Source organism: Flavobacterium sp. ACN2 (assembly GCF_002303885.1).
Taxonomy (GTDB): domain Bacteria; phylum Bacteroidota; class Bacteroidia; order Flavobacteriales; family Flavobacteriaceae; genus Flavobacterium.
Genome location: NZ_MRCM01000007.1, coordinates 173,015 through 230,685 on the forward strand (window position 1 = coordinate 173,015; position 57,671 = coordinate 230,685).

Sequence of the window (57,671 nt, forward strand, 5' to 3'; positions counted from 1 at the left end):
ATTCGCTAAATATTGTAAATGTTTGTGATGTTTGTATTTTTGATTTTGTAAAAAATCATCTAATAACTCTTCTCCAGAATCGTAGAGGTTTATGTTGCTTTTATTTTGTAATTGGTTTATATCTAATAAAGATTCTTCGGTAGAATTTGACTTACTAAGGAAAGTTTGTGAAATAAATTTGAATTTTACACTTTCAATCAAATCTTTATTTATTTTTTTTAAATCATTGGAAAATGCTAATTGCGAAATTAGTTTACCATTTTCGAATTCTGCTTGAATTGTAGCCGTGATATTTTTAATTTTAAGTACTTTATAAAAGTAAGATTTCAAAACTTCAAATTCTGGTCTCATTTCCAGATTTTCAATATCAAATTCAAGCTCTGTTTTCATCTCAGGAACATCATATTTAAAACTAATACTTCCATATTGGAATTCAAGATTTTCAAACCCAACTTTTATTTTTCTATCAATAGTAAAATTATCTTTTGAAAGATTTTCTTCTTCGGTTTCATCAAATAAGGTTGCTTGCTTATCAATTTTCCTATAATAAGTATTTCTTTTTAAAAACATTTTATTTAGATAATTAATCTTGATGTCGCGATAATCATAAATAGTTGGAGTAATTTCAGAACGTTGTACTCTGCCAATATATTGAATCAGCTTTCCTTCGAAAGAAAATGGATAAACTAAAAAGAGACAATTGGCATTTTGTAAATCAGTTCCTTCCCCAAAGAATTGTCCGGTAGTAATTAAAACTTGATAATTTTCTTCTTTCAGTAGTCTCCATTTTGAATTTCTATTGCTTTCAGAATCTTCTCCACTTAATGTAATTACTTCATAAGATTGTTTTAAATATTGGTAAAGAGAGTCAATATGTTCTTTGCGTTCTGTAATAATAACAATTTTCTTGTCTGATTTTACTTCATTAGTAATATCATAAAAAATGGCTTTGTTTCGAGCAGAATCATGAATTAAAATTTTTGATAATGTTTCAAATTTGTCTGTTTTTGAATTAAAGGGGACTTCAAGTTCTGTATTTCTAATAATAATTTTTGGCTTTTTAGCATTACTTATTTCATTGTGTTTTATCTCGGCAATTATTTCCCCCAAATAAATAGAAAGCAATTTACTGTCGTTGTACTTTCTGAAAGGAGTTGCTGTTAATCCATAAAGATAAAAGGTGTGAAATTTTGAAACGGTATTTCTAAAAGTTTCTGCAGGAATGTGATGACACTCATCTATTATAATAGTTCCAAAAGAATGTAGCAGTTTTTCGCTCTCAGGTTTTTCTAATTCTTTTGATAAACTTTGAATCATGGCAACTGTTATTTGTTTTCCAATTTTGGTTTTGCCTTGTCCAATTTTTCCAATTTCATTTTTTGGAATTTCTAAAAAAGTTTGGATTCTTTCTATCCATTGATCAGCAATTTGTTTGCGATGTGTAATGATTAAAGTGGATTGTTTTCTGTCTGTAATAATTTTTAGTCCCAGAATTGTTTTTCCCGAACCTGGGGGAGCCACAATAATGCCAAGATCTTTCTTGGATATAGTATCAATTATTATTTGTTGATGTTCTAGGAGTTGTGCATTAAATAAAAAAGAAATCTCATTAAGCTTTTTTCTTTCATCTTTAAAATCGAATTCGATTTTATTATTCCTGCAAAATCGAATTATTTTCCCAATAAAACCTCTCGGAATTATTACTTCGTTTTCAGTTTCTTCAATCAGTTTGAAATATCGCTCTTTTCCGAAAGTATTTTTACCCATCTTCTTTTTTGTCAAGAATTCGGAATTCAAAAAGTTCAATTCTTCTTTAAGAAAATTAATAAGTAAAAGTGGAATAGCGTTACGATTAATTCTGACAACGTTGTCCCATCTTATTGTTAACCCTTTCTCATATAGTATTTTCACAGTTGAATCTGGAATATTTTGAGAAATGTTTTGACTTTGGTATAATTCATTAAGTTGTATTGTTGAAATTTTTCGAATGTTCCTTAAAAAATCCCATTGATCCAGAATTGGCTCTAAATTTTCAATATCTAAAAAACAATTATTTCCTTGCTCAAATGTTTTCTTATAAAGAGGAAGTGCTATCAAATTTCCGAAACCTTTACCAGACAAGTAATCTTGATTCGGAAACATTCTATCAAAGCTAGAGCTTTTATCAAATAAAGAAAAAACACCGGTTTGTAATAAAATAGAAATAAATATTTGCCTGCTTTTTATGGCAGGATAAGGTTCTTCGAAAAATATCCAAACATGTCCACCTTTTCCTGATCGAGAACGTTCTAAATAGGCAGGAATCCCTTTTTCATTACAGCCATTTATAAATTTTTCACAATCATTGATCCATTCGACTTTATCAAAATCAGCAACAATAAACCAGGATGTATTGTTTTTAAGCAAAGGATAAACTCCAATATGTTGTTCTCCGTTTAAATGTTTTTCAATTTCTCTTTCCGTCAGAGGCAAATATTCTTTATCTGTGTAGGTTTGGAAAGTGCCGCCTTTCATTTTATGATTTCTGTACTGATATGGATCATAAAAATATGCGGGTATGTATCCACTTTTATTACCTTTTTCCCATCGAATAGCAAATAGATCATCTCTTCCCATAAAAAGAGATTTGAAAAGTTGAATATTATGTAATGAAACTGAAGACATAATTTTATTACCAGTTAAACTATTTAAGTCAATTACAAATATATTAAAGGAGAAGTAGATTTTTAATTTCGTAATTTAAAATTATCTTATAGTTTAATTTATGAATATAGATATTTTTAAATAATTCAATATTTAAAATTTATAACTAAAAGTGTGATACCTTTTGAAAACAAGATAGGATTATTGTGCTGAAATATTTTTTCGCTTTGAAAAGTAATGATATTTAACCTGAGGTCTGGTTTTTTATTGTCCACATTATCAGGGTAATAGTTTTTTATTTTGTTTGATTCCTCCTTGAATTCCTCATTCAGTGAGGAATTGTTTTTAAATAAAAAACCCTTAAACATTTGATGTTTAAGGGTTTATAAGTAGCGAGGACGGGAGTTGAACCCGTGACCTCAGGGTTATGAATCCTGCGCTCTAACCAACTGAGCTACCTCGCCTGGACTGCTATCATGAATTCCTGATTGCGGGTGCAAAGATATAAATATTATTAAAGCATACAAGCATAAAATGAAGAAAAAAAAATATTTTTAAAAATGCATTGTTTTTGGACATATATTCTTATATTTCGAAAAAAATTAAAGTAGCACATGGATTCAAAAATACGTTACGAAATAGAGTTTCCGATCAATTCTTCGCCACAATTATTGTATCAATATATATCAACTCCGTCAGGTTTACAAGAATGGTTTGCTGACAATGTTAATTCAAGAGGTGAATTTTTTACCTTTATGTGGAATGATTCACAGGAAAAAGCGCGTCTGGCTTCAAAAAAATCTGGAGAAAAAGTAAAATTCAAATGGGTTGATGATAGCAGTAAAGATACTGAGTACTTTTTTGAACTTCATATTTTAGTCGATGAATTGACTAAAGATGTATCGCTTATGGTAGTCGATTTTGCCGATAAAGATGAATTAGGCGAAGCTAAACAATTGTGGGAGAATCAGATCTCAGATCTAAAACATCTTATAGGATCTGTTTAGTAAAAGTCTATTTTATACCTTATATTTGCCCTGAACAAAATTCAGGGTTTTTTTATGATTAATTTTAACGAAAATATAGCGCAGGAAGACAATATGTTAACTCTAAACCGCGCTTTTTTATATGGTGACGGAATATTCGAAACAGTAAAAATTGTCAATGGGAAAATCTTGTTCCTTGAAGATCATTATTTTAGATTAATGGCTTCAATGCGTGTGGTTAGAATGATGATTCCGATGGATTTTACAATGGAGTATTTTGAAGAGCAGATTCTTAGTTTGGTAAAAGAACAAGGAATTGAGGCTTCAGCACGAGCAAGAATTACCGTTTTTAGAAATGATGGCGGTTTATATCTTCCAAAAAGCAATGATATTTCATTCTTAATCAACGCCATTTCTCTTGGAAATAAAGCTTACAGTATAAATGCAAACGAATACGAAGTAGATTTGTATAAAGACTTCTACGTGACAAAACAATTATTATCTTCTCTTAAAACGACAAATAAGATGATTAATATTACGGGAAGTATTTATGCGAGTGAAAATGACTTGGCCAATTGTATCTTACTGAATGATAGTAAAAATGTTGTAGAAGCCCTTCAGGGAAATATTTTTATGGTAATGGGTAACAAGCTTATTACGCCTCCGATTTCAGAAGGTGCTTTAAACGGAATTATGCGTAAGCAGATTTTAGCTCTAGCTAAAAAAATAGAAGGTATAGAAGTATCAGAAGAAATAATTTCGCCGTTTGATCTTCAAAAAGCAGACGAATTATTTCTAACTAATGTAATCATGGGAATACAGCCAATAACTAAATATCGAAAAAAGGAGTTTACAGCAAATCTGGCTCATTTATTAGTGCAGCGACTAAATGAATCCATCTCTGAAAATTAATTCAGATATGGATTTTCAGGTGCGTTAGACCAAATAAGATAATCGCCGCCAAGCTCAATAATCTGCTCTTTCCAAAAATGGGTAGTAGATTTTCCGATAATTTTATTTTTGTAATTATTATCAGCAATAATCCAAGAGTTTCCCTGCATTTCATTCTCCAGCTGATTTTCTTCCCAACCAGTGTAGCCTAAGAAAAAACGAATATTATTTTTACTAATAGATCCGTTGTTTATTAAGTCTTTGGTTGACTCAAAATCGCCACCCCAATAAATCCCGTTTGAAATCTCAACACTATTTGGGATTAATTCAGGGATATTGTGAATAAAATAAAGGTTGTCTTGTTCTACAGGGCCGCCGTTATATATCTTAAAGTTAGCATCAATCTCGGGTATTAAGTCATTAATAGTATATTTTAATGGCTTATTAATTATAAAACCTATTGATCCTTCCTTGTTATGGTCTGCTAATAAAATTACCGATCTGTTAAAAGATAAATCTCCAATTATTGAAGGCTCGGCAATAAGCAGGTGTCCTTTTTTTAATTTTTCTGAAATCATACGGTTACAATTTTTATTAAATTTAATCATAAAAAAATTAAAATCACAAAAAAAATCGTTAAACCGCATAAAAAAACCTTCCAGAAGGAAGGTTTTAATTATATTATAAGTTTAGAGAACTTTCTTACTTAGTTCACTGCACCTTCTAATTCAGCACCAGCTTTAAATTTTACAACGTTTTTAGCTGCGATTTTGATAGTTTTTCCTGTTTGAGGGTTTCTACCGTCTCTAGCAGCTCTTGAAGATACTGACCATGATCCGAAACCTACTAATGAAACTCTTCCACCTTTTTTCAAAGTAGTTCCTACATTACCTAAAAAAGACTCTAAAGCTAATTTCGCCGCAGCTTTTGTAATTCCTGCATCAGCAGCGATAGCATCGATTAATTCTGATTTGTTCATAATAATTAGTTATTAATTGTTGGTTAAAAAAAATTGTTAATACACAAATTTAGTAGGAAATCCGTTGCGTGCAAGTGTTTTCTTTATTTTTAGCAAAAATTGTTAATAACTTGCTTTTTTTGTTCATAAAGAGTGTTATTCATCGATGAAAAACAGGTACAAACCCCTGTTTTACTGACCTTAATACACTTTTGCAACATCTGAAAAGCTTACTCCATTTAATAATTCTGAGGCAAGCATTCTCTTTTTTCCTGGAAATTGTAGACTTAATAACTGAATAAAGCCCTCTTTTATTGCAATCTTGATTTCTTTTTTAGTGCTAATTAGCTTTCCGATCTCATAAGAATGTGATTCTGAGACTAGTTTGGCTTCGTAAATTTTGATATTTAATTCTTCATTTTGATCTTTTAAAAAACACCAAGAGGCAGGATACGGACTTAATCCTCGAATTAAGTTATTAATTTCTTCACCAGATTTTGTCCAGTCGATCTTGCAGTTTTCTTTGTTTAATTTATAAGCAGTTTTAATATCGTGGTTGTCTTCTTGGATTGTTGTGGTAACATTTCCGTTTTCAATAACTTTTAAAGTATCAATTACAGTTGTGCTTCCTAGGTCCATTAAACGATCATGAAGTTGTCCTGCCGTTTCTTCTGGCTCAATATTGATTTCAGAATTTAAAATCATGGCACCGGTATCAATTTTATCATCAATAAAGAAAGTCGTAACTCCAGTTTTAGTTTCGCCATTAATAATAGCCCAGTTAATAGGAGCGGCCCCACGGTAATTTGGCAATAAAGAAGCATGAAGATTAAAAGTTCCTAAACTTGGCATTTCCCAAACTACTTTTGGCAGCATTCTAAAAGCAACTACAATTTGTAAATTGGCATTTAAAGCTTTTAATTCGGCTAAGAAACTTTCGTCTTTTAAATTGGTTGGCTGTAATAAAGTAAGATTGTTGGCAAGTGCATATTCTTTTACAGCCGAATATTTAATTTTTTGTCCGCGTCCTGCTGGTTTATCTGCAGCAGTAATTACGCCAACAACATCATAGTTATTTTTAATAATGGTGTCCAAAATGCCAACGGCAAATTCTGGTGTTCCCATAAATATAATTTTCAATTTCTCCATTATGATTTTAAAGTGTATTTATTATTCGCTTGTATAATGATATGATTGTTTTCGAGCAATTCTTGAAGAACCGTTAAAATGTCTTTTGTATCCATTTTTATCTGATTTTCTATTTCTCTCGAAGTCAGAGAAGCGGTTCTGAGTAAAGATAAAATCTTATCTGCAATGGAATCGGCTTCGGTAATTTTTCCTTTTAGTGTAATGCAGTACGAACAGATGCCACAGTTTTCTTTTGTTTCTTCTCCAAAATAATCCAAAACCAATCTGTTTTTGCAGGTTTTATTGTCTTTTATATAATGAAGAACCGATAAAAGCTGTTCTTTTTTAACTTCATTCTGTTTTTCTAAATATTTCGAAACTCTATTTATAGTATGGTCATCTTCACGGACTTCATTAAACAAAATTGTAGCATCGTTATTTTTAGATTTATATTCAATAATTTCTTTTTCTTTTAATTTCTCTAAAACAGCAAGAACCTGTTCTTCAGAACGATTCGATTTTTTAGCAATCAATCCCAAGTTTAAATTAGATTTTACCTCGTAAACTCCTGGGTAAGTTCTTAGAATGGCCAAAATGATTTCTTCGTCATTTGGATTTAGGCTCATGTATCGAATCACTTCTTTAGATTCGATCAAAAACTGAATATTGATTTTTTCTGAAAACTCTTGAGACATCGTAATAATTCCCTGCTGATTCAGAAACTGTAAAGCATTATAAGTTTTAAGAGTGGGGAAGTCATATTTGTTGCAAAAATGATTCAGTTTGAAAGAAAAAGTTTCGTCTAAACCTTCTCCGTAAGCAATCTGAAAGTAGTTGCACAGTTTGTTGTACATCGTTTTCAGAAACTTTTTGTCTGGCAAAATGTTTAAAAATTGCTGCTCCGTCTGAATAGAATCTGAATTATTATACAAAAGAACCGAAAAGGCTTTTGCTCCATTTCGTCCTGCGCGTCCAGATTCCTGGTAATAATTTTCTAAGTTTTCTGGAAGTTGAGTATGAATAACGGTTTTTACATTGTCTTTGTCAATTCCCATCCCGAAGGCATTCGTGGCAACAATAACTTGCGCCTGCTCAGATATCCACAACTGCATATTTTTGTCTTTTTCTTTTGATGAAAGTCCGCCGTGATAGTAAGTTGATGTAAAGCCTAACGATTGCAATTGCGAAGACATGTTTAAACACCCTTTGCGATTTCGCACATATATAATAGAAGGCTGCGGATTTTTTTTAAGAATCTGTTCGGTGCGGTATAATTTATCTTCCACTTCAAAAACCATGTAAGCGATATTTTTTCGCTCAAACGACTGCTGAAAATGTCTTGGATTTTTTAATTCTAACTGCGTTCTAATATCTTCAATAACTCTCGGAGTTGCTGTAGCGGTCAAAGCTAAAAACGGAATTTTCGGAAAGAACTTTTTCAATTCCGAAATTTTAAGATACGCAGGCCTAAAATCATGACCCCATTGCGAAACGCAATGCGCTTCGTCAATAGCAATTAAATTGATAGGCAGGTTTTTAATACGTTCCAGAATCCAATCCGATTGCAAACGCTCTGGCGATAAGTAGAGGAATTTGTAATTTCCGTACTGGCAATTATCCAAAAGATCAATCAGTTCTTCGGTATGAATTCCGCCCGTAAGCGCAATCGCTTTGATGTCTCTTTTCTGCAGATTCATCACCTGGTCTTTCATTAAGGCAATCAAAGGTGAAATAACGAGACAGATTCCTTCTTGCATCATGGCCGGAACCTGAAAACAAATTGATTTTCCGCCGCCCGTAGGAAGTACGGCAAAAGTATCCTGTCCTTCAAGAACCGAATCGATAATTTCTTTTTGCAACGGTCTAAAACTGTCGTGTTTCCAGTATTTTAGAAGAATATCCTGTGCTCCGAGCATTGCTTTGGTTTTAAAGTTAAAAATTTAGAAAACAGTTTCTAGTTTTGCAACTTTAAACCATACCGCTAAATTTTGTCTAAGATATAAAGAATTCTGTTTTCAACTGTATCTTTAGGAACTTCAATCAGTTCGTAACCATATTTTTTGTAAGTTTCAACAAGGTGCTCTTGGATTTTTACTGCCTGATCAAAATTTTCATAACGTTCAGAATCACTTTGGTAAATTTCTTCCCAAGGCGGTAAAATAAAAGTTTTAGAATATTTATAATCTTCGCATGCTTTAACGAAACTTTCCGGATATTCATCGCCAATATAATCCATATAAGCTATCACATCTGGAATTCCTCTGTCAATAAAAACCACATTATCAGGTTCTTCTAGAGCATTTTTATATTGATCGATACGACCTTCCAATAGCATTTCGCTAAACAAAAGCGGCTGTTCAAGAAACAACTGCTCAATGCCTTGTTCTTGCGCTTTCATGGTAACCTGTCTAGAGATTTCTGGATAGCAGCAAAAGCCACGAGCTACCAATTCGTTAATAAGTGTTGATTTTCCAGTACCAGGTCCGCCAAGCAAGACTATAATTTCTTTTTGCACTATTCTAAAAATAAAGCGCAAATTTACCTAAACTTATTTATAATTAAAAAGAATATTTACTTGAAGCGAAAGATTTGGCATTTTTTGTAGTCATGGGTTCCTGCTGTCCGCTGCAATCTTTTGCTTTTTAAAGGAAAAAGCAAAAGGATTTCCGCTTCCATCAGGGCTAAAAAGGAGAGATAGTTTTGTTTTTGGAATTATTTTATGAATATAATTTTACGAAACAAAAAAGTCACAGAGGGACGACATAATTTATAGAGAAAGTAGGGATGTCATAGGTTAAAAAGCTCCGGAGGAGCGACATATTTATAGAAAACAGAATTGATTATTTATTAAAAAGCCCCAGCGGGGCGACACATTTTGAATTTATATGCCGCTCCGCTGGAGCTTTTGATATGCGAGAAATTGAAATTTACTATAAATATTCTGCTCCGCTGGAGCAATTATCAAAATAGAAAAAGAGATTTGTCAATAGTTTCTTTGAATTGCCGTTGGTTTTAACCAACGGATTTTAGAGATGTAGAATTTCGGCTTTAGCCAAATCTTTGCCACCATTTTTTTTGGGCTCTTTTTGGAATTAGGATTGGATTATCTTCTATTAAATTGCCATTAAAATCAAGAATATATTCATTTGATTCAAAATCAAATAATCTTATTTTATCATTTTCGACACTAAAAGGATTTTTGCCTTTAAGATTTACCCAAATATCTCTTCCCCAAAAGCTCCAAACAATTTCTCCTTCTTTTGTAATTCTAAAAATACCTATTTCTCCATAAATAATGAAATCCTCTTCAAGTTTATAAAGGGCGAAGTTTGCTGCTTGATCAAATTCTTTATGCCAAATTAATTTTAAAGAAGGAATTTCTAAACAATATATTTCGTTTCCACTAATTACTAAAAGTTTATTATCTGTAACGGCAAAAGTGTCTTCGTATATTCCGCTTGCACTATTGCTTTCGTAAATTGTAATGTTTGAAATTTCAATTCCTAATTCTTTAACAATAATATAATGACGACTAATATATTCTAGTTTTTCTTTTTTACTGCCAAAATCTATTTCATTCTTTTTCGATTTGATAATTAAATCTAAATCATCATTAATATCGTCAAATAATTCAATCTCAAAGTTTTTATAGTCAGTTTTTATCATTTTGATTTCAATTACTCACAAAACAAATACTTCCCAGAACTTTTCCCATTTTTAGAAGGAACAATCAAATGCGATTGGAATTTTTTGCCCTTCAGAACATCATTCACAAAATCTAAAACATATTGTTGTCCTTCGTGGAAAAGATAACCAGAGAATTCATGTCCGCCACCGCAGAAAGTAATCAGTTCGATGTCTTTATGCAAATCGTTCATTTGATTATAAACGGCATAAGAACCAAAAAGAATCAACCAGCCAGAAGCATTTGTCGGGCAAGAACGATGCGAACCTGCAGCGTACGGAACAGTATCATCATTGCTTCCGTGCGCCAATAACATCGGAATTGCTTTTTCTTTTGTAATCAAATTAATATCTTGAATCGCTCCCGAACCTCCAATGAAACCTTTGTATTTAAAGTTATCAGGCAGATTGCTTTTGTATAAATTCATCAATTTATAATCCCAGAACGAAGCGTGAAAACCAATTTCTGCCCCAGCGCTAATTCCAGAAATAAAGATTTTTGAAGTGTCAAAATTATATTTATCAGCATTCTCAACTAAGAAAGCTGTTGCCTGCCACATATCGCTTACGCCAATTTGGATCGCTTTTATTTTTTCGGTTAAAGTTCCTTTACAGCCAAAATCTTTTCCTTTCATATATAAACTGTACGAAATACTGGCAACGGCATAACCGTTTTGAGCCATAAATTTTCCGAATTCTTTTTCGCTTGTTCGTTCTCCGCCAGAAAATCCACCACCGAAAGCGAACATAATCAACGGAATTTTTTCGCCAGCTTTTTTCTTAGGCAGATATAGATCTAAATCCAGTTTTAAAGTGTCATTTTGGAAATAGGTTAGAGTTTTAATTTCTTGTGCCTGAACTGAATTTATTGTAAGAACTATAAAAAGTAAAAGGAGTTTTTTCATTGTAGTATTTTTTAATCTCGCAAAGTCGCAGAGACGCAAAGTAATTTCTTAAAAGCTTAATTAGTAAAAAAAACTTTGCGTCTCTGCGACTTTGCGAGCAATTTTTTAAGCAGATTATTTCTCAAATATAAGCGTAAATTTTACAAAGAAATAATCTTCGAATACTTTTTTCTATGCACCTTTGAGCCTTTGTAACTTTGTCCCTTTAAAACAAAGTTTTAACCCCGAAAAAATTCTAAAATCTAAACTCAGAAATCTAAAATCAAAAACCGTATATTTGCGTTTATTTTTAATTACAAATGGAGAACGATAAAGAAAAAAATACAGCCGAATTTTACGAAAGATTAAAAGTGGAGCTTGATAACGCAAACACTTGGCCGGCAGAATATTTGTACAAATTTATTGTACCTTCTGTAGCAGATAATGTAGAGCGTGTTGAAAAAGCTTTCGATAGAATGGGAGCGGTGATTAAAACAACAAAATCAAAAACTGGTAAATTTACCAGCGTTTCTGTAGATGTTACTATGCACAGCTCAGATGATGTAATCAGTAAATACAAAGAAGTTTCTACAATAGAAGGTATAGTTTCATTATAAACTTATGATCGAAAAATATAAAAGAGAAGCCGCAAGTGACGTTGTTTTCAATTTAGAATACAATTCTGAAAGACAGCGTTTAATTATTCCGGAGTACGGTCGTCATTTGCAAAAATTGATTGATCAGGCAACTGCAATCGAAGATGATGAAACGCGCAATAAAGCCGCAAAATACATCATTCAGGTTATGGGAAGTCTGAATCCGCATTTGCGTGATGTTCCAGATTTTCAGCATAAACTTTGGGATCAGCTTTTTATTATGTCTGATTTTAAACTTAATGTAGAATCACCATACCCGATTCCGTCAAGAGAAGTTTTGGAGCTAAAACCAGATGCTTTGCAGTATCCGCAGAACTTTCCAAAATATAGATTTTATGGTAATAATATCAAATATATGATTGATGTTGCCAATAAATGGGAAGAAGGCGAAATGAAAAATGCACTGATCATGGTAATCGCCAACCACATGAAAAAATCGTTTTTGAGCTGGAACAAAGACACCGTAAAAGATGATGTGATTTTTGAACATTTATATGAATTATCAGGTGGCAAAATCAACTTATTGCACAGTACAGAAGAACTGTTAAATACTACAGATTTAATGCGTACCAACAAACGCATGTCTAATAAAACAGCTTCTGGTATACAGCCGAAAACTCAGAATAACAAAAACAATAATAAAGGCGGTCAAAAAAAGACATTTCAAAAAAATAATAATCAGAAATAAAAAAGGGGCTAAGATGCTAAGTTACTAAGATGCTAAGATTTTAGCTCAGAACCTTAGAATCTCAGAACCTTAGAACCTAAACAAGATCTATGGGAATTTTTAAAATCGAAGGAGGAACTCCTTTAAAAGGAGAAATCACTCCGCAAGGAGCAAAAAATGAGGCATTACAAATTTTATGTGCCGTGCTTCTAACAGGAGAGAAAGTAAAAATTAATAACATTCCTGACATTATAGACATCAATAAATTAATCACTTTGTTGGGTAATTTAGGGGTAAAAATTCAACGTAACGAACCAGGTTCGATCACTTTTCAAGCTGACGAAGTTAATGTTGGATATTTAGAAACTGAAGCTTTTAAAAAAGAAGGAGGAGCGCTTCGTGGTTCTATTATGATTGTTGGTCCGCTTTTGGCTCGTTTCGGAAAAGGATATATTCCAAAACCAGGAGGAGATAAAATCGGTCGTCGTAGATTAGATACACACTTTGAAGGTTTTATTAACCTTGGAGCAAAATTTAGATATAACAGAGAAGATCATTTTTACGGAGTAGAATCTCCAAAAGAGGGCTTAACTGGAACAGATATGCTTTTAGACGAAGCTTCTGTAACTGGAACTGCAAATATTGTAATGGCAGCAGTTTTAGCAAAAGGAACAACTACAGTTTACAACGCTGCTTGTGAGCCATATTTACAGCAATTGTGTAAAATGCTAAACTCTATGGGAGCAAAAATCACTGGAGTAGGATCTAACTTATTGACTATCGAAGGTGTTGAAAGCCTTGGAGGTTGCGAGCACAGAATTTTACCAGATATGATCGAAATTGGTTCTTGGATTGGTCTTGCAGCTATGACAAAAAGCGAAATCACAATCAAAAATGTAAGCTGGGAAAATTTAGGTTTGATTCCGAATACTTTCAGAAAATTGGGTATCACAATCGAAAAACGTAACGACGATATTTACATTCCTGCTCACAAAGATGGATATGAAGTGAAAACAGATATCGACGGTTCTATCTTAACTATTGCTGATGCTCCATGGCCAGGATTTACACCTGACTTATTAAGTATCGTTTTAGTCGTGGCAACACAAGCAAAAGGAGACGTTTTAATTCACCAAAAAATGTTCGAAAGCCGTTTGTTCTTCGTGGATAAATTAATCGATATGGGAGCAAAAATTATGTTATGTGATCCGCACAGAGCTGTGGTTATGGGGCATAATTTCGAATCTCAATTGAAAGCAACTACAATGTCTTCTCCTGATATTCGTGCAGGAATCTCATTATTGATTGCGGCGCTTTCTGCAAAAGGAACAAGCACGATCCAGAATATCGAACAAATCGACCGTGGATACGAGCGTATCGACGAGCGTTTGAGAGCAATCGGCGCAAAAATCGTGAGAGCTTAAAAAGTTGATAGCCTTGAATTCACAAATTTTTATTTTCAAAGATTATAAAAAATAATTCGAGAATTCGTGGCGAAAAAAAAATAGTCTAAATGACAAACGAACAAAAAGCTATAAAAGCTACTATCTTTAGTATAGTTGGAAACACCTGCTTGGCCCTTGTAAAAGGTCTTGCAGGTTTTTTTGGCAATTCTTATGCCTTGATTGCAGATGCGATTGAATCGACGACAGATATATTTGCGTCCTTCTTGGTGCTGTTTGGAATCAAATATTCGAATAAACCAGCAGACGAAAATCATCCTTATGGTCATGGTCGTGCAGAACCTCTTATTACCTTTTTGGTTGTTGGATTTTTAATTACTTCAGCAACAATTATTGGTTACGAAAGTATTGCTAATATTGGGACTTCGCACGATTTACCAAAATCTTGGACTTTATATGTTTTAGGCGCCATTATTATCTGGAAAGAGTATTCTTTTCGTTTGGTAATGAAAAGAAGTAAGCAAACAAATAGTTCGTCTTTAGCAGCCGATGCTTGGCATCATAGAAGTGATGCCATTACTTCTGTGGCTGCTTTTATCGGAATTTCAATTGCCTTAATTATGGGCAAAGGTTACGAATCTGCAGATGATTGGGCTGCGCTTTTTGCCGCTTTTTTTATCTTATATAACAGTTATAAAATTTTCAGACCAGCGCTTGGCGAAATCATGGATGAAAATCTAAATGACGATTTAGTAGAAGAAATTCGTGTTGTCGCTTTAACTGTTCAAGGAATTCTTGGAACCGAAAAATGTTTTATTCGTAAAGCAGGAATGCGTTATCATGTTGATCTTCACGCCATAGTTTCGGCAAAAATTTCAGTAAAAGAAGGACATGATTTGTCTCATAAATTGCAAGATACTTTAAAAGAACAAATTCCGCAGTTAGGAAATGTTTTGATTCATATTGAACCAGATGATTATCATTGTTAAAGATGCTAAGGTTCTGAGATGCTAAGATGCTAAGTTTTTTTCTTTGTCAAAGTTTTAAACTTTGACAAAGATTAATTTATAAATCTGCTTAATTTACAATCTAGTTAAAACAAGATTATAAATTAAGCAGATTTTTTTTAAGATTGAAAATCTTTGCGCGGGCTTCGACTTCGCTTAGCCTGACAAAATTAATATTAAGTACTAAAAGAAAACTTAGAATCTTAGCATCTCAGAACCTTAGAACCTTAGAATCTTTTTTTTAATCTAACGCATTCAAAATCTTCAACCCAAAGACAACACCATTTTGCCGAATTCCTCCTTGATAAGAATGCACATAATCTACTCTGAATAATTTAAATTTTCCGAAACCTAAATTGTCTAAACCAACAGTGAATTCAGAATATGGTTTTTTGTCTGGAATCGCTAAAGCATGAAAACCAATATTCATAGTCGATTTTAAAAGATTCAATAACGGAATTTTATTCATGATAAAACCAGTGTCATTGTATTCAGTATGCATTTCAAAATAACTGTCATTTGTACTGTTTGAATAGTATGGCATCATATTAAAAACATTCAAATAACGTTCGCTTGTTCCTATATGGGTTTGGTTTCCGTTGAAATGTCTGTAATCGATAAACGAAATATTTTCTGCATTAAAAAACTTGCCTCCTCTAAAATTAGTTCCTAAAAGACCTTTATTTCCAAGAGATAAATCATATTGAACAGAAGCACCTATTCTTTCGTATTCGTACTTTTTTTCGCTTGTCGCGAATGCTTTTTCGAATGCTAAATAAACGGTCGGATATTTATCATCTTTAAAATTAAATCTGCCGTCTGGTCTTGAAATGTATTTGTTGCCAAAGTTGATTCTCGTTGTCACAAGCGCTTTAAACAAGTGATGCTGATCAAAAGCGGGAGTTGTAAAATCGTCTGGAGCCAACGGATTATTGGAAGAATAAAGATCCTCTTTTTTAAAGAACGAATAATCGGTGGTGTTAAAAAGTGGTTTGCGTTGTTCGTAGCCAATTTTTCCGGTAAGATTTACTCCATTCGCAATATCTTGACCGTAATTAATTTCAACAAATTCTAAGTTGTACAGCTTCATATAGTTGTCTTTAAAAAACAAAGAACTTATAGAGTTGATCAAATTAGAAATAGGTTGTGCGCTATTAAATTGCGCTGTTTTTGTTCCTCCAGAACCCCAAATTGTAGCGTAATTGATCGTGTTGAATCGATGGCTAAATTCGCCAATGGCACGAAAACGTTCATCCGAAAAGCCGTAATTAAAAGTGGTACTTATTGAAGTGTTTGTTCCTTTTTCCTCATTCCATTTTTTAAAAGAGAAACCAGAATCCAGATTAAAACCCTGAACGGTATTAAAACTTAAAGAAGAAATATTTAGCAATCCTTTATAATCAAAAGAATATTTCTTGAAGGTGTTTTTATAATCATAACCCATTAAAACATCCCAAACTTTAAATTTATTGTTTTTTGCGTCTAGAGAATCGGTATGTTTTTTTGATTTTCTAATGGTTTGCAAACTGTCTTTTTTGGTGTAATCATTGCTTTCTTCCATAGTTAATGGAATCGGACGAATTTCATTCCAGAAAGCATCATCTTTTTTATTCGCATTGAGGTCAAAAGCCACGAGTTCATTTCCGAAAGTTTTCTTTTCAAACGACGCTGGAAATTCATAATTCGAATAAACATAATTGAAATTTCCAGAAAACTTTACCCCAAAAATACCCGCATTAAAAGAAAGTGTTTGCGCATTTTTGGACCATATTTTGTTTTTGGAGTTATAACTGAAACTCTGTTTTAGATTCATTATTTCGGTAAATTCATTTTTCATTCTATACCCTTTGATCTCTAAATCGATGGCATAAATGGCAAAACTATCGTCTACAATATAAATGTAACCTTCAAAAACGGGTTCTTTATCGCGTTTCGGAATAACTTTAATTTTATTAATCTGTTGATTGTTATCGTCGTAAAAAGTGCTTTCTAATTTGTATTTGTAGTAATTAAAAGCATTGTCTGCGATAGGAGAGATGAGTTTAACATCAAAATCTAAAGCATTATCATAAAAATCATAATTGGATAATGCTGCTGTATTGTAACTGTAGCCACGGTTATTTCCAGAAATTTTAGAAGCTAGAATGTTTTCTTTAAACTTGTTTGGTTTTTCAAGACTAACTTTAGATATTGTTTCAGATAAATATAAAATCCCTGTTCCTGTCGAATCTAAATTAGCACCCATGTCGCTGCCCAATTCTACTTTTTTGCCTAGAATTTTTTTAGGAAGATCTTTGACTTTAAGCATTCCTTTCGAATAAAAATCGGCGGTATATCTTCCTGTTTTATCTGAGTTTTCTTTTTTATTGGCAATGGCACTTTTTATAATTGCATTTGCGGGATTATTTTTAGGATCGATTACAACTTCATTTAATGCGAAGCTTTCTTCTTGGAGCTGAACATCCAAAATGACTGTTGTTGTTGCTGCGAGAACAATTTTCTTTTGAGTTTTATAGCCTAAATATTGAAAAATTATTGTGCTTCCCGCAATTTCTTTTACGTTAAGCTGATATTTTCCTTGTTCGTTAGAAGTGGTGCCGTGATAGGTGCCTTCTTGAAAAATAGAAACAAATGGAAGCGGATTTCCCTTTTCATCGGTTACAGTTCCTTTGATTTGAGCGAAATTAGAAATAGAAAATAATAAAAAAGCGAGTAAAGTATAGTTTCTCATGAAAGTGGTTTCTCTCACAAAAATAAAAGAAGTTGAAAATGAGGTTACTAATAATTTGTTAAATTCGATAAGAAACTACTGACTTGTTTGTCAGGCTGAGCCAAGTCGAAGCCTCATCTGGTTTCCATTAGCTTTCGACTTCGCTTAGGATGACATTTGTTTAAAAAAATTACAAAAATGACTGAATCGCTAATTCGTAACTTTTTAAACCAAATCCTAGAATAACACCTTTGGCATTTCCGGATAAATACGACTGATGTCTAAAACTTTCTCTAGCGTAAGTATTAGAAATATGAACTTCTATTACAGGAGTTGTAACGGCTTTCATCGCATCTCCCAAACCAATAGAAGTATGCGTGTATGCGCCTGCATTTAGAATAATTCCATCATAACTAAAACCGCATTCTTGAATTTTACCAATTAATTCGCCTTCAATATTACTTTGATAATACGAAAGTTCGATGTTTGGGAATTTTTGTTTCAACGTTTCAAAATAATCTTCAAAAGTTTGGCTTCCGTAAACGTCTGGTTCACGTTTTCCTAAAAGATTCAAGTTGGGTCCGTTGATAATGCAGATTTTCATATGTGTATGTTTTGTTTTGAGATATTGACATTGCTATTGATTTTTGCAATTGTCATTGAGCTGTGTAAAAATAAAAAAACCGCACTAATAAATAGAGCGGTTTTTGTAAAAGTATGTGATATATTTTTTAGAACATGAATCCAGCAGAAATCTGGAATACAGAGTTTTTGATATCTGCATTTTTAGAAGCCTCTGTCAAACCTAAACCATAACGACCTTGTAAAAAGATGTTTTCAGTAAGTTTAACGCCTAAACCTGCATTTACACCGAATTCGAATGTTTCACCATTTTTAACATCGAAATCATTTCTTTCACTTACTAAGAAAGAAGCTTGCGGACCAACTTCTAAGCTGAAAGTGTTGTTTAAGTAAAATTTAGCCATTACAGGAATAGCGATATAACCTAGTTCATTTTTAACATCTTCACTCACATCGCTAAATTTATAAGATGCACCTGTAGTAGAGTACAATAGCTCTGGTTGAATAGAAAACTTGTCTAATAATTTTACTTCTGCAACTAAACCAGCGTGGTAGCTAGTGATTCCTTCTTTATCGATTTGATCTGGAAAATCTCCAGTTTGGCTTGCAAAGTTAACCCCTGCTTTTACTCCTAATTTTAGTAATTGTGCTTGTACTGCTGCTGATGTTGCTAGAAACAAAACAGCTGCTAAAAGTATTTTCTTCATAAAAAGGTTTTTAAAAATTGGTATTTTAAAATGTTATTTAAAGTTCAAAACTACATATTTAGCATTTTATTGCATTATAATTTTGATTAAATAATTACTAAAATTCCCACTCAAACTGTTTTTTCAATTTAGAAAAACCTCTTTTCTTCTTTCAAAGCTTTGATTTTCAATTGGTCTATATCGATTTTATTTTTGTCTTATTCTAATACTTTTTAAACTTATCGTGGAGCATTTTTTGTAAGTCTAATCTTAGTTTTGTCGAATATTAATCAAATAATATTTTAAAAATTATGAAAAAAATTGTTTTGGCTGCGATTGCAGTATTGACTTTCGGATGGGCAAATGCTCAAGAACAAACAGCAAAAGGAAAATGGTTAATTGAAACTAATACTTCTTTTGGAGCTACCAATGTAGGTAATACAGGATTCTCATTATCGAGTGTTGATGGAGAAACTACTTGGGGATTAGGAGCAGAAGGAGGATATTTTGTAGCTGATAATCTAGCAGTTAAAGTTGGTCTTGGCTATAATGATTTTGGACACAGTGACAATGCATTTTCTTATAAAGTAGGGGCAAAGTATTATTTATTAAATAAATTTCCTTTAGAGGCTTCTTATACTGGAGCTAGTATAAAAGGTTATGATGAAAACCCTTCTTTTGTTGGTTTACAAGGTGGCTATGCTTGGTTTCTTGGAAAAAATGTTTCTGTTGAACCAGGTCTACGTTACAATATTGGTTTGAATGACTATAAAGATGTTTTCCAGTTCAACGTTGGTTTCGCTTTACACTTCTAATATTTAGTTAATAAAGTGTTTTTTTGAAAGCCTCTTCAGTAAATTGAAGAGGCTTTTTTATTGCGAAAATTCTAATTTTTAAATTGGCTTAATTTAAAATTAACAATTACTGTAATATTTACTACTTTATTTGTTAAATTCCTAATGCAGATTTATGAAGAATATTTTTATATTTGATCTGATTAATTTAACCCAAAACAAATTAAAATGAAAAAAATTATCTTATCTGCCATTGCAATTATGGCTTTTGCATTCACAAATGCTCAGTCTACAAGATTTGGAGTAAAAGGAGGTCTTAATATTTCAAGTATTGTTGGAGGAGATGTGAGAGATGCTAATGCATTAGTAGGATTTCATATTGGTGGTTTAGCTGAAATCCACGTAGTAGAAAAGTTTTATATTCAGCCAGAGCTTTTATTCTCAACTCAAGGAGCGAAATTTGATTATGGCTTTGGAGATGATGGAGATGTAAAATTAAACTATTTAAATATTCCTGTTCTAGCGAAATATTATATCGTTGATAAAAAATTTAGTGTAGAAGCTGGTCCACAACTTGGTTTTTTGTTGTCAGCTAAATCTGATGGTTATGATATTAAAGATGATACAAAATCAGTAGATTTTGGCTTTAACTTTGGAGCAGGTTATAGTTTTACTGATAATTTATCAGTGGGTCTTCGTTATACTGTCGGATTATCTCCTATTTGGGATGACAATATTGAGGATTCAGAAGATTTGTATGACAGTGCAAAGAATGGTAATTTCCAAATTTCTTTAGCTTATAAATTCTAATTTGAATTTCAAAATATTTCAAAAGCCTTCCTTAAACAGGAAGGTTTTTTTATGCCAAAAAATTACTTACTTTGTAAATATGAATTGGAGCAGATACATAAAAGATTATCAGTCGTATTTGAGGATTGAGAGAGGTTTGTCTAAAAATACGATTGAGAACTACGGCTTTGATATCGAACGTTTGTGCCTTTTTTTAGAAACCAATCAAATAGATGTTTCGCCAATAAAAATTTCAGATGAAACATTACAGCAATTTATTTATTCGGTCGCTAAAGAAGTAAATCCGAGATCGCAGGCAAGGATAATTTCTGGACTCAAAAGTTTCTTCAATTATCTGGTTTTTGAAGATTATCGAAATGATAATCCTTTAGAATTAATTGAAGCGCCCAAAACAGGCCGTAAATTACCCGATACTTTATCGCTTCAGGAAATTGACGCTTTGATTGAAAATATAGATTTAAGCACCAACGAAGGCGAGCGAAACCGCGCCATGCTTGAAACTCTTTATGGATGTGGACTTCGTGTTTCTGAGTTGATTTCGCTAAAAATATCGGATCTGTTTTTTGATGAAGGCTTTATTAAAATTATGGGTAAAGGAAACAAGGAAAGATTTGTTCCGATAGGATCATTAACTCAGAAGTATATTGATATATATAGAAATGCAATTCGTTGTAATCTCAATATTAAAAAAGGAGCAGAAGACACTTTGTTTTTAAATAGAAGAGGAAATCAGCTAACTCGAGCGATGGTCTTTACAATCATTAAAGATCTTGCACAAAAAATGGGGTTGAAGAAGAATATAAGTCCGCATACATTACGCCATTCTTTTGCTACACATCTGCTTGAAAATGGTGCAGATTTGAGATCAATTCAATTAATGTTAGGGCATGAATCTATTACAACAACAGAAATTTATGTTCATCTGGATCGCAGTTTTTTAAAAGAGGTTATGCATAGTTTTCATCCGAGAAAATAATTTTTTATCGTATGTGCGTTTTTTGTTTTGAAAATTTATATATTGTGTTAAAAATTTGCATTAAAAGGAATTAAATATAGCAAAATATGATGTTTTGTTTTGCTTCTCTCGCATAAGTTCTCAATATCTTATTTACATAAAAAAGTAGTATATGGTTTTTGATTTATATGGAAATGACGATTGCTTGGAGGTAAATAATTTTTATAAAAAATTGTTGGCCGAAATGCCCGACCTGCTTTTTCAGTTTGTTATTGATGCTGATAATAATTACACCTTTCCACTTGTAAGTAAATCGGCCGATGAAATATTTGAACTTTCAGCAGTGGATTTTAATAATGACATGAAGTTTATAGTTTACGATCGAATTCTACCACAGGATCGTGAGCTTTTTTTTCAGTCTTTAGTCAAAGCTAGAAAAGAAATAAAACCTTGGGAAATTGAGTTTAGAGCTGTTCTTCCAAAAAAAGGAATGCGCTGGTTTAGGGTTTCCTCTAAAACAGAATCTTCTGCAAATGGAAATGTAATTTTCTATGGACATGTTTCGGATATTACGGAATTGAAAGATAAAGAAGAGAAGCTTAAGATTTCTGAAGAACGTTTTCAATTTGCCCTTGATGCTTCAACAGTTGGGATTTGGGACTGGGATATGGTTACCAATAGTGTTTTTTATTCGTCCTTGTCTCTTAAAATTTTAGAACTGGAATCTACCGATATTTTTGATGATCCGGAGCGTTGGGATAAAATCGTTCATCCTGATGATCTTCCAAAATACTACTCCGATATTCATGAGCATTTTGATAATAAGATTCCGTTTTACGAAAATTATCATCGTGTAATGACTTCCAGTGGAAATTACAAATGGATTTTGGATCGGGGAAAAGTGATTAAACGGGATGAAAATGGAAAGCCTTTACGTGTAATTGGAACCCATACAGATGTCTCGGCGCAAAAAGAAAAAGAGCTTGAACTTTTAAAAACGATGAAACTGTATAGTGATCAAAACAGTCGTTTATTGAATTTTTCGCATATTGTTTCGCACAATTTAAATACACAGGCCGGGAACATAAAATCGATTTTAGATCTTATCGATGCTGATGTTAGTAAGCAAACTGTAGCTGAAATGCTGGAATATTTGCGAGCCGTTTCTAACGATCTCAATGAGACTATTTCAAATCTTACCCAAATTGTAAAAACGCAAAGCAATATTAATATTGCAGTAGTTCCGTTAAAGCTTTGTGAGTATATCGAGAAGACAATTTCGACTATTAAAGGGTATGATAAACAGCGAAAAGTAACGATAATAAACAACGTTCCGAAGTATCTTACGATTAATTTTAATCCGGCGTATATGGAAAGTGTTTTGCTGAATTTTACAACAAATGCAATTAAATATGCACATCCTGATCGTGATCCGATAATTACTTTTGATTTTGCAATAGAGCCAGAAGGCTTTAAATCGCTTAAGATTTCAGATAATGGTCTCGGAATCGATTTGAAGGTTTACGGCGATTTAATATTCGGAATGTATAAAACCTTTCATAAACACGAAGAAGCTCGAGGTATCGGGTTGTATATTACAAGAAATCAAATTGAGGCTATGAAAGGAACGGTTGAAGTAGAAAGTGAAGTAGGAGTGGGTACCAGTTTTAAAATCATTTTTAATGATATGTAAAACTTAAATAGAGATAAAAAAATAAAGGCTGTCAATTGACAGCCTTTATTTTTTGTATATGTTCCTAAGATTATTTAGCAATATTTACAGCTCTTGTCTCTCTAATAACTGTAACTTTTACTTGTCCAGGATATGTCATTTCTGTTTGAATTTTTTGCGAAATTTCAAAAGATAAGTTTGCGGCATTGTCATCAGAAACTTTTTCACTTTCTACAATTACACGAAGTTCTCTACCAGCTTGAATTGCATAAGCATTTTTAACACCACTGAATCCGTAAGCTACATCTTCAAGATCTTTTAGACGCTGAATGTAAGAGTCTAAAACCTGACGTCTTGCTCCTGGTCTTGCTCCAGAGATGGCGTCACAAACTTGAATAATTGGAGATAACAAAGATTTCATTTCAATCTCATCGTGGTGCGCTCCAATTGCATTGCAAACCTCTTCTTTCTCGCCATATTTCTCAGCCCATTGCATACCTAAAAGTGCGTGTGGTAAATCACTTTCTGTATCTGGCACTTTTCCGATATCGTGTAATAAACCAGCTCTTTTAGCTAGTTTTACGTTTAATCCTAATTCTGCAGCCATGATACCGCAAAGTTTAGAAACCTCTCTCGAGTGTTGCAATAAGTTTTGTCCGTAAGAAGAACGGTATTTCATTCTACCCACCACTTTAATTAATTCTGGGTGTAAACCGTGAATTCCTAAGTCGATTACGGTACGTTTTCCAACTTCAATAATTTCGTCATCAATTTGTTTGGCTGTTTTAGCTACAACTTCTTCGATACGTGCTGGGTGAATACGTCCGTCCGTTACCAATTTGTGTAAAGACAAACGAGCAATTTCTCTACGAACAGGATCAAAACAAGAAAGAATGATAGCTTCTGGTGTATCATCAACAATGATTTCAACTCCAGTTGCAGCTTCAAGAGCTCTAATGTTACGTCCTTCACGACCAATAATACGTCCTTTTACATCGTCAGATTCAATGTTGAAAACAGAAACGCAGTTTTCAACTGCTTCTTCAGTTCCAACTCTTTGAATAGTGTTGATGATGATTTTTTTAGCTTCTTGCTGTGCAGTCAATTTTGCCTCTTCAATAGTTTCTTGAATATGAGACATTGCTTTCGTTTTAGCTTCAGCTTTTAAACCTTCTACCAATTGCTCTTTTGCTTCTTCAGCAGAAAGTCCAGAAATTACTTCTAATTGCTGTAATTGACTTTTATGAAGTTTGTCAACTTCAGCTTGTTTTTTGTCTAAAACCTCAATTTTGTTGTTGTATTCGGCAGTTTTAGCCTCAAAGTCGTCGTTAACTTTTTTAGCTTTAGAAAGTTCGTTAGAAACTTGAGATTCTTTATCGCGTACACGTTTTTCTACTTCAGCAACTTTTTTGTCTCTTGCTAAAATAACTTGTTCGTGTTCTGATTTAAGTTCGATAAAACGTTCTTTTGCTTGAAGAATTTTATCTTTTTTGATATTTTCAGCTTCCAAATTAGCGTCTTTTAAGATTGAAGCTGCTTCTTTTTTAGCGTTTTTAATTAGGTTTGAAATATTACTTTTCTCGATAATTTTAGCTATTGCAAAACCTGCTGCAATACCTACAATACCAATGATGATCGTTATGATGTCCATGTTTGTTAGGGTTTATATATAAAAAAAGCCTACATTAATTGCTTGTATAAACTCGTAAAGACAAGTTTTGAGCTAACTCACTGTTCAAGTTTCCCAGCCAAATGGAGGGCATACTATAGTAGCGACGATTTGCTCATTCTAAATTGTTAGTGTTGAGTTTACCAATTGTGAACTAATGTAGGCAGTATCTTAGTTTCTGTAAAGAACGTTTATTTTTCGAGATATTGATCTAAAAGCGAATTTAATCTTTTAATTCTTTCGATAGTCTCTTCTCCATCGATTGCGTTGTCAATTTGTTTTTGTTCTACTTGCGATGCAAATTGTAATGCACACATGGCTAGAACATCTTGTTTGTCACGAACCGCGTAATTTTCTTCGAACTGCTTTATCATAGCATCAATTTTTTTAGAAGCACTTCTAAGCCCTTCTTCCTGAATAGGTTCAACCGTAAGCGGATAAACGCGGTCTGCAATTGATATTTTAATTCTAAGCTTTCCGTCCATATTATTAATCTGATAGTTGTGCTATACAGTAATCAATTTCGCGAATTAATGAATTTATTTTAAGCTTTGTCTCTCTCTTGTTATTGTCGCTGCCAAGTAACGAATTGGCTATTTTAAGTGTTTCATTTTGCTTTTTCAAAGCTTCCATTTCCTCAGATTGTTTCTGGATAATTTGCGCAGCTTTGGCTAATTCTAATCGTAATACTTGATTGTTTTGCTCCAAACCTTTTGATTTCTCAAAAAGCTTTTGGGCTTTATATTCAAGAGTATCAATTATTTCTGCAATTACACTCATTATACATCCTATTCATTACTTAATCCTACAAAGTTAATATTCCTTTTTATTAATGCAATTTTTTATCGATTTTTTTACATTAAAATAGATAAATATATGTAATTCAATTAATTGTGAAATTATAGGTTTTTTCTTGCTTTTATTGGTCTATTTTTCTTTATCTTAGCAAAAATGTTGCTTATGAGATTTTCTGCCTTTACCCTTTTGATTTGTAATTTTATATTTGCTCAAACGCAATATCCTAAAGACTATTTTCGTCCTCCATTAGATATTCCAATGCAACTTTCGGGTAATTTTGGAGAGTTAAGGCCTAATCATTTTCATGCTGGTTTTGATTTGAAAACCAATCAGAGAGAAGGATTAACTGTACATGCTATTGCTGATGGATATGTTTCGAGAATCAAAATTTCGACTTTTGGAAACGGAAAATGTATTTACATCACGCATCCAAATGGTTATACTTCTGTTTATGGACATTTGCAAACGCCAACTGGTGCCATTTTAGATTATGTAAAAAAAACACATTACAAAGAAAAGGCGTATGAAATTGAAATGTTTCCAAAACCAGGTGAACTTCCTGTTGCAAAAGGAGATATAATTGGCCTTTCTGGAAATACAGGTTCGTCTGAAGGTCCGCATCTTCATTTTGAAATAAGAGATAGTAAAACGGAGTTTGTCATCAATCCGATATTCTTTGGCTTTGATCAAAATTTAAAAGATACCAAAAAACCTACTTTGTCAAGTTTATATGCTTATCCTTTGGATAATGGTACTGTAAATCTTTCAAAACAGCCTTTGTTGGTTAATATGGTGCTTCAAAAAGATGGAACTTATTTAGCTTCTAAAGTAAAAGCTAACGGAAAAATAGGTTTCGGAATTAATGCGGTAGATACAGATGATGTCTCGCATAACAAAAATGGCGTTTTTAATGTTTCGACTTTTTTTAACGGAAATCAGAATTATAATTATCAATTTAATACCTATTCTTTTGATGAAATGCGTTATATCAATGCTCTGATTGATTATTCTCGTTATAAAAAATCTGGACAGCGCGTGCAAAAGCTTTTTATGAAAACGCCTTTTGCTTTAAGCATTATAAAAACAGATTCTCTTCGTGGTATTGTAAAAGCAGAACCTAATTTAACTTCAAATTACAAAATCGAAGTTTCAGATTATTTTGGAAACATGAATTCGGTGACCATTCCAATTGAGTTTGATGCTGCAACACCACTTGTAGAAGCGGAGCCGGTTAACGGAAAATATTTTATTAAGTATAACAGAGATGCCAACTTTGAGAAAGATAATATGTCGGTTTTCTTTCCAGCTGGAACTTTCTATGATGATTTTAATATGAATTTTGATGTTAGAAATAACAAAGTTTTTATTCATGACGATACGGTTCCGGTGCATTCTAATTTTACAATTACTATAAAAGACGATACTTATCTAGAATCATTGCGAGACAAGCTGTATATCGGTAAAGGAACAAGCTATAATGGAACCCTTAGAAAAGGAGACGTTTTTACTGCCAAGGCAAAAATATTAGGTGCATATGGTTTGGTTTTGGATACAATTGGGCCAGTTATAAAAATTGCGAAACCAGTTGAAGGAAAATGGATTAGCGATCAAAAGAAAATTGACTTTACAATAGGTGATGCTTTGTCGGGAATTAAGTCTTATAATGGATATTTAAACGGAAGTTGGGTTTTGTTTGAATATGAAAATAAAGCCAGAAGAATTACTCATACTTTTGATGATCAGTATTTGGCAGAAGGAGAAAACGTTTTAAAAATTGAGGTAGTTGATAATGTAGGAAATACTACTATCTTTGAAACTCGTTTTTTTAGAAGTCAAAAAAAATAAAACCCAAAATCTTTGAGTCAAAATAGGTTTACATTCGCTTTTCTCTTTTTATTTTTCAGCTGTATTGCATTAGCTCAAAACGCTCGTATTAAAGGGCTGATTTTAGATGCAGAGAAACATCCTGTTTCGGGTGTGAATGTCTCTTGGCAGAATACTTTGGTTCAGTCAGATTCGAATGGTTTTTATGAAATCTTAATTCCTTCAAACAAAAAAGTTTCTTTGATTTTTACTCACGTTTCGTTAAAAATGATGAGTTTAACTGTTAGTTTGAAAACAAATGAAGTTTTTGTTTTTAATCCGATTATGAATAATTCTGAGGAGCAAATGGGAGAGGTTTTTGTTTCTTCTGGAAATAGAAAGCGAGTTCAAGGGATTACCTCCGTTGATACGGAAACCATAAAGAAAATTCCAGGCGCAAATGCCGGAATCGAAAATATTTTGAAAACGCTTCCGGGTGTTAATTCAAACAACGAGTTAAGTTCGCAATATATGGTGCGAGGCGGGAATTATGATGAAAATCTAGTTTATGTGAATGAAGTAGAAGTTTATCGTCCGTTTTTAATTCGTTCGGGACAACAAGAAGGTTTGAGTTTTACGAATACAGATTTGGTTCAGAATGTTGAATTTTCTGCAGGCGGATTTCAAGCCAAGTTTGGAGATAAATTATCTTCTGTTTTAGATATTACTTATCGAAAGCCAACTCAATTTGGTGCTGCTTTTGAAGCCAGTTTTCTAGGAGGAAGTGCTGCGGTCGATTTAGTGTCTAAAAACAAAAAATGGTCAGCGGTTACTGGAGTGCGTTATAGAAATAATAGCCTTTTGGTAAACAGCCAAGATACAGAGACGAATTACAAGCCGACTTTTGCCGATATTCAAACGAATATCAATTACGATATTTCTGAAAAGTGGCAAATGAGCTTTTTAGGAAATATTTCTCAAAATAAATATTCATATGAACCTTTGGTGCGCCAAACTAATTTTGGTACAGCAGACCAGCCAATGGCGCTTTCAGTATATTATGACGGGCAAGAAAAAGATCAATACGATACTTGTTTTGGGGCTCTGAAAACTACTTACAAAGCATCTTCTACACTTACTTTAAAATTAATTGGTTCTTTATTTCATACTACAGAAAAGGAACATTTTGATATTTTGGCGCAATATCGTTTAGGAAGTGTAAATGCTGAAGATCCAGAAAATGCTTCGGCTATTGATTTTACGCGCGGAATTGGTTCTCAGCTAAATCATGCCCGTAACGATTTGGATGCTTTAATTGCAAATATTGAACTGAAAGGAATTCAGAATTGGAAAGAAAGCCAGTTAGAATTTGGTTTAAAATATACTAGAGAATCTATTCGAGATCGAGTAGTAGAATGGGAGGTAATCGATTCTGCTGGATTTTCTATAAATCCGCCTTTGCTTATTCTTCCAAAAAATAATCAGCCCTATACTCCTTATACTGGGCCGCTTTTACCGTATCAAGATATTCGTGCTACAAATTTTAATACCATAAATAGATTTTCTGGTTATGCGCAGTGGAATAAACAATCTGAAATTGGTTCAAGTCAGATTTGGTATCATTTAGGAGCTCGTTTTCAAGGATGGAATGTTTCGGGAGCAATAGAAGAAGGAAAAACACAATTTGTAGTAAGTCCGCGTGCGCAATTTGCAATAAAACCAGATTGGGATCGCGATATGGTTTTTAGAATTTCTGGAGGATTGTATCATCAACCGCCATTTTATAGAGAACTTCGAGATCTGGAAGGTGTTGTGAATCCAAATGTAAAAGCGCAAGAAGCGATTCATGTTGTTTTGGGGAACGATTATAATTTTAAAATGTGGAACCGTCCCTTTAAATGGGTAACGGAACTTTATTATAAATCACTTTCAGATGTAAACGTGTATTCTATCGATAATGTTCGTATTCGTTATGTTGCCAATAATAATGCAAAAGCATATGCGCAAGGTTTGGATTTTAGATTAAACGGCGAATTTGTGCCTGGAACCGAATCTTGGGTAAGTTTTGGGTACATGAAAACGGAAGAAAATTACGAAAACAAAGGATATATTGCCCGTCCGACAGATCAGAGATTAAAGTTTGCGATGTTGTTTCAGGATTATATGCCCAACATTCCAAGTGTGAAAGTATATTTAAATTTAGTCTACAATACAGGCTTGCCAGGTGGTGCGCCAGCTTACACAGATCCATACTTGTATCAAAATAGATTGAATGATTATAGAAGAGCAGATATTGGTTTTGCAAAAGTTTTTGTAGACAGCAGTACGCAGAACACAAAAACGGGCTGGCTAAAAAACTTTAAAGAATTGTCTTTGGGGTTAGAAATTTTTAATCTTTTTAATAATCAAAATGCTATTACAAATACTTGGGTTCGTGATGTGTATTCGAAAAATCAATATGCGATTCCAAATTATATGACTTCGAGGGTTTTTAACGTTAAGATTAATGCGAGGCTTTAATCTGCTTCGTGATCGGTTATAAAATTCAATAAAACTCAAAAATACAATCAAAAATAGTATATTTGATAATCGTATATAATCATTGTAGATGAAAAAGTATTTTAAATATATCGCCCTTATACTTATCGGAACAGTCATAAGCTGCCGAGAAGAAGTTCAAAAACCAAAAGTAAGTTACGGTGCTTCAAATAAAGTGAGCATTACTAAAACCGATACAACCCAGATTGAAATCGCCGATTTGCCAATTCAAATGGAAGGAACCAATTATTTAATTCATCCAGTTGGAGATTTAAGAGTTTTTGAAAGAGGATCTAAGGCAAGATTTGGTTCTTCGAGCGTTAATGATGTAAGTTTTACGATTTCTAATTTAGGAGAATATGAAATTACAGGATATCTTCAGAATTTAAAATTCCAAAAAGTAGATTCAGATTCTATCCGACCTTTATCAGATAAACCAGTTCTAATTTTAACGGCTACTTTTCTGAAAACCGTTGCAGATAAAACGCATAATAATGTGATGGTTTATACATTAACAGATTCAGATACTAATAAAGACGGAAAAATTGATACAAGCGATATTAAAACTTTGTACTTAAGTGATATCAGCGGAGAAAATTTCACAAAAGTTTCAGCAGATCTTCAAGAGTTGGTAGATTGGAGTTTAATTGAATCTAAAAATCGTCTGTATTTTAGAACCATTGAAGATACCAACCAAAATGGTCAGTTTGATAAGAACGATGTTTTACACTACAACTATATAGACCTGGCTTCTAAAAAATGGGAAGTGAAGAGTTATAAGCCTATCTAAGGTGCTAAGGTTCTGAGATTCTAAGATTCTAAGTTTTTTTTGTCACAGATTAAAAGGATTAAAAAGATTTATAAAAAAGAGAGGCTGTTTCAATAAGTTGAAACTGCCTCTCTTTTTTAAATTGCTTTTATTAATGAAAACAGCGTTTTTTATTTTTATACATCAAGCCGTCATTCCGTAGGAATGTCTGGTCGGTAGAAAAAAATGATGACAAATCAATTTACGTTCCGTAGGAACGTTTGATGTGTTGGATTGTCAAAAAAATGTCTAAATCAAACGTTCCTACGGAACGTAATTAACCAAAACAATATAATTTTTTCTACCGATGAAATGTTCCTACGGAACATAATCAAATCAGAAACGGGAAAAAATCTTTCTAATCCTTTTAATCTGTGGCAAAAAAACTTAGAATCTTAGCATCTCAGCACCTTAGCATCTTTAAATCAATATATCACTTTCAAGATCAGATTTTTCGATTTCGAAACCAAATCCTAAACGTTCAACCAATTCAATTACCAGTTTTTTATACCAGTTTTCAGATTTTGGGTGAATATATATTTTTTCGATCAATTGATTAATGTCGACGTTGATCTTTAAACCGTCGTTTAATTTAATATCGCTTTTGGAAGTATCACTCAGAATACGGACTTCCCTCTCGTATTGAAAACTCTTTCTTTTAAATAAAAACGGAAAGAATAAATCATCAAACGGAATATATTCTTTTTTATAATCGATGTAATTTACTTCGCCGATAAACTGGTCAAAATTGTTTTCTGGTTTTACTGCTTTTTGCAGTCTTCCAATTGTAGATTGAATAGCTAAGCCTTCGTTGTTTTTGGTAAAAATCTGCCACATGGCAAAAGATTCATATTCATTGATGTGCCAGCTGCTTATGGCTACTTTTTCGCGGTGTGTTTTGTAGTAATTTAAAAATTCAGGGTTATCTGCCGCTAGCTTTTTAATTTCTTCGTAAGTCGGTTCGCTAAAAGTGCCTTCGTACTGATCTTCAAACTTGTCAGAACGCGACATGAATAGTTTTTTAGAAAGTAAAAGGTCTAGAAATTTAGATAAATCAAGATATTTCCACACAATAGTATCAGAGTCATCTGGAAGTTTTATGTTGGGGTTTTTAAGATACATTTTTGGTAGAGTTACAAGATTTGTTCTTAATCAACCTAAAGTTATAAAAATAAACACAGATTAAAGAAATTAAACTGAGTTTTAATATTTCCTTAATCTGTGTAAATTAATCTGGTGTTTGATGTGTTCTTACGATTCGAAAGACTGCATGGTTACAAGTTTATTGTAAGTTCCGTTGTGGGCAATTAATTCTTCATGAGTTCCTTGTTCAACGATTTTTCCTTTTTGCATTACGACAATCACATCTGCTTTCTGAATAGTCGAAAGTCGGTGTGCAATTACAATCGACGTTCTGTTCTGCATCATGTTTTCTAATGCTACCTGAACAAATTTTTCACTTTCTGTATCTAAAGCCGATGTCGCTTCATCTAAAATCATAATCGGCGGGTTTTTCAATACGGCACGAGCAATAGATAAACGCTGTTTTTGACCTCCAGAAAGCTTGTTTCCGCTGTCGCCTATATTTGTGTAGATTCCTTGCGGAAGATCCTTTGCAAACTCAAAAGCATTCGCAATTTTAAGCGCTTCGATAATCTCGTCATCAGTAGCGTCCAATTTTCCTAAAGCGATATTTGCTTTAATGGTATCATTGAATAAGATACTGTCTTGTGTTACCAATCCCATTAAGCTACGAAGTGATTGCAGGTTCATGTCTTTAATGTTGATGCCGTCAATAGAAATCGAACCATCGTTAACATCGTAAAAGCGAGTCAATAAATTTGCAATTGTACTTTTTCCGCTTCCAGATTGTCCTACAAGAGCAACAGTTTGTCCCTTTTTTATTTGAAGAGAAAAATCTTTTAAAACTGTTTCTTCTTCGTATTTGAAGTTTACATTTTGAACAGTGATATTATCATCAAAAGAAGTTTTTTCAACAGCATTTTCTTTAGAAACGATAGTATTTTCTTGTTCTAAAATTTCAAGTACACGTTCTGCTGCGGCATTTCCTCTTTTTACTCCATAAGAAGCTTTAGAAATTGCTTTTGCAGGAGTTAGAATGTTGTAAGCTAATCCCATGTAAGCAATAAACGCAGCGCCTTCTAGTGTTTTGTCAATCAAAACCATCTGACCGCCGTACCAAAGTAAAATAGCAATTACGGTAATTCCCATAAATTCACTTGCTGGAGAAGCTAAGTTTTGGCGGTTTCCAATACTATTTGATAAAGTGAAAAAACGCTCTGTCGAGTTTTGAAAAACTTTATTAAAGTAATTTTCAGAATTATATCCTTTTACAACTTTCAATCCGCCAATTGTTTCTTCGATCGTAGAAAGGAATCTTCCTTGCTCTTCTTGGGCTTTGGTTGATTGTTTTTTAAGCTGTTTTCCAATCAATGAAATAATATATCCAGAAACAGGAATAAAAATGAAAACAAACAAAGTTAGCTTAGCGCTGATGATAAGCATTGTGGTTATGGTAAAGATAATCGTTAAAGGTTCTTTTACAATAAGTTCCAAGATGGCTAAGAAAGAGTTTTGAACCTCGTTTACGTCAGCTGAAATTCTAGAAATTACGTCTCCTTTTCTTTTTTCAGAATAAAAGGCCAAAGGGAGTTCTAGTGTTTTTTTGTACAAAGCATTTCGCATATCCTTTAATACTCCATTTCTAAGGAAATTAATAAAAAACATCGCCAAATAATCGGCTAAGTTTTTAAGTAAAAAGATCGAAATGATAATAGCGACCATTACCGATAAAACATAACCAGGTTCATGGTTTTTTTGTGCGGTGGTAATGTAGTAAGCCAGGTAATCTTCGGCATATTCTTTTATTTTAAAAATGCCTTCGTAAACTGGCTCTATTTCTACTCTTTTTCCTTTTTCAAATAAAACCTGAAGCATTGGTATTAAAGCAACAAACGAAAGTGTGCTGAAAAGCGCATACAAAACATTGAAAAAGATATTTAAGAATGCGTATTTTTTATACGGATATATAAAAGGAACTATTTTTTTGAAATTACTCATTTATTTTTCTTGATGTTATTTTCTTTTGGTTGGTCAGCTCTTTTGGGTTTTAGTATTTATTTTGAGCATGTAATTTTCAATGCACAAAATTAATCCAATTGAGGTGTTTTCAATTTCTTTTTAGTTTTTTTTATAAAAAAAACTCTGATTTACTTTCAAGATTGTAAACCAGAGTTCAAAGATATCGAACTTGTTAATTCTGCATGCAATTTGCAAAATTGTGTAATTGAGAAATGCAGGTTTAGTTTAACTGCATGTCTGCAATGATATTTTGTATTTTGCTATCTAAGAATTTCTCTGCTTCATCAAAATCAGAAACCGATGCGATTTCAGCATTTACACTAATGTAGAATTTAATTTTAGGTTCCGTTCCACTTGGTCTAGCGCAAATTTTTGATCCGTCTTCTGTATAATAAATCAATACATTCGATTTTGGAATTTCCATTATCGATTCTGAACCGTCTAATAAATTTAAAGCAATAGACGATTGGTAATCCTCAACCATAATAACTCTTTGTCCGTTGATTTCTTTTAAAGGATTCTCGCGTAAATCAATCATCATTTGGTTGATTTCTTGTAAACCTTCCATTCCTTTTTTAGTCAGCGAAACTAAGAATTCTTTGTAGAAACCATTTTCAACATAAAGCTGTAAAAGTTCTTTATAAACAGAGCTTCCTGCAGCTTTAGCTTGAGCAGCAACTTCGCATATTAATAAGGTAGCAGCAACAGCATCTTTGTCTCTAACGGCATCGCCAACCATAAATCCGAAACTTTCTTCACCACCACCGATAAATTCAAGCTCAGGAAAATCTTTGATCATTTTTGCGATCCATTTAAAACCAGTCAATCCTACTTTGCATTCAACACCATAACTTGTTGCCAATTCCATCATCATTGGAGTAGAAACGATTGTTGAACCTACGAATTGTTTTCCGTTTAGTTTACCTGCTTTTTTCCATTGTTTCAATAAGAAAGAAGTCATTAAAACCATAGTCTGATTTCCGTTCAATAAAATCATTTTACCATCGTTGTTGCGAACAGCAACTCCCAAACGGTCGCAGTCAGGATCTGTACCCACTACAATGTCAGAATTTGTTTTATCTGCTAGAGCCAAAGCCATTGTTAACGCTTCTGGTTCTTCTGGGTTCGGAGATTTTACTGTTGGAAAATTTCCATCTGGAATAGCCTGTTCAGGAACAATATGAACATTTTTGTATCCAGCTTGCGATAAAGTATCTGGAATTGATTTTATAGAAGTTCCGTGCAATGAAGTAAAAACGATATGAAGGTTGTCTTTAGCTTCAGCTGGAGTATTAAAACTTGCATTTTCAATAGACGATTTTATAAATGCTTTGTCTATTTCAGTATCAATGTATTCAATCAAATCTTCGTTTGCATTGAATTTGATTTTATCGTAACCCAAACTTTCAATTACATTGACAATTTCTTTGTCTTGAGGCGGAACAATTTGCCCACCATCTTGCCAGTAAACTTTGTAGCCGTTATATTCTGGTGGATTGTGAGAAGCTGTTAAAACAATTCCGCACTGGCATTTTAAATATTTAAGTGCAAAAGATAATTCTGGAGTTGGCCTTAAATCAGAAAACAAATACACTTGAATTCCGTTTGCCGAGAAAACATCAGCTACCACTTTTGCCAAAGTGTTGCTATTATGGCGACAGTCGTAAGCAATAGCTACTTTTAAAGGTTCGTTTGGAAAAACTTGATGCATGTAATCAGATAATCCTTGAGTATTTTTTCCAAGCGTATATTTATTGATTCGGTTATTTCCGATTCCCATAACACCGCGCATTCCTCCAGTTCCAAACTCTAGGTTCTTGTAAAAACTTTCTTCAAGTTCTTTAGGAGAAGTTGTCATTAATTCCTTAACAGCAGCTTGCGTTTCTTGATCGAATGTTGGTGTCAACCATTCGTTTACAGCGTTTAATATATTTGGTGCAATGTTCATATGTTTTTTTTAAGTTTTAATTAAAGATAAGGCCTTTTTCAGGAGCTAATCCTGCTGTCCACTATATCTTTTGTGGTGAACCCCACCACAAAAGGATGCCGTTCCCATCAGGGCTAGGGCGCTTCGTTAAAAATTAACCTCTCGGGCTACTTTGTAACGTGCTTCATTGCTTTTAGTTCTTAAGATAATTTCGCCTAAGAAACCTGCTAAAAATAATTGAGTACCAAGAATCATAGTGGTTAAAGCAATGTAAAACCACGGATTGTTGGTAACCAAAGTATATTTCATTCCAGTATACATGTGGTATAGTTTGGAAACACCAATGTATCCGGCAGATAAAAATCCGATAATAAACATTAGAGAACCCATTGCGCCAAATAAGTGCATAGGTCTTTTTCCGAATCTTGATAAAAACCAAATCGTAATCAAATCCAAGAAACCGTTTATAAAACGTTCCATTCCGAATTTTGTTTCACCATATTTTCTAGCTTGGTGAATGACTACTTTTTCGCCAATTTTTCCAAATCCAGCATTTTTAGCCAAAACAGGAATATAGCGGTGCATTTCGCCAGAAACTTCAATGTTTTTTACCACGACATTTTTGTAGGCTTTCAATCCGCAGTTAAAATCGTTTAGCTCAACGCCAGAAGTTTTTCTAGCCGCCCAGTTAAATAATTTTGAAGGAAGATTTTTGGCCACAACAGAATCGTAACGTTTCTTTTTCCATCCAGAAACCAAATCGTATTTCTGATTTATAATCATTTCATACAATTCAGGAATTTCGTCTGGGCTGTCTTGCAAGTCAGCATCCATGGTAATAATAACATCACCTTTTGCTTTTGCAAAACCAGCATGTAAAGCCTGAGATTTTCCAAAGTTTTTCATGAAACGAATCCCTTTTACACTAGGGTTTTCGTTAGAGAAACTTTCAATAATCTGCCAAGAATTATCTGTACTACCATCATCTACAAAAATGATTTCATAAGAGTAATTGTTAGACTGCATCACTTTAATGATCCATGTGTAGAGTTCTTTAAGTGATTCCTCCTCGTTTAGAAGCGGTATAAGTATAGATAAATTCATTTATATTTTTATTCTTGTGTAGATTTGCTTTTAAAAAATGCTGCTAAAATTAATCCTAAGATTGAATAGCCAATAATGCTGAAAATAAGAGCTTTTAATTGTTCAACAGTTGAGAAAGGATTATTTTCTTTCATTTTAGCTAATGCTTCGTTTATTTTAGCGGCTGGAGTTCCAAATTTCTGTAATGTTTCAGCCATGTATTTAACCAATAATTCGCTTATAGTTGTTTTTGCTTCAGGATCAATTACATTAAATAATAGGATGCTGAACAAAGTAGAAATTGCAAGAGCAATTATTGTAGTTATAAAGAAGGTTGTAAAAGCGTCTTTGAAAGAGAAAAAACCATTGATGTCTTTTTTTGTTTTAGTAAGTAATACGATTCCAATTACTACATAAATAACAAAAGTTAAACCGCCAATCCAGCCTGAAACAAATAATTTTAAATCTACGGCATAGATAGTTGCTGTAATTAATGCCAGAATAATTCCTAAGATGATTCCGTAAGTAACGCCGTTCTTTTTTATAACTTCATTAATCATATTTTAATAGGTTTAAAATTAATCCACAAATATAGTAATTCCCACTATAATCGGATATAAAAAAAGCTTTTCGAAATAAACTAAAAAAAAGTAAGCTAACTGTTTGTTTATTAAAAAAGAATTGTAAATTTGCACACTCAAAAATAATTAAATTTTTAAACAAAAAAGAGTATTGTTTGTTTATACCTTTTTCTAACCATGAAAAAGCTTCAAAATGAAGATGCTCTATTAACAATAAATAAAAAGACAAGATGAAAAAAGGAGTTCACCCAGAAAATTACAGATTAGTTGCATTTAAAGACATGTCTAATGATGACGTTTTTATCACTAAATCTACTGCAGATACAAAAGAAACAATTGAAGTTGACGGAGTTGAGTATCCAGTTGTAAAAATGGAGATTTCTAGAACATCTCACCCTTTTTATACTGGTAAATCTAAACTTATCGATACTGCAGGACGTATTGATAAATTCAAAACTAAATACGCTAAACACGCTAAAAAATAATAGCTGTTTTATATTATACAAAAGCCTTCCAATTCTGGAAGGCTTTTTTTATGCGTTAAATATTACTTTTCGTTAAAATGGTTTTTTACTAAACCGGTAAAATATTTGTAACTTTGGTGCCAGGTAACCAAATCAAATTTTAACAAACACTCAATTATTTATGAACTACATTCTTTTCGACGGTCCCGTTCGGAATGCTTTATTACCCTTTACTTTTACACGTCCAGTAGCTGATATTTTGGTAGGAATCATGACAATACGCCAGAAATGGGAAAAATATCTTGGTTCGACAATCACGACTATAACAGAGGAATATTTATCAGAGAAATTCCCAATGGTTGAAATGGAGGAAAATGTAATGATCAATGCAGCGTATTTGCCAAATGATACTCTTGCAGAGATGGTTTCTAATTTAACAGAAAACCAAGCAATCTTTAAAGGTGAAGATGTAATTGCATTTTTTGCAAACGAAAACCAAGAAGAAGTCGATTTTGATTCTTATGAAATTATTCAGTACAATGAAGATTGTATTACGATAGAGCATACTTGGGATATTTTCTCAAAAAACGATGCAGCGATTCGTCAAGATTTTAAATACTTGACAGAAGATCGTACTTCGCAACCCATTCCTAAAAGCGTTAATGTAATTGCTCCAGAAAATATTTTTATTGAAGAAGGTGCAAAACTAGAGTTTGTAACTTTAAACGCTTCAAACGGCCCTATATATATAGGTAAGAATACCGAAATTATGGAAGGCACGGTTATTCGCGGACCTTTTGCTTTATGTGAAAATGCAATGGTAAAAATGTCGGCGAAGGTTTATGGTGCAACGACTGTTGGGCCAGGATCGAGAATAGGCGGAGAAGTTAAAAACTCAGTTCTTTTTGCCAATTCAAATAAAGGGCATGAAGGATTTTTAGGAGATTCTGTTCTAGGGGAATGGTGTAACATTGGAGCAGATTCTAATAACTCAAACCTAAAAAACAATTACGAAGAAGTAAAATTATGGAGCTATGAAACAGAAGGTTTTGCTAAAACCGGACTTCAGTTTTGTGGTTTAATGATGGGAGATCATAGTAAATGCGGAATCAATACGATGTTTAATACAGGAACTGTTGTTGGTGTAAGCGCTAATATTTTTGGTTCTGGATTTCCTCGTAATTTTGTTCCTAGTTTTTCTTGGGGAGGAGCAGCAGGTTTTACAACTTATGTAACTAAAAAAGCTTTTGAAACAGCGAGGTTAGTGATGAGCCGAAGAAATATAGAATTCGATGCAACGGAAGTTGCAATTATGGAGCACATTTTTGAAGAAACAAAAAAATGGAGAAAAGACTAATTTAATTAGATAATTATAGCAAACCCGACAGGTTTTTAAAACCTGTCGGGTTTTGTTATTTTAAGGTTTTAGAGAATTTTCTAATTTCCTAATTGACATATTTTCTAATTTTACTTATTTATCAATCTTAGTAAAATCCCCTTTTAAGTTGAATTTTAATTCTAAACCATTGGTTAATTTTGTTTCATATCCAGAAGAACCAATTTCTATTTTGGTTACGTCTTCTTTAGGGAAATTTGCTTTTATGTAAGAAGCAATTTTTTTTGGGATAATAGATTTTGGAACTTTTCCAGTTTTAGCATCCACTTCTTTCCAGTTTCCTTTTTTGTCAAATTCAATTTCTGTTTGATTGCTAAATTGAACTTTGTATTCTGTAGATAGAATTTCTTTGTCTTCTAATATATAGCTAGGTTTCTTAGATCCAAAATGTGTTTTTAAGAATGTTTGTGCGTTTCCCGGTAAAGCCTCTTTTTTAATTACAGTTTTTTGTGCATTTGTAGTAAGTCCAAATAGTAATCCCGTAATTAAGCAGATTGTCAGTTTTAATTTCGTTCTCATATTTTGCTGATTTTTAAAATTATAGTACAAGTTAAGACTAAAATTTTGAAATATTAAAAAATGATTGGGGTTTCGTTCTTTGCGATTAAGACATTATTTAATTTGTAAATTATCTGGACAACACATTTTCATAATTATCTAATTTTCAAATTGCCTAATTATCTAATTAATCTATCTTTGCAGCACGAAAAAAAAATGGGTAGTCAGATAAACGATTAACCGATTAAACAAATTAACAAACACAAATGATTACAGTTAACGATATTTCGGTTCAGTTTGGTGGAACTACACTTTTTAGCGATGTTTCTTTTGCTATTAATGAAAATGACAAAATTGCCCTTATGGGTAAAAATGGTGCGGGAAAATCTACACTTTTAAAGATAATTGCAGGTGCAAACAAACCTTCAACCGGAAGTATTTCTGCTCCAAAAGAAGCTGTAATCGCTTACTTGCCACAGCATTTGCTTACCGAAGATGGTGCAACGGTTATGGAAGAAGCATCAAAAGCTTTTAGTGAAATTTTTACAATGAAAGCCGAAATCGATGATATTAATGAGCAATTGACAGTTCGTACAGATTATGAAAGTGACGAATACATGAAATTGATCGAAAGAGTTTCTGACTTAAGCGAAAAATTTTATGCAATTGAAGAAGTAAACTACGAAGCTGAAGTTGAAAAAATTTTGGTTGGTTTAGGTTTTGAACGTGAAGATTTTGGACGTCAAACTTCTGAATTTTCAGGAGGATGGAGAATGCGTATTGAATTGGCTAAAATCCTATTGAGAAAACCTGATTTGATTTTGCTAGATGAGCCAACGAATCATATGGATATTGAAAGTATTCAGTGGTTAGAGGAATTTTTGCTAAACCAAGCTAAAGCCGTAGTGGTAATCTCGCACGATAGAGCTTTTGTTGATAATATCACCAATCGTACTATTGAGGTTACAATGGGAAGGATTTATGATTATAAAGCAAAATATACTCATTATTTAGAATTAAGAAAAGATCGTAGAATCCACCAGCAAAAAGCATATGATGAGCAACAAAAAATGATTGCAGAAAACCGTGCTTTTATTGACCGTTTCAAAGGAACATTCTCTAAAACAGATGCCGTTCAGTCTCGTGTAAAAATGCTTGAAAAATTGGAAATTGTTCAGGTTGATGAAGTAGACACATCGGCCTTACGATTAAAATTCCCGCCAGCAGCACGTTCTGGGCAATATCCTGTTATTGTAAAAGAAATGTCTAAAGCTTACGGAGATCACGTAGTATTTAAAGATGCAAACATTGTAATCGAGCGCGGACAAAAAGTAGCTTTTGTTGGGAAAAATGGTGAAGGAAAATCGACAATGATTAAAGCCATTATGAAAGAAATTGGCGTTGATTCAGGAAGCGTAGAAATTGGTCATAATGCACAGATCGGATATTTTGCTCAAAATCAAGCGGCTTTGTTAGATGAAAATGCTACCATTTTTGAAACAATCGATAGCATTGCAGTTGGCGATATCAGAACACAAATCAAAAATATTTTGGGAGCTTTCATGTTTCAAGGTGATGATATTACTAAAAAAGTAAAAGTGCTTTCTGGAGGAGAGAAAACCCGTTTGGCAATGATTAAATTATTGTTGGAGCCAGTTAACTTGTTAATTCTAGATGAGCCTTCGAATCACTTGGATATGAAAACCAAAGACATTATTAAAGATGCTTTACGCGATTTCGACGGAACTTTGATCTTGGTTTCTCACGACCGTGATTTCCTTGACGGATTAGCGACGAAAGTTTTTGAATTTGGAAATAAAAGAGTGAAGGAACACTTTGAAGATGTGGCTGGTTTCTTAGCGCATAAGAAAATGGATTCTATGAGAGAGATAGAGAAATAATATTTTTTCAATATAATTTTTAAAGGGCATAAGTTTATTCTTATGCCCTTTTTCTTTGTTGCAATATTCGTAACAGTGTTTTAATGCAATTTTTTTTACATAAAATATCTTTTTTTGTTACTTTAGTATTCCCATTTCGTGTTGACTATAAGTAATTAAGTTTTTTGATCAAGAATAGAACGCTGATTTTTAAATCACTATATAAGCATTGCTGTTTCATTTAATTTAAGCCTATGAGTAAAAGTCTACTATCGCCATTTTTTTTCTTTTTTTTATAACGCCATTTTTTTTCTACGCCCAAGGAGATGTGAATCAAGGAGCTGATAAAAAAGAGAGTGAAGAAGTAAAATATCCGCAATTTCAATTAAAAGGGCTTCTTCAAGCAAGATATCTAGAGAGTTTTGGAGATAATGTAGACGTTTTAGGAACTCATCATTCAACGGGAGATGCAGTTCAAAGTTCTTTTGATATAAAAAGAATGCGTGTGGGTTTAAATACAAAGTTAAGCGAGACTACAGAAATTGTAATTCTGGTCAATTTAGCCGATTTTAAATCTGATCCAAAGGGAAAAGTTCTTGAAAATGCCTACGGGAAATATACTTTTAATAAATATATAGCTTTAACAGGAGGGCAATTTCGTCCAGCATTTGGTCTTGAGGAGCTTGTTCCGGTAGATATTATTAAATCTTTTGATTTTTCGAATCAGTATTATGAATTTGGAAAAAATGGATGGACAAGTTTTTAAATTGGAGCATCAGCGACAGGAGGTTTTGATATTGGAAAAATTCCGGTGAATTATGCGGTTTCTATTTTAAACGGAAATGGGAAAAATGTAGAAATGGATAAAGATAACGGAAAACAATATTCGTCAAGATGGGTTTTTGGTTTGTCAAAAGAGCATAAAATTAATCTGGGTTTAAACGGAGGTTTTGGAAAAGTCTTTAAGGAAGATGTTTTTGCATTAGGAGCAGATATTACCAGTGATTTTAAAATAACCGATAAACTAAGTTTTGATTTGCAGATAGAATATAAGCAAGGAACAAACCATAATTTATATTATTCTTTGCCAATTGCTAGCCGTACAGATAATGTTGCAGATTGTCAAATGCGCGGAATCTATTTTCTGCCGAATTTTAGATATGAAGTAGATTATAAAAAACTCACCGCATTTGAAATTTCTTGTCGCTACGAAACTTTTGATCCGAGCTACAAAATCGATTCAAATGTGCGCACCACTTACACTCCAATGGTTAGTTTGGAATTCGGAAAATCGTATACAGGACGTATCGAGATGGGATTTGAAATTGACAGATTTGATAAGAGTATTCCAGATACGTCAACCTACAACGATAATTTATTTTTAATTCAGTTACAGCTCAGAATTTAATTCACTTAATCTTTGTTTTTATGAAAGAAGTAAAAATTCCACAGACCCTAATTACGCTGGCAGTTTTGGTTGCCATTTGGTTTGTTCCAGCTCCAGAAGGAGTTGTAACAGAAGCTTGGCATTTATTTGCCATTTTCGTAGCTACTATTTTAGGAATTATCTTAAAAGCGGCTCCGATGGGAACAATGTGTATGATTGCAATTGCTTTAACGGCGATGTCTCAGGTTTTGGCTCCAGGAGATCCTGGAAAATCGATCACATTAGCATTAAAAGGATTTGGTGATAAGGTAATCTGGCTAATCGGAATTTCATTTTTTATAGCAAGAGGATTTATAAAAACAGGTCTGGGAAACAGAATTGCTTTTTTATTTATAAAAATATTCGGAAAAAGTTCTTTAGGGCTCGCGTATGGTTTAGGATTGGCAGATTTGGTTTTAGCGCCAGCTGTTCCAAGTAATACGGCTAGAGGAGGAGGAATTGTTTATCCGATCATGAAATCAATGTCGATGAGTTTTGGTTCAATGCCAGACAAGCCAGAAACACATAGAAAATTAGGGGCTTATTTAACTTTAAATAGTTATAATATGAACTTGATTGCTTCTTCAATGTTTTTAACAGGAACAGCGAGTAATCCGATGTGTCAGAAGTTTGCGCTTAATTTAGGAATAAAAATTAGCTGGATGTCTTGGGCGGCGGCGGCAATTGTTCCGGGGTTATGTGCTTTTATTGTAATTCCGTTCGTTCTTTATAAAATTTATCCTCCAGAATTAAAAAAGACTGGAGATGCACCGCAGATTGCAACACAGAAATTGAAAGAAATGGGGGCAATAACTAGAGATGAATGGATGATGCTGCTGACCTTTTTTATTCTGCTTTTTCTTTGGATGACAGGAGATCTGCTTTCTATCGATGCAACAACAACAGCTTTTATCGGATTGGTAATTTTACTTTTAACTTCAGTTTTGACTTGGGATGATGTAAAAGCCGAAAAAGGAGCTTGGGATACCATTGTGTGGTTTTCTGTTCTAGTAATGATGGCCAGTTCGCTTAATGAATTAGGTTTTATCGCATGGTTTAGCGATTTAGTAAAAGCAGAAATTGGCGGATTAAGCTGGCAGATGGCTTTTCCAATCATTATATTGGTATACTTCTTTAGTCATTATCTTTTTGCAAGTGCAACTGCGCACGTTGCAGCAATGTACGCAGCCTTGCTTGGTGTGGGTGTTTCGCTCGGAATTCCAGGATTATTGCTAGCATTTATGCTTGGTTTTGTCGGATCTCTTTACGGAACTTTAACGCACTATGGTCACGGTCCGGCACCCGTATTTTTCGGGAGCGGTTACGTTGACCTAAAGAGCTGGTGGATCAAAGGGCTTATAACTGGTTTGGTTATGCTCTTTATCTATATGGTAATAGGAGGATTGTGGCTCCGAGTAATTGGATATTTTTAGATTCTGATTCCTGGAGGAAGTAATTCTTTGTATCTAGGGTTTTTTTTGAAAAACGAAACAATCTTTGGGTGAATAGGAACTACTCTGTAATTTTTTTCAGAACTTAAATCTAATATATTTTTAAGCAGCATATTGATCGTTTCTTCGTTCTCGTATGAATCTGGTTTATTGATCTTGGTTAAAAAGATTTTTTTTTCTTGAAATGAATACTCAACTGCTAACATTCCTTCGGGGATGACAGTTTCAAATTGGCGTGCAAAAGTGTTGTCTTTGATTTCCATAGTTACAGAAGATTCCATAGTAATTTCTTGTTAGGTTATTGGTAAATAGTGAATTTGGGACTCGAAATTTTATTGAAAGAAAATTCTTTATAAGTTTTAAATTCAAGAAATATTTCGAATTGCAAAGGTAATCATTTGATTTTCAATATTAAATTATTTTTTGCAGCTATAAACTTTAAGTTTTTGTTTTGAACTTGGATTTTTTTTGAATTGCTATAAAATAGGTCTGAAATTTGATTATCGTGACATTAAAAAAAGTAACTTTATTTTTTAGAATAAATGTCTTAATGGTAATTTCATTTTAATGTTATGAGTAAAATTCCAGTTTATTTTATGCCAGGTTTGGCGGCGAGTTCATCTATTTTTGAAAGAATAAAATTGGATGAAGATACTTTTGAAATGCATCTTTTGGAATGGGAAATTCCAAATCCGAAAGAATCTTTATCAGATTATGCGCTTCGAATTAGTAAAAATATAAAACACGAAAATCCTGTGTTAGTCGGAGTTTCTTTTGGCGGAATTCTAGTTCAGGAAATTTCAAAACATATAAAAACACGAAAAGTTATTATTATATCGAGTGTAAGAAGCAATTTGGAGTTCCCGAGAAGAATGAAAATAGGGAAGAGGACAAAAGCTTACAAACTAATTCCGATGCAGTTAATTCTGAATGTTGAGAAATTGGCTAAATTTTCATTTGGCGAAAAAGTCAATAAACGAATTAAATTGTATGAGAAATTTTTATCTGTCCGTGATTTAGGATATCTGCAATGGGCGGTAGAAAGTGTAATTTTATGGGAGCGAGATAAAATTGATGAAAATGTAGTGCATATCCACGGAGATAAAGATGATGTTTTTCCGATTAAGTATATTGATAAATGTATTTTAGTCAAAGGAGGAACTCATATTATGATCTTGAATAAGTATAAATGGTTGAATGAGAATTTGCCATCGATTATACTTGATTAAATTCCAATTTTAAAAATCCCAAATTCCAATACTTTATGTATGTAGTTTTGTCATCCTGAGGAACGAAGGATCACACTAGAAACTCCATACAGAGAATTGCCAATGTTTGTCGAGCTACGAGTGCGATCCTTCGTTCCTCAGGATGACAAACTAGACAAAGAATTTTCATTCAGTAAAAAATCTAAAATCTAAATTCAACAATCAAAAATAAAAAATCCCAAACTCTTTTGGAATTTGGGATTTATAATATTGTAATTTAGAAAATTAGATTTTCTTCATTTGTTCTTTCATCATAGAGATTTGCTCTTTCAGCATTCCTTGTTTGTCTAATTTTTTAGCTTCGTTTAATAAATTAGTCGCTTCCAATTTTCTTCTGCGAGACATCGCAACTCCAGCAAGGTTTAATTTAGCTACAGCCAAATCCATATCCATTGATAATCCAAGTTCGATTGCTTTTTTGAAATGTTTCTCCGCTTGGTTGATATTAGTTTGAGATAACATAATACCTTGTAAGTAATTTAAGTATCCTTGTTGTTTTCTTACTAATGCACCTTCTGGATTTTTGATATATGATAACCATTTATTAGCACCTTCGAAGTCTTGTTTTCTTAATTTAAGGAAGGCTAAAAGGATAAATTCGTTTTTAAAATAAAGAAAAATTGGAATTGCAGTCAATAAGATAAGGAATATACCATTCCCAATATTACTTTCTGTAAATTGCCAAATGCCCGCCACTACAAGAAGTCCGGCCAAAATAAGTTTAATATTCTTGTGAAACATAATTATTGTAAATTTGTGATTGCAAAGATAGTAAAAGGAATTAAAAATATTTTTATAAAAGTACTTGCCAGAAAAAAAAGTCTTTGTATATTTGCACTCGGTTTTTGAACAACGATATCCAAAACCAAATAAACGAGTTAATAGATACCATTTTTAAAGATACAAAGCAATGAGCAAAAGAACGTTTCAACCATCGAAAAGAAAAAGAAGAAATAAGCACGGATTTATGGACAGAATGGCTTCTGCGAATGGAAGAAAAGTTCTAGCGCGTAGAAGAGCAAAAGGAAGACATAAATTAACTGTTTCTAGCGAGCCTAGACACAAAAAATAATGTTTGTATAAACATACATAAGGCGATTACTTTTTTAGTATCGCCTTTTTTTATACCTTGTCGGTAAAAAATCTCTCAACTTTCTAGTTTATAGTGCACTAGAAAAGTTTTTTTAAATCGTAAATAACTACACAATACATACAAAATGCCTAAAGACACATCAATAAAATCAGTTTTAATAATAGGTTCAGGACCTATTGTTATTGGCCAAGCTTGCGAATTCGATTATGCGGGATCTCAATCTGCGCGCTCGATTCGTGAAGAAGGAATTGAGGTTATCTTGATTAACTCGAATCCAGCGACGATTATGACCGACCCATCTATGGCCGATCATATTTATTTGAAACCTTTAACGACAAAATCGATTATTGAAATTCTTAAGGAACATCCACAAATTGATGCTGTTTTACCAACAATGGGAGGGCAAACAGCCTTAAACTTGTGTTTGGAAGCTGAAGAAAAAGGAATCTGGCAAGATTTCGGAGTGAGATTAATCGGTGTTGATGTAAATGCTATTAATATTACAGAAGACAGAGAGCAGTTTAAGCAGCTTTTAGAAAGAATTAATGTACCAACTGCACCTGCAAAAACAGCTACTTCTTACCTTGAAGGAAAAGAAATCGCTCAGGAATTTGGTTTCCCGCTTGTAATTCGTCCTTCGTTTACACTAGGAGGAACTGGAGCAGCTGTGGTTTACAAAAAAGAAGATTTTGATGAGCTTTTAACTCGCGGACTTGAAGCTTCTCCAATTCACGAAGTTTTAATTGATAAAGCTTTGATGGGATGGAAAGAATATGAGTTAGAGCTTTTGAGAGATAAAAATGACAACGTTGTAATTATCTGTTCTATCGAAAATATGGATCCAATGGGAATCCATACGGGAGATTCGATTACAGTGGCACCAGCGATGACTTTATCTGATACCACTTTCCAAAAATTACGTGACTACGCTATCTTAATGATGAGAAGTATCGGAAATTTTGCTGGAGGATGTAACGTACAATTCGCAGTTTCGCCAGATGAAAAAGAAGATATCGTAGCCATCGAGATCAATCCTCGTGTATCTCGTTCTTCTGCTTTAGCATCAAAAGCAACTGGATATCCAATTGCAAAAATCGCTTCTAAATTAGCTTTAGGATACAACTTAGATGAGTTGCAAAACCAAATTACAAAATCGACTTCGGCTCTTTTCGAACCAACTTTAGATTATGTAATCGTAAAAATACCACGTTGGAACTTCGATAAATTTGAAGGTTCAGACAGAACTTTAGGTCTTCAGATGAAATCTGTAGGTGAGGTTATGGGAATTGGACGTTCTTTCCAAGAAGCACTTCACAAAGCGACTCAATCTTTAGAGATTAAAAGAAATGGCTTAGGAGCAGACGGAAAAGGATACAAAGATTACGAATTAATTATCGATAAACTGACTTACGCAAGCTGGGACAGAGTTTTCGTAATTTACGATGCAATTGCAATGGGAATTCCGTTGAGTACAATTCACGAAATTACAAGAATCGATATGTGGTTCTTAAAACAATACGAAGAGCTTTATACTTTAGAAAAAGAAATCTCAAACTACAAAGTTTCAGATCTTCCTAAAGAATTATTGCTTGAGGCAAAACAAAAAGGTTTTGCTGACAGACAATTGGCTCACATGATGAACTGTTTGGAAAGTGAAGTGCATACTTTGCGTATGGAGAAAAACATCAACCGTGTGTTCAAATTGGTTGATACTTGTGCAGCTGAATTTAAAGCTAAAACACCTTATTACTACTCAACTTTTGAGGCAGAAATCGAAAAAGCAAATGGAGAGCGTTATGTAGATAACGAAAGTGTTCTTACAGATAAAAAGAAAGTAATCGTTCTTGGTTCTGGACCAAACAGAATTGGTCAGGGAATCGAATTTGATTACTCTTGTGTACACGGAGTTTTAGCAGCTAAAGAATGTGGTTACGAAACGATCATGATTAACTGTAACCCTGAAACGGTTTCTACAGATTTTGATACTGCTGATAAATTATACTTCGAACCAGTTTTCTGGGAGCACATTTATGACATTATCCAACACGAAAAACCAGAAGGTGTAATTGTGCAGTTGGGAGGTCAGACAGCTCTTAAATTAGCAGATAAATTGTCTAAATACGGAGTAAAAATCATCGGAACTAGTTTTGATGCACTTGACTTAGCAGAAGACAGAGGAAGATTCTCAGATTTATTGACTGAATTGCATATTCCTTTCCCAAGATTCGGAATCGCTGAAACTGCTGACGAAGCTTCAAAATTGGCAGATACTTTAGATTTCCCACTTTTAATTCGTCCTTCTTATGTATTAGGAGGTCAGGGAATGAAGATTGTAATCAACAAAAAAGAGTTGGAAGAGCACGTTATCGATTTGTTGAAAGCAATTCCAGGAAACAAATTACTTTTAGATCATTACTTAGCAGGAGCAATCGAAGCTGAGGCTGATGCAATTTGTGATGCTGATGGAAATGTTTACATCATCGGAATTATGGAGCACATTGAGCCTTGTGGAGTTCACTCTGGAGATAGTAACGCAACATTGCCTCCTTTCAACTTAGGAGAATTTGTAATGCAGCAAATTAAAGATCATACGCATAAAATTGCGAGAGCTTTAAAAACTGTTGGTTTAATCAACATTCAGTTTGCAATTAAAGATGATACAGTTTACATCATCGAGGCAAATCCTAGAGCTTCAAGAACGGTTCCGTTTATTGCAAAAGCTTATGGAGAACCTTATGTAAACTACGCTACAAAAGTAATGTTAGGTCACAATAAAGTAACTGACTTTGATTTCAATCCGCAATTAAAAGGATACGCAATCAAACAACCGGTTTTCTCTTTCAGTAAATTCCCGAATGTAAATAAAGCGTTAGGGCCAGAAATGAAATCAACAGGAGAAAGCATCTTGTTTATTGATGACTTAAAAGACGATCAATTCTACGAATTGTATTCAAGAAGAAAAATGTATTTGAGTAAATAATCTCAGATTCTATTATAAAAAGAAAGCTCCAATGAAAATTGGAGCTTTTTTATTTTAAGGTTTTACTCTGATTATTTATTGTCTTTGATAATTATTAATTCACTATTAGATATTTATTCAACTCTGGCGAATTCTGTTAACACGCGTTTTGCTTTTGTGTAATATAAGTAAAAAATAAGAAAAAAAATACTTTTATTTTTTATAATGTAGTATTTCGATTACTTTTGTGTTTAATGATAAAACTAAAATATATGAGAAAAATGAACAGGATTGTAATGATGATGATGATTTTTTGTCTTACACAATTCTTTATTCAGTGTAGTAATGATGATAAAAGAATTGAAGAACCTACAGTAGAGTATAGTGAAGAAATAACTACGTTAAGAAATTTTCTAGTAGAATCTTTAGGAATTGATGTTAAGGAAATAAAGTATGATTTAGAAAGGGAAACTTTTATAGTGTCTGGAGATATGTTAATATCACTAGAAAATGCAAGAGGTCGTTATAATCATATGAATTCAAAGATTACAAGTAAAACAAACCAACAAAGTGGGCAATATTTTGTAAAACCCGAATTAGCATCATCTTATAAATTATATATAGAGCCAGATGTACCGCAGGAATGGAGAACAGCATTGTACCAAGCTATTGATAAATGGAATAATGTAAATAGCAGTGTTTTTATAAGTGTTGTTGATGCTGCGAATTATACTCCATATGTTACACCAAAAGTTAAAATGCTTAAAGCAGATTCAAATAGTAGCACTATAGCATCAGCCGAGCTCCCATATTACGATGGAAGACCAGGAAAGATAATTAGTATAAATAGTTATTATAATTCCGCTGATCCATCTAAGAAGTTTTTTACAATGGCTCATGAATTAGGACACATTTTTGGATTAGGTCATACCGATCAAATAGAATCGCACTATTATCATATACCATGTACTCCTACTCCTATTTCGGGCGATGAAAACTCTGTAATGAAGGCTGCAGCACGTACAGGATGGAGCAATTTTAACTATTATGATATTGTTGCAATAAGCACCATATGCCCAATTGAGACAGGAACAAAAAAGTTATATAGATATAAAAAAAATCAATATTACTATTACTCAACTAATCCATGTGAAATAACTCCAGGTAAAGATGGTTATGTTTTCGATGGAGATGCTGGTTATTTATATTCAACACAAGTTCCAGAAACGGTTCCATTGTACAGATCAGTTAATATACCTTCAGTCAAAGATCATAAATTAAGTACTACAACTTCATCGGTTGATGATCTAGTTTTAGGTTATATATATACTACTCAGCAACCACGAACTACCAAAGTTTTTAGATATAATTTAAGTGATAAGAATTTTCCATTTAATAAGTATTACTTATATACAAAAATTGTTGATAAAGAAAATCCGTTAAATTTTTCTCTTGGATATGTTCCTAATAATATAGTTTATGATTATACTAAACCAGATATTATATTGAAATAGACTTATAATTTTGTTAAAAAGCTCCAATGAAAATTGGAGCTTTTTTGTATTTATTCAGTTCTAAATTTATTCACTTTGACCAAAGTTCATATTGTCTCTAGTATTTTTCTGAACTGAAATTGCACCGAATAACGCTAATAGAAAAGCAAAAGCATAGAAACCTTTTTCGCTAGGAAGAATTGTTGCATTCCATAATCCAACAACCAAAAGAACGATTGAAAGTAATGTTCCGAACCAGCAGATTCCGTAATAAATATCTGTTACAGGAAGTTTTTCAAGTCTGTCTCTAACGCTTTTTTGCAAAGAAACTACGGCAAAAAGACCGAACATTAAAACGGTAAAATAGTATCCTTTTTCATTTAATAACATTTCAGCTCTTGCTAGTCCAACGATAAAACCGACAGTTCCAGCTCCAAGAGCTACCCAAGATGCCGCAATAAAGGCATTTGAAGTTTTTTGTATCATATTAATTCTGGTTAAATTAGATTTTTGAGATTTGTTTTTTTTGGTAATCTCAGTTCGTAAATGTAATTAAATTTGATTAATGGCAAAATGAAAACGCAAACAAATTAATAAGTATAATCTTAGCAGATGTTATAAAAAAAGCCCCAATATATTGGAGCTTTCTTAATTTAAAAAGTAAGATTGTATTATTTTTTAAGCAATTGTTCTAAAGGTTTTAACTGTTCCATATCTATTTTAGATTTCTGTAAAACAGACATTAAAGTCATAATGTTGTTTGGATTCATGTTTTCGCCTAAAACCCTAACTACGGCAAACCCATTTTCTTTTCTATTGGCAAAAATGATAAACTCTTTAATATTATCATCACTACCAACATAGCTAACAGAAGCACCGTCTTTGCCAGAACCAATTTTCATTAACTCTTGATATTTCGGATCTTTTAATATGGCTTTTACTTTATTTCGTTCTGTCTCAAACTGTGCCTGATTGTTTTGATCAGCTTTGAAAGCTAGAATATTCATTTTGTCAAACGAATTTAAAGCTTCGTTTTGTTCTGCTGATAGATTTGTTTTATCCACATTCAGGATGTTTGGTGAAACATCTAATGCTATGAAATCTTTTTTCTCCGAATTTTCAACAAAATACTTTTGTAATGTTGGTTCAGAATTACAGCTTCCTAAAGTTAGAAGAGCCGTAAGTGCTAAGATGAAAATATTTGTTCTCATTGTTATTTTTTGCCTTTAGAAGCTTTCTTTAAGTCTGTACCGCCAGGAAGTTGCATTTTATCTGTTAATACTGAGATTTCGTTTAGATCAAAATTACCAGTTAAAGATAATAAAACAGTTTCGTCGTTTTTTGCACCATCCACATACATTAATAATTCTTTTATTTGAGTATCTGTAGCGCCAGATTTTACCATTATTCTAACATTTTTCCCGCCATCATTTACACGCATTAATTCTTCTAGACCGGCAGTTTTTACGTATTTGTCGGCAGTAGCTTTCATGTCTGCTTCGATTTTTGGATTTTTAGTGGTAAACACTTTTAAGTAATCCAGTTTTTTAATTAGAGCAATATACTGCTGTGTTTCTTTATCAGAAGCGTCAACTTTTACTTTGCTCATTAAATCGAACATTTTTTTGTTTACAATTACTGAAGTTACTTCATCCTGACCATCAAATTTGTCAAAAGCGCCTTGTGCGTAGAATGTTGTGCTTACTAATGCGAATACTAAAGTTATAATGAAGTTTTTACTCATACTTAGTTTATTGCTTTTTTGGTATTCGTGAATCGTTGATTTCATGACTATTTTTGTGTTTAATTACTGTTTAAAAATTTTGTTTTTTGATTGTTCGAATTCATTAATGTAGTGTACACTTTCAATACCTACATTAACATTGCTTGATAATAATGCCAAAGCTTTTTGTGTTGCTTTAAGCGCTTCTTCGGGATCATCATAGGTTCCTAATTCTGTTTTCGAAGCTACTGCAGTAGTGTTTTTTTGTTCGCTCGCAAAATAATAGGTTCCAATTCCCAGCAAAACAACAGCTGATGCCGCAATCGATAACCACGCTACGTTACGTTTCTTAGATTGTAGTGGAATTTCATACGTTGATTTCTGTTCTTTTGCATGAGAGAAATAGCCAAACATAGATTTGTATTGCTCCAAATGCTGCGCAACATTTGGTGAAGAGAAATATTCTTTTAATTGATTTTCCTCAGCAATAGAAGTTTCTCCCTGAAAGTATTTTTCTAATATATCTTCTATTTTATTTAGTTCCATAAAGGTGTGTATTTGTCATTGATTCTCTAATTTTTTTTCTTGCTCTCGAAAGCGCCACTCGTATTGCCGTTTCGTTCATATTAACGATTTTGGCTATTTCTTCAAATTCATATTGCTCCACATCTCGTAGCTGAATTAATAATTGCATTTGTTCGGGCATCTCATTTATAATTTTTTCAACCCATTCTAAACTGTCTTGATCTTCCAGTTTTTTATCCAATTGCGGCTGCCGATCGGTAAAGTTGTTGTGAACAATTTGCAGATTGCTAGCCCTTTTAGATTTTAGCTGATCGAGACAATAATTTTTGGTCATAGTCATCGCCAATGCTTCTACGCTATTATAGCTTTGCAGATTGTCTTTTTTGTTCCATAATTTTACCATTACTTCCTGAGTTGCATCTTCTGCTTCTTCGGTGCTAGTAAGCAATCTTTTTGCCAGACGAAAAACTTTGTCTTTAAAAGGATTTATTAATTCTATAAATACAACTTGGTTCATTAATCTGATGGTTAATCGTTAGCTTATATATTCAAGACGAGACACAATTATATTTGTTACAACAAAAAAGAAAATATTTTTTTATGTAAAAAAAATACTGCTTTTAAGATAAAGCTAAAACTAAAGATACTATTTTTACGTTTATTCAGAATATATAACCTACACGATATGAAAACAAATTTAAAGAGTATTCTTTTTCTCTTTTTATTCGCATTTTCTTTACAGTCTTGTGAAGATCAGGATGATGTTGCAGCTCCAGCAGACTTGCAGATTAATAATTTTATTTGGAGAGGACTAAATGAAGTCTACTTATGGCAGGCTGATGTGCCCAATCTAGCAGATGGCCGTAATTTGCAGCCCAATTTTAATCAGTTTTTAAGAGGATATTCTCATTCAGAGGATTTGTTTGAAGATTTATTGAACAGGCCTGTGAGTAAATATCCAAATGGCGATGCCATTGACCGTTTCAGTTGGATTGTTGAAGATTACACTGTTTTGGAACAGGAGTTAAGCGGTGTTACAAAAAATAATGGTGTTGACTTTACATTGAGCCGCGTATCTTCAGGATCGAATGATGTGGTAGGTTTTGTACGATATATTATTCCAAATTCTGATGCTTCTACTAAAGCCATTAAGCGTGGTGATCTATTTACGAGTGTAAATGGTGTGAAACTTACGGTTTCAAATTATCAAGAATTATTATTGAACAAGGATAGTTATACGCTAAACTTGGCAGATTATAATGGAAGCAGTTATGTTTTGAATGGAAAATCGGTTGACTTGACGAAAACTGTTTTAGAAGAAAATCCTATTTTAATCAGTAAAGTGATTCCTTCTGGAAGCCATAAAATTGGGTATTTAATGTACAATGGTTTTTATCCAGGATATGACGAGAAATTAAATCAGGCTTTTGGCGAATTCAAATCGCAAGGAATAACAGACCTAGTTTTAGATCTTCGATATAATGGAGGAGGATCTGTTACATCTTCAATTAGACTTTCTAGTATGATTACAGGACAGTTTGATAATCAGATTTTTGCTAAAACGCAGTTTAATACAAAGTGGATGAAAGATATGACTGCTGATGATTTAGAAAGTTTGAATTACAGATTTGTAAATAATATTGATGGAAAAGCGCTAAATAGCTTAAACTTAAGTACTGTCTATATTATTACAACGGCTAGTACTGCATCTGCCAGCGAATTGGTTGTTAACGGATTAACGCCTTATATTAATGTAGTTCAGATTGGAGAAACTACGACAGGTAAAAATGTGGGTTCGTATACGATTTATGATTCAGAAACTTTATTTACTAAAAAAGGAATTAATCCAAATCATAAATATGCAATGCAGCCTTTAGTGTTTAAAATTTCAAATTCTGCAGGTTTTGGAGATTATACTCAAGGTTTGCAACCTACTTTTGTGCAAAGAGAATATTTGGATACCTATGGAGTTTTAGGTGAAACGTCTGAGCCTTTGCTTAATCTAGCTATTTCAAAAATTACAGGTGTTTCTGCTAGAAGAGTTCTAAACGATTCTGAACCAGAACATCCTTATGTGACAGATTCAAAAATTATAAACGGATTAAGACACGGAATGTATTTTCAAAATGCTCCAAAGAGTTTTTAAGAAATTATGTAATAAATAGAAAAGGCTTTCATCACTGAAAGCCTTTTCCATAAAAAAACAAAAACTAATTCTAAAGGTAAAATTAATCGTTAAAGTAGAATCCGTTTGGACCTAAACCAACAGTTAATTCTTTTAATAAGCTTCCGCTTAAGTTATAAATATAAGCTTTACTGCTTGAAGCAAAATCACCACCATCTGCAATAAAGATTCTATCATCTTTTACAGCAAAACCATACATTTTTCCGTACTCAGAAGTTGAGCTGTATTCGAAAATTGGAGTTGTAGAAGCTGATGTTGCGGTGTAATCCATAGCGTAAACTGCAGTTTCTAGAGTATAGTATATTTTATTGTTGTAAATGTCTAGGTTTCTAACTCCATCAAGAGCTTCTGGAAAAGTAATTTTGCTGATAGAATTGTCAGACAATTTTACTTTTAAAATTTCACTTCTTTCTCCGTATGAGCTTCTAATGGTGTATAAAACACCATCTTTAATTTCCATTGTATCTGCTCCTAAACCAATAGTTACAGAAGTTTCAAGCTTGTTTGTTGCTGGATTTACTACAAGTAATTTATCGTTATTGTAAGGTTCAGTTACATAAAGTTTATTGTTGTAAACTTCGATATGATTAGCTGTTGCGTTTAAAGCAATTGTAGATTCTACTTTGTTTGTAGCTAAATTGATAACAGCGATAAAATCATCTGTATTACCAGCTGGGTTTGTGTTCGACGCGTAAGTATTGGCATTAGTTACATAAGCTTTTCCGTCTTTTACAACACCATATCTTGGAGTAATTAGGCCAGTTTCGATTTTTGCTTCAAGTTTAAATGTATAACGATTTACTACATTTATAACATTAGAACCGCCAGCAATAATGTATGCTTTATCTCCATCAAAAAAGATATTCTGAAGATATTTTCCAACAAAATCAGAACCATTTACAGTACTGTATACATCTTTTGTGAAAGTATTTAAATCGTCGCTAACGAAAGAAACAGAACCTCCATCAGTAAAATTTCCCTCATTTAAGATGAAAATTCCATCATCATAAACTCCTTTTGGATCATTGGAGTCATCGTCATTAGAACAAGAAACAAAAAGCGAAACGCTAAGTGCTACTAAAAATAATCTAGTTAGTTTCATTATATTAAAATTTAAGGTTTAAGTACAAATTAAAATTCCTTCCTGGCATTGGTCTATATTCTAAACTTTGATAAAATGTATTCCAAAGATTTAGAACTTGAAATCCTACTTTAAAAGAAGATAAAAATTTAAAATCATAATCAATTCCAATATTTGATACATTGTAGGCATCAACAATTTTATCAGGATCGTTGTCAGATTGTGTATAGACAAAGCCATTATAAAGAAATTGATAATAGGCAGAAATGTTTTTTCTTGAATAAGCAACAGAAGCTGTAACTTTATTAAAAGGAACAAAAAACAACTGTTTTTTAGTTTCAACATTTTCTGATATGGTATAAGCATAAGTTGCATTTGCTGTCAGGTTGTTTTTGCCATAACTTTTCTTCCAACTCAACAATGTTTCTGCTCCATAGCTATTTACTTTGTCTGTATTTTGTGGCATCCAAATACCATTTGTTCCAGGAACCCATCTTAGCAAATCTTTTATTTTCATATAATAAAAGGTCTGAGTTATATTAAAATTTTGAAAAGTAAAAACATTGCCAATTTCTGCCTGATAAGAACTTTCGGGTTTTAAGTCTGGATTTCCGCCTTCTTCCCAATACAAATCATTGAAGGTTGGAATTCTGAAATTTCGTGATGCATTTAATTTCAAATTATATAATTTCCCAAACTGATAAGAAGAACCAACTGAAAATAGGACTGGAGATTGGTAGTTGTCTGTGAATTCTTTTCGAATGCCAAATTCATTTTTCCAATTAGCAGAAGCATCTTGTTTAA

The 57,671-nt window shown here is 32.9% G+C and carries 53 protein-coding genes and 1 tRNA gene (2 of these 54 running past the window's edge); 24 read left to right on the forward strand and 30 right to left on the reverse strand.

The annotated features are described in order from the left end of the window. Positions 1-2,664, reverse strand: the 5' portion of a protein-coding gene (locus BSF41_RS10680) for a DEAD/DEAH box helicase (protein ID WP_172426885.1). The gene continues 330 nt to the left of window position 1, outside the view; 2,664 of the gene's 2,994 nt are visible here — the first part of the coding sequence; it begins with the start codon at positions 2,662-2,664; the stop codon falls past the left edge of the window. Between the two features lie 369 nt (positions 2,665-3,033). Then, positions 3,034-3,107, reverse strand: a tRNA-Met gene (locus tag BSF41_RS10690). A 150-nt stretch (positions 3,108-3,257) separates the two neighbouring features. Here BSF41_RS10690 and BSF41_RS10695 point away from each other — a divergent pair. Together BSF41_RS10695 and BSF41_RS10700 are read left to right on the forward strand one after the other, a co-directional pair. Next, positions 3,258-3,650: an START-like domain-containing protein gene (locus BSF41_RS10695; protein ID WP_095929482.1), complete on the forward strand. Its 393-nt coding sequence runs from the start codon at positions 3,258-3,260 to the stop codon at positions 3,648-3,650. A gap of 54 nt (positions 3,651-3,704) precedes the next feature. Then, positions 3,705-4,541 (forward strand): aminotransferase class IV, encoded by an 837-nt coding sequence (locus BSF41_RS10700; RefSeq protein WP_095929483.1) that lies wholly within the window; start codon positions 3,705-3,707, stop codon positions 4,539-4,541. Here the strand turns inward: BSF41_RS10700 and BSF41_RS10705 are convergent. From BSF41_RS10705 to BSF41_RS10735, 7 genes are all read right to left on the reverse strand, one after another. After that, on the reverse strand, positions 4,538-5,098 hold the full coding sequence (locus tag BSF41_RS10705; protein ID WP_008464759.1) for a YqgE/AlgH family protein: 561 nt from the start codon (positions 5,096-5,098) through the stop codon (positions 4,538-4,540). The genes BSF41_RS10700 and BSF41_RS10705 overlap by 4 nt on opposite strands. 128 nt (positions 5,099-5,226) lie before the next feature. Next, on the reverse strand, positions 5,227-5,499 hold the full coding sequence (locus BSF41_RS10710; protein WP_008464760.1) for an HU family DNA-binding protein: 273 nt from the start codon (positions 5,497-5,499) through the stop codon (positions 5,227-5,229). A gap of 180 nt (positions 5,500-5,679) precedes the next feature. Then, positions 5,680-6,627 carry a methionyl-tRNA formyltransferase gene (gene fmt / locus BSF41_RS10715; protein WP_095929484.1) on the reverse strand — a complete coding sequence of 316 codons (948 nt, stop codon included), beginning with the start codon at positions 6,625-6,627 and terminating at the stop codon, positions 5,680-5,682. Then, positions 6,627-8,522 carry an ATP-dependent DNA helicase RecQ gene (locus BSF41_RS10720; protein ID WP_095929485.1) on the reverse strand — a complete coding sequence of 632 codons (1,896 nt, stop codon included), beginning with the start codon at positions 8,520-8,522 and terminating at the stop codon, positions 6,627-6,629. Before BSF41_RS10720 ends, fmt begins: the two co-directional genes overlap by 1 nt. Before the next feature lie 65 nt (positions 8,523-8,587). After that, a complete protein-coding gene (locus BSF41_RS10725; protein WP_095929486.1) occupies positions 8,588-9,121 on the reverse strand; it encodes an AAA family ATPase in 534 nt (177 codons plus the stop codon). 533 nt (positions 9,122-9,654) lie between these two features. Further along, entirely contained in the window at positions 9,655-10,272 is a 618-nt protein-coding gene (locus BSF41_RS10730) for a hypothetical protein (RefSeq protein ID WP_095929487.1), read from the reverse strand. Between the two features lie 11 nt (positions 10,273-10,283). After that, positions 10,284-11,195 (reverse strand): S9 family peptidase, encoded by a 912-nt coding sequence (locus BSF41_RS10735; protein WP_095929488.1) that lies wholly within the window; start codon positions 11,193-11,195, stop codon positions 10,284-10,286. Between the two features lie 299 nt (positions 11,196-11,494). Between BSF41_RS10735 and BSF41_RS10740 the strand changes: the two genes are divergently transcribed. The 4 genes from BSF41_RS10740 to BSF41_RS10755 all read left to right on the forward strand — a co-directional run bounded on the left by BSF41_RS10740 (position 11,495) and on the right by BSF41_RS10755 (position 14,889). Continuing rightward, entirely contained in the window at positions 11,495-11,791 is a 297-nt protein-coding gene (locus tag BSF41_RS10740) for a DUF493 family protein (RefSeq protein ID WP_066033683.1), read from the forward strand. A gap of 4 nt (positions 11,792-11,795) precedes the next feature. Further along, complete coding sequence (locus tag BSF41_RS10745; protein WP_095929489.1) at positions 11,796-12,518, forward strand: DUF4290 domain-containing protein; 723 nt, start codon at positions 11,796-11,798, stop codon at positions 12,516-12,518. 89 nt (positions 12,519-12,607) lie between these two features. Beyond that, positions 12,608-13,921 carry a UDP-N-acetylglucosamine 1-carboxyvinyltransferase gene (gene murA, locus BSF41_RS10750; protein WP_095929490.1) on the forward strand — a complete coding sequence of 438 codons (1,314 nt, stop codon included), beginning with the start codon at positions 12,608-12,610 and terminating at the stop codon, positions 13,919-13,921. Positions 13,922-14,010: 89 nt separating this feature from the next. After that, positions 14,011-14,889 carry a cation diffusion facilitator family transporter gene (locus tag BSF41_RS10755; RefSeq protein WP_095929491.1) on the forward strand — a complete coding sequence of 293 codons (879 nt, stop codon included), beginning with the start codon at positions 14,011-14,013 and terminating at the stop codon, positions 14,887-14,889. A 259-nt stretch (positions 14,890-15,148) separates the two neighbouring features. Here the strand turns inward: BSF41_RS10755 and BSF41_RS10760 are convergent, their stop codons facing one another. The 3 genes from BSF41_RS10760 to BSF41_RS10770 all read right to left on the reverse strand — a co-directional run bounded on the left by BSF41_RS10760 (position 15,149) and on the right by BSF41_RS10770 (position 18,906). Continuing rightward, positions 15,149-17,638 carry a DUF5686 and carboxypeptidase regulatory-like domain-containing protein gene (locus tag BSF41_RS10760; RefSeq protein ID WP_095929492.1) on the reverse strand — a complete coding sequence of 830 codons (2,490 nt, stop codon included), beginning with the start codon at positions 17,636-17,638 and terminating at the stop codon, positions 15,149-15,151. Between the two features lie 169 nt (positions 17,639-17,807). Continuing rightward, on the reverse strand, positions 17,808-18,221 hold the full coding sequence (gene aroQ / locus BSF41_RS10765) for a type II 3-dehydroquinate dehydratase (protein ID WP_095929493.1): 414 nt from the start codon (positions 18,219-18,221) through the stop codon (positions 17,808-17,810). Positions 18,222-18,348: 127 nt separating this feature from the next. Continuing rightward, positions 18,349-18,906, reverse strand: coding sequence for a porin family protein (locus BSF41_RS10770; protein WP_095929494.1), 558 nt, complete (start codon positions 18,904-18,906; stop codon positions 18,349-18,351). A gap of 290 nt (positions 18,907-19,196) precedes the next feature. Here BSF41_RS10770 and BSF41_RS10775 point away from each other — a divergent pair, with 290 nt between their 5' ends. From BSF41_RS10775 to BSF41_RS10790, 4 genes are all read left to right on the forward strand, one after another. Further along, positions 19,197-19,700: a hypothetical protein gene (locus BSF41_RS10775; RefSeq protein WP_095929495.1), complete on the forward strand. Its 504-nt coding sequence runs from the start codon at positions 19,197-19,199 to the stop codon at positions 19,698-19,700. A gap of 207 nt (positions 19,701-19,907) precedes the next feature. After that, positions 19,908-20,489: a porin family protein gene (locus BSF41_RS10780; RefSeq protein ID WP_095929496.1), complete on the forward strand. Its 582-nt coding sequence runs from the start codon at positions 19,908-19,910 to the stop codon at positions 20,487-20,489. A gap of 79 nt (positions 20,490-20,568) precedes the next feature. Next, entirely contained in the window at positions 20,569-21,465 is an 897-nt protein-coding gene (xerD, locus tag BSF41_RS10785) for a site-specific tyrosine recombinase XerD (protein WP_095929497.1), read from the forward strand. A gap of 151 nt (positions 21,466-21,616) precedes the next feature. Beyond that, positions 21,617-23,137: a PAS domain-containing protein gene (locus BSF41_RS10790; protein ID WP_095929498.1), complete on the forward strand. Its 1,521-nt coding sequence runs from the start codon at positions 21,617-21,619 to the stop codon at positions 23,135-23,137. A 70-nt stretch (positions 23,138-23,207) separates the two neighbouring features. On the opposite strand, the gene rny is transcribed toward BSF41_RS10790, so the two are convergent. The 3 genes from rny to BSF41_RS10805 all read right to left on the reverse strand — a co-directional run bounded on the left by rny (position 23,208) and on the right by BSF41_RS10805 (position 25,565). Then, positions 23,208-24,767, reverse strand: a complete 1,560-nt coding sequence (rny, locus tag BSF41_RS10795; RefSeq protein WP_091497308.1) for a ribonuclease Y — start codon at positions 24,765-24,767, stop codon at positions 23,208-23,210. Between the two features lie 209 nt (positions 24,768-24,976). Beyond that, entirely contained in the window at positions 24,977-25,270 is a 294-nt protein-coding gene (locus BSF41_RS10800; protein ID WP_095929499.1) for a cell division protein ZapA, read from the reverse strand. Between the two features lie 4 nt (positions 25,271-25,274). Continuing rightward, positions 25,275-25,565, reverse strand: coding sequence for a hypothetical protein (locus BSF41_RS10805; protein WP_095929500.1), 291 nt, complete (start codon positions 25,563-25,565; stop codon positions 25,275-25,277). 180 nt (positions 25,566-25,745) lie between these two features. Between BSF41_RS10805 and BSF41_RS10810 the strand changes: the two genes are divergently transcribed. The 3 genes from BSF41_RS10810 to BSF41_RS10820 all read left to right on the forward strand — a co-directional run bounded on the left by BSF41_RS10810 (position 25,746) and on the right by BSF41_RS10820 (position 30,714). After that, positions 25,746-27,428 (forward strand): M23 family metallopeptidase, encoded by a 1,683-nt coding sequence (locus BSF41_RS10810; RefSeq protein WP_095929572.1) that lies wholly within the window; start codon positions 25,746-25,748, stop codon positions 27,426-27,428. Positions 27,429-27,440: 12 nt separating this feature from the next. After that, positions 27,441-29,906 (forward strand): carboxypeptidase-like regulatory domain-containing protein, encoded by a 2,466-nt coding sequence (locus BSF41_RS10815; protein ID WP_095929501.1) that lies wholly within the window; start codon positions 27,441-27,443, stop codon positions 29,904-29,906. A gap of 88 nt (positions 29,907-29,994) precedes the next feature. Next, a complete protein-coding gene (locus BSF41_RS10820) occupies positions 29,995-30,714 on the forward strand; it encodes a hypothetical protein (RefSeq protein ID WP_095929502.1) in 720 nt (239 codons plus the stop codon). A 438-nt stretch (positions 30,715-31,152) separates the two neighbouring features. Here BSF41_RS10820 and BSF41_RS10825 read toward each other — a convergent pair whose 3' ends face one another. The 5 genes from BSF41_RS10825 to BSF41_RS10845 form a co-directional block, all read right to left on the reverse strand. Further along, on the reverse strand, positions 31,153-31,854 hold the full coding sequence (locus tag BSF41_RS10825) for a hypothetical protein (RefSeq protein ID WP_095929503.1): 702 nt from the start codon (positions 31,852-31,854) through the stop codon (positions 31,153-31,155). A 129-nt stretch (positions 31,855-31,983) separates the two neighbouring features. Beyond that, positions 31,984-33,813, reverse strand: a complete 1,830-nt coding sequence (locus tag BSF41_RS10830; protein WP_095929504.1) for an ABC transporter ATP-binding protein — start codon at positions 33,811-33,813, stop codon at positions 31,984-31,986. A 241-nt stretch (positions 33,814-34,054) separates the two neighbouring features. Continuing rightward, positions 34,055-35,782, reverse strand: a complete 1,728-nt coding sequence (locus BSF41_RS10835) for a phospho-sugar mutase (RefSeq protein WP_095929505.1) — start codon at positions 35,780-35,782, stop codon at positions 34,055-34,057. A gap of 126 nt (positions 35,783-35,908) precedes the next feature. Continuing rightward, positions 35,909-36,865, reverse strand: coding sequence for a glycosyltransferase family 2 protein (locus BSF41_RS10840; protein WP_095929506.1), 957 nt, complete (start codon positions 36,863-36,865; stop codon positions 35,909-35,911). Between the two features lie 8 nt (positions 36,866-36,873). Then, entirely contained in the window at positions 36,874-37,404 is a 531-nt protein-coding gene (locus BSF41_RS10845) for a DUF4199 domain-containing protein (RefSeq protein WP_095929507.1), read from the reverse strand. 251 nt (positions 37,405-37,655) lie between these two features. Here BSF41_RS10845 and BSF41_RS10855 point away from each other — a divergent pair, with 251 nt between their 5' ends. Further along, on the forward strand, positions 37,656-37,910 hold the full coding sequence (locus BSF41_RS10855) for a type B 50S ribosomal protein L31 (RefSeq protein ID WP_007804523.1): 255 nt from the start codon (positions 37,656-37,658) through the stop codon (positions 37,908-37,910). 160 nt (positions 37,911-38,070) lie between these two features. Further along, positions 38,071-39,246 carry a GlmU family protein gene (locus BSF41_RS10860; RefSeq protein WP_095929509.1) on the forward strand — a complete coding sequence of 392 codons (1,176 nt, stop codon included), beginning with the start codon at positions 38,071-38,073 and terminating at the stop codon, positions 39,244-39,246. Positions 39,247-39,360: 114 nt separating this feature from the next. On the opposite strand, the gene BSF41_RS10865 is transcribed toward BSF41_RS10860, so the two are convergent. Beyond that, positions 39,361-39,804, reverse strand: coding sequence for a PepSY-like domain-containing protein (locus BSF41_RS10865; protein ID WP_095929510.1), 444 nt, complete (start codon positions 39,802-39,804; stop codon positions 39,361-39,363). A 245-nt stretch (positions 39,805-40,049) separates the two neighbouring features. On the opposite strand from BSF41_RS10865, the gene BSF41_RS10870 reads away from it, so the two are divergent. The 4 genes from BSF41_RS10870 to BSF41_RS10880 all read left to right on the forward strand — a co-directional run bounded on the left by BSF41_RS10870 (position 40,050) and on the right by BSF41_RS10880 (position 44,522). Then, entirely contained in the window at positions 40,050-41,684 is a 1,635-nt protein-coding gene (locus tag BSF41_RS10870) for an ABC-F family ATP-binding cassette domain-containing protein (protein ID WP_095929511.1), read from the forward strand. Positions 41,685-41,991: 307 nt separating this feature from the next. Next, positions 41,992-42,429: a porin gene (locus BSF41_RS23965; RefSeq protein ID WP_253251804.1), complete on the forward strand. Its 438-nt coding sequence runs from the start codon at positions 41,992-41,994 to the stop codon at positions 42,427-42,429. Between the two features lie 45 nt (positions 42,430-42,474). Then, positions 42,475-43,071 carry a hypothetical protein gene (locus tag BSF41_RS23970; RefSeq protein WP_253251805.1) on the forward strand — a complete coding sequence of 199 codons (597 nt, stop codon included), beginning with the start codon at positions 42,475-42,477 and terminating at the stop codon, positions 43,069-43,071. A gap of 20 nt (positions 43,072-43,091) precedes the next feature. Further along, positions 43,092-44,522 carry an anion permease gene (locus tag BSF41_RS10880; protein ID WP_095929512.1) on the forward strand — a complete coding sequence of 477 codons (1,431 nt, stop codon included), beginning with the start codon at positions 43,092-43,094 and terminating at the stop codon, positions 44,520-44,522. Here the strand turns inward: BSF41_RS10880 and BSF41_RS10885 are convergent. After that, positions 44,519-44,821, reverse strand: coding sequence for a GNAT family N-acetyltransferase (locus BSF41_RS10885; protein WP_250837246.1), 303 nt, complete (start codon positions 44,819-44,821; stop codon positions 44,519-44,521). The genes BSF41_RS10880 and BSF41_RS10885 overlap by 4 nt on opposite strands. A gap of 291 nt (positions 44,822-45,112) precedes the next feature. Here BSF41_RS10885 and BSF41_RS10890 point away from each other — a divergent pair, with 291 nt between their 5' ends. Next, on the forward strand, positions 45,113-45,769 hold the full coding sequence (locus BSF41_RS10890) for an alpha/beta hydrolase (protein WP_095929513.1): 657 nt from the start codon (positions 45,113-45,115) through the stop codon (positions 45,767-45,769). 264 nt (positions 45,770-46,033) lie between these two features. Here BSF41_RS10890 and BSF41_RS10895 read toward each other — a convergent pair whose 3' ends face one another. Further along, entirely contained in the window at positions 46,034-46,549 is a 516-nt protein-coding gene (locus BSF41_RS10895) for a hypothetical protein (protein WP_011921618.1), read from the reverse strand. 169 nt (positions 46,550-46,718) lie between these two features. Here BSF41_RS10895 and rpmH point away from each other — a divergent pair, with 169 nt between their 5' ends. From rpmH to BSF41_RS10910, 3 genes are all read left to right on the forward strand, one after another. Further along, entirely contained in the window at positions 46,719-46,880 is a 162-nt protein-coding gene (rpmH, locus tag BSF41_RS10900; RefSeq protein WP_008464848.1) for a 50S ribosomal protein L34, read from the forward strand. A 145-nt stretch (positions 46,881-47,025) separates the two neighbouring features. Beyond that, a complete protein-coding gene (gene carB, locus BSF41_RS10905) occupies positions 47,026-49,881 on the forward strand; it encodes a carbamoyl-phosphate synthase large subunit (protein WP_095929514.1) in 2,856 nt (951 codons plus the stop codon). 251 nt (positions 49,882-50,132) lie between these two features. After that, positions 50,133-51,374: a M57 family metalloprotease gene (locus tag BSF41_RS10910; protein ID WP_172426886.1), complete on the forward strand. Its 1,242-nt coding sequence runs from the start codon at positions 50,133-50,135 to the stop codon at positions 51,372-51,374. A 66-nt stretch (positions 51,375-51,440) separates the two neighbouring features. Here BSF41_RS10910 and yiaA read toward each other — a convergent pair whose 3' ends face one another. The 5 genes from yiaA to BSF41_RS10935 all read right to left on the reverse strand — a co-directional run bounded on the left by yiaA (position 51,441) and on the right by BSF41_RS10935 (position 54,118). Continuing rightward, positions 51,441-51,839 carry an inner membrane protein YiaA gene (gene yiaA, locus BSF41_RS10915; protein WP_095929516.1) on the reverse strand — a complete coding sequence of 133 codons (399 nt, stop codon included), beginning with the start codon at positions 51,837-51,839 and terminating at the stop codon, positions 51,441-51,443. 185 nt (positions 51,840-52,024) lie between these two features. Beyond that, entirely contained in the window at positions 52,025-52,564 is a 540-nt protein-coding gene (locus BSF41_RS10920) for a DUF4252 domain-containing protein (RefSeq protein WP_095929517.1), read from the reverse strand. A gap of 2 nt (positions 52,565-52,566) precedes the next feature. Further along, a complete protein-coding gene (locus BSF41_RS10925; RefSeq protein ID WP_253251806.1) occupies positions 52,567-53,142 on the reverse strand; it encodes a DUF4252 domain-containing protein in 576 nt (191 codons plus the stop codon). An 18-nt stretch (positions 53,143-53,160) separates the two neighbouring features. Further along, positions 53,161-53,622, reverse strand: a complete 462-nt coding sequence (locus BSF41_RS10930; RefSeq protein ID WP_095929518.1) for a hypothetical protein — start codon at positions 53,620-53,622, stop codon at positions 53,161-53,163. Then, complete coding sequence (locus BSF41_RS10935; protein WP_008464858.1) at positions 53,609-54,118, reverse strand: RNA polymerase sigma factor; 510 nt, start codon at positions 54,116-54,118, stop codon at positions 53,609-53,611. The genes BSF41_RS10930 and BSF41_RS10935 overlap by 14 nt, the downstream gene beginning before the upstream one ends. Before the next feature lie 168 nt (positions 54,119-54,286). Here BSF41_RS10935 and BSF41_RS10940 point away from each other — a divergent pair, with 168 nt between their 5' ends. Next, positions 54,287-55,747: a S41 family peptidase gene (locus tag BSF41_RS10940; RefSeq protein WP_095929519.1), complete on the forward strand. Its 1,461-nt coding sequence runs from the start codon at positions 54,287-54,289 to the stop codon at positions 55,745-55,747. A gap of 82 nt (positions 55,748-55,829) precedes the next feature. Here BSF41_RS10940 and BSF41_RS10945 read toward each other — a convergent pair whose 3' ends face one another. After that, positions 55,830-56,888, reverse strand: a complete 1,059-nt coding sequence (locus BSF41_RS10945; protein ID WP_095929520.1) for a DUF5074 domain-containing protein — start codon at positions 56,886-56,888, stop codon at positions 55,830-55,832. A 4-nt stretch (positions 56,889-56,892) separates the two neighbouring features. Continuing rightward, on the reverse strand, positions 56,893-57,671 hold the final stretch of the coding sequence (locus BSF41_RS10950; RefSeq protein WP_095929575.1) for a TonB-dependent siderophore receptor. The gene runs 1,075 nt beyond the window's last position; 779 of the gene's 1,854 nt are visible here — the last part of the coding sequence; its start codon lies off the right edge, out of view — the gene reads right to left on this strand; its stop codon occupies positions 56,893-56,895.

Excerpts from the sequence above, each read along its gene's own strand:
- BSF41_RS10695 (WP_095929482.1), top strand. The coding sequence starts at position 3,258 with ATGGATTCAAAAATACGTTACGAAATAGAGTTTCCGATCAATTCTTCG.
- BSF41_RS10700 (WP_095929483.1), top strand. The coding sequence starts at position 3,705 with ATGATTAATTTTAACGAAAATATAGCGCAGGAAGACAATATGTTAACT.
- BSF41_RS10705 (WP_008464759.1), bottom strand. The coding sequence starts at position 5,098 with ATGATTTCAGAAAAATTAAAAAAAGGACACCTGCTTATTGCCGAGCCT.
- BSF41_RS10710 (WP_008464760.1), bottom strand. The coding sequence starts at position 5,499 with ATGAACAAATCAGAATTAATCGATGCTATCGCTGCTGATGCAGGAATT.
- fmt (WP_095929484.1), bottom strand. The coding sequence starts at position 6,627 with ATGGAGAAATTGAAAATTATATTTATGGGAACACCAGAATTTGCCGTT.
- BSF41_RS10720 (WP_095929485.1), bottom strand. The coding sequence starts at position 8,522 with ATGCTCGGAGCACAGGATATTCTTCTAAAATACTGGAAACACGACAGT.
- BSF41_RS10730 (WP_095929487.1), bottom strand. The coding sequence starts at position 10,272 with ATGATAAAAACTGACTATAAAAACTTTGAGATTGAATTATTTGACGAT.
- BSF41_RS10735 (WP_095929488.1), bottom strand. The coding sequence starts at position 11,195 with ATGAAAAAACTCCTTTTACTTTTTATAGTTCTTACAATAAATTCAGTT.
- BSF41_RS10740 (WP_066033683.1), top strand. The coding sequence starts at position 11,495 with ATGGAGAACGATAAAGAAAAAAATACAGCCGAATTTTACGAAAGATTA.
- BSF41_RS10745 (WP_095929489.1), top strand. The coding sequence starts at position 11,796 with ATGATCGAAAAATATAAAAGAGAAGCCGCAAGTGACGTTGTTTTCAAT.
- murA (WP_095929490.1), top strand. The coding sequence starts at position 12,608 with ATGGGAATTTTTAAAATCGAAGGAGGAACTCCTTTAAAAGGAGAAATC.
- BSF41_RS10755 (WP_095929491.1), top strand. The coding sequence starts at position 14,011 with ATGACAAACGAACAAAAAGCTATAAAAGCTACTATCTTTAGTATAGTT.
- BSF41_RS10760 (WP_095929492.1), bottom strand. The coding sequence starts at position 17,638 with ATGAGAAACTATACTTTACTCGCTTTTTTATTATTTTCTATTTCTAAT.
- aroQ (WP_095929493.1), bottom strand. The coding sequence starts at position 18,221 with ATGAAAATCTGCATTATCAACGGACCCAACTTGAATCTTTTAGGAAAA.
- BSF41_RS10770 (WP_095929494.1), bottom strand. The coding sequence starts at position 18,906 with ATGAAGAAAATACTTTTAGCAGCTGTTTTGTTTCTAGCAACATCAGCA.
- BSF41_RS10775 (WP_095929495.1), top strand. The coding sequence starts at position 19,197 with ATGAAAAAAATTGTTTTGGCTGCGATTGCAGTATTGACTTTCGGATGG.
- BSF41_RS10780 (WP_095929496.1), top strand. The coding sequence starts at position 19,908 with ATGAAAAAAATTATCTTATCTGCCATTGCAATTATGGCTTTTGCATTC.
- xerD (WP_095929497.1), top strand. The coding sequence starts at position 20,569 with ATGAATTGGAGCAGATACATAAAAGATTATCAGTCGTATTTGAGGATT.
- BSF41_RS10790 (WP_095929498.1), top strand. The coding sequence starts at position 21,617 with ATGGTTTTTGATTTATATGGAAATGACGATTGCTTGGAGGTAAATAAT.
- rny (WP_091497308.1), bottom strand. The coding sequence starts at position 24,767 with ATGGACATCATAACGATCATCATTGGTATTGTAGGTATTGCAGCAGGT.
- BSF41_RS10800 (WP_095929499.1), bottom strand. The coding sequence starts at position 25,270 with ATGGACGGAAAGCTTAGAATTAAAATATCAATTGCAGACCGCGTTTAT.
- BSF41_RS10805 (WP_095929500.1), bottom strand. The coding sequence starts at position 25,565 with ATGAGTGTAATTGCAGAAATAATTGATACTCTTGAATATAAAGCCCAA.
- BSF41_RS10810 (WP_095929572.1), top strand. The coding sequence starts at position 25,746 with ATGAGATTTTCTGCCTTTACCCTTTTGATTTGTAATTTTATATTTGCT.
- BSF41_RS10820 (WP_095929502.1), top strand. The coding sequence starts at position 29,995 with ATGAAAAAGTATTTTAAATATATCGCCCTTATACTTATCGGAACAGTC.
- BSF41_RS10825 (WP_095929503.1), bottom strand. The coding sequence starts at position 31,854 with ATGTATCTTAAAAACCCCAACATAAAACTTCCAGATGACTCTGATACT.
- BSF41_RS10830 (WP_095929504.1), bottom strand. The coding sequence starts at position 33,813 with ATGAGTAATTTCAAAAAAATAGTTCCTTTTATATATCCGTATAAAAAA.
- BSF41_RS10835 (WP_095929505.1), bottom strand. The coding sequence starts at position 35,782 with ATGAACATTGCACCAAATATATTAAACGCTGTAAACGAATGGTTGACA.
- BSF41_RS10840 (WP_095929506.1), bottom strand. The coding sequence starts at position 36,865 with ATGAATTTATCTATACTTATACCGCTTCTAAACGAGGAGGAATCACTT.
- BSF41_RS10845 (WP_095929507.1), bottom strand. The coding sequence starts at position 37,404 with ATGATTAATGAAGTTATAAAAAAGAACGGCGTTACTTACGGAATCATC.
- BSF41_RS10855 (WP_007804523.1), top strand. The coding sequence starts at position 37,656 with ATGAAAAAAGGAGTTCACCCAGAAAATTACAGATTAGTTGCATTTAAA.
- BSF41_RS10860 (WP_095929509.1), top strand. The coding sequence starts at position 38,071 with ATGAACTACATTCTTTTCGACGGTCCCGTTCGGAATGCTTTATTACCC.
- BSF41_RS10865 (WP_095929510.1), bottom strand. The coding sequence starts at position 39,804 with ATGAGAACGAAATTAAAACTGACAATCTGCTTAATTACGGGATTACTA.
- BSF41_RS10870 (WP_095929511.1), top strand. The coding sequence starts at position 40,050 with ATGATTACAGTTAACGATATTTCGGTTCAGTTTGGTGGAACTACACTT.
- BSF41_RS10880 (WP_095929512.1), top strand. The coding sequence starts at position 43,092 with ATGAAAGAAGTAAAAATTCCACAGACCCTAATTACGCTGGCAGTTTTG.
- BSF41_RS10885 (WP_250837246.1), bottom strand. The coding sequence starts at position 44,821 with ATGGAATCTTCTGTAACTATGGAAATCAAAGACAACACTTTTGCACGC.
- BSF41_RS10890 (WP_095929513.1), top strand. The coding sequence starts at position 45,113 with ATGAGTAAAATTCCAGTTTATTTTATGCCAGGTTTGGCGGCGAGTTCA.
- BSF41_RS10895 (WP_011921618.1), bottom strand. The coding sequence starts at position 46,549 with ATGTTTCACAAGAATATTAAACTTATTTTGGCCGGACTTCTTGTAGTG.
- rpmH (WP_008464848.1), top strand. The coding sequence starts at position 46,719 with ATGAGCAAAAGAACGTTTCAACCATCGAAAAGAAAAAGAAGAAATAAG.
- carB (WP_095929514.1), top strand. The coding sequence starts at position 47,026 with ATGCCTAAAGACACATCAATAAAATCAGTTTTAATAATAGGTTCAGGA.
- BSF41_RS10910 (WP_172426886.1), top strand. The coding sequence starts at position 50,133 with ATGAGAAAAATGAACAGGATTGTAATGATGATGATGATTTTTTGTCTT.
- yiaA (WP_095929516.1), bottom strand. The coding sequence starts at position 51,839 with ATGATACAAAAAACTTCAAATGCCTTTATTGCGGCATCTTGGGTAGCT.
- BSF41_RS10920 (WP_095929517.1), bottom strand. The coding sequence starts at position 52,564 with ATGAGAACAAATATTTTCATCTTAGCACTTACGGCTCTTCTAACTTTA.
- BSF41_RS10925 (WP_253251806.1), bottom strand. The coding sequence starts at position 53,142 with ATGAAATCAACGATTCACGAATACCAAAAAAGCAATAAACTAAGTATG.
- BSF41_RS10930 (WP_095929518.1), bottom strand. The coding sequence starts at position 53,622 with ATGGAACTAAATAAAATAGAAGATATATTAGAAAAATACTTTCAGGGA.
- BSF41_RS10935 (WP_008464858.1), bottom strand. The coding sequence starts at position 54,118 with ATGAACCAAGTTGTATTTATAGAATTAATAAATCCTTTTAAAGACAAA.
- BSF41_RS10940 (WP_095929519.1), top strand. The coding sequence starts at position 54,287 with ATGAAAACAAATTTAAAGAGTATTCTTTTTCTCTTTTTATTCGCATTT.
- BSF41_RS10945 (WP_095929520.1), bottom strand. The coding sequence starts at position 56,888 with ATGAAACTAACTAGATTATTTTTAGTAGCACTTAGCGTTTCGCTTTTT.